45 protein-coding genes, 2 tRNA genes, 1 other RNA gene and 1 pseudogene (2 of these 49 cut by a window edge) are annotated in these 57,671 nt (G+C 70.0%); 24 read left to right on the forward strand and 25 right to left on the reverse strand.

Annotation, left to right across the window (positions count from 1 at the left end):
* The 3 genes from V5F53_RS11285 to V5F53_RS11295 form a co-directional block, all read left to right on the forward strand.
* A protein-coding gene (locus V5F53_RS11285; protein WP_393996548.1) for an ATP-dependent helicase crosses the window boundary here: on the forward strand, positions 1-2,286 show its 3' portion. 144 nt of this gene lie to the left of the window's left edge; the window shows 2,286 of its 2,430 coding nt (coding positions 145-2,430); the start codon falls outside the window, past its left edge; it ends in the stop codon at positions 2,284-2,286.
* 278 nt (positions 2,287-2,564) lie between these two features.
* Positions 2,565-3,818 (forward strand): GGDEF domain-containing protein, encoded by a 1,254-nt coding sequence (locus tag V5F53_RS11290; RefSeq protein WP_393996533.1) that lies wholly within the window; start codon positions 2,565-2,567, stop codon positions 3,816-3,818.
* Positions 3,819-3,910: 92 nt separating this feature from the next.
* The gene (locus V5F53_RS11295; RefSeq protein WP_393996534.1) at positions 3,911-4,810 is read left to right on the forward strand and encodes a 50S ribosomal protein L11 methyltransferase; all 900 of its coding nucleotides are present in this window, start codon (positions 3,911-3,913) and stop codon (positions 4,808-4,810) included.
* A 497-nt stretch (positions 4,811-5,307) separates the two neighbouring features.
* Here the strand turns inward: V5F53_RS11295 and V5F53_RS11300 are convergent, their stop codons facing one another.
* Both V5F53_RS11300 and V5F53_RS11305 read right to left on the reverse strand, forming a co-directional pair.
* Complete coding sequence (locus tag V5F53_RS11300; RefSeq protein ID WP_393996535.1) at positions 5,308-5,502, reverse strand: hypothetical protein; 195 nt, start codon at positions 5,500-5,502, stop codon at positions 5,308-5,310.
* Between the two features lie 333 nt (positions 5,503-5,835).
* A complete protein-coding gene (locus V5F53_RS11305) occupies positions 5,836-6,345 on the reverse strand; it encodes a thioesterase family protein (protein WP_393996536.1) in 510 nt (169 codons plus the stop codon).
* A 222-nt stretch (positions 6,346-6,567) separates the two neighbouring features.
* Here V5F53_RS11305 and V5F53_RS11310 point away from each other — a divergent pair, with 222 nt between their 5' ends.
* From V5F53_RS11310 to V5F53_RS11320, 3 genes are all read left to right on the forward strand, one after another.
* Positions 6,568-7,980, forward strand: a complete 1,413-nt coding sequence (locus tag V5F53_RS11310; protein ID WP_393996537.1) for an FAD-binding oxidoreductase — start codon at positions 6,568-6,570, stop codon at positions 7,978-7,980.
* Positions 7,981-8,170: 190 nt separating this feature from the next.
* Positions 8,171-12,061, forward strand: a complete 3,891-nt coding sequence (locus V5F53_RS11315; protein ID WP_393996538.1) for an AsmA family protein — start codon at positions 8,171-8,173, stop codon at positions 12,059-12,061.
* A gap of 165 nt (positions 12,062-12,226) precedes the next feature.
* Positions 12,227-13,330 (forward strand): transposase, encoded by a 1,104-nt coding sequence (locus tag V5F53_RS11320; protein WP_509212268.1) that lies wholly within the window; start codon positions 12,227-12,229, stop codon positions 13,328-13,330.
* A gap of 404 nt (positions 13,331-13,734) precedes the next feature.
* Here V5F53_RS11320 and V5F53_RS11325 read toward each other — a convergent pair whose 3' ends face one another.
* From V5F53_RS11325 to V5F53_RS11350, 6 genes are all read right to left on the reverse strand, one after another.
* Entirely contained in the window at positions 13,735-14,250 is a 516-nt protein-coding gene (locus tag V5F53_RS11325) for a dihydrofolate reductase (protein ID WP_393997686.1), read from the reverse strand.
* Entirely contained in the window at positions 14,247-15,515 is a 1,269-nt protein-coding gene (locus V5F53_RS11330) for a flavin monoamine oxidase family protein (RefSeq protein WP_393997685.1), read from the reverse strand. Before V5F53_RS11330 ends, V5F53_RS11325 begins: the two co-directional genes overlap by 4 nt.
* Positions 15,516-15,547: 32 nt before the next feature.
* Positions 15,548-16,141: an SspB family protein gene (locus tag V5F53_RS11335; RefSeq protein ID WP_393997684.1), complete on the reverse strand. Its 594-nt coding sequence runs from the start codon at positions 16,139-16,141 to the stop codon at positions 15,548-15,550.
* Positions 16,142-16,261: 120 nt separating this feature from the next.
* Positions 16,262-16,635: a transfer-messenger RNA gene (gene ssrA / locus V5F53_RS11340) on the reverse strand.
* Between the two features lie 50 nt (positions 16,636-16,685).
* Complete coding sequence (locus V5F53_RS11345) at positions 16,686-17,645, reverse strand: site-specific tyrosine recombinase XerD (RefSeq protein WP_393997683.1); 960 nt, start codon at positions 17,643-17,645, stop codon at positions 16,686-16,688.
* Positions 17,642-17,785 (reverse strand): hypothetical protein, encoded by a 144-nt coding sequence (locus V5F53_RS11350; RefSeq protein ID WP_393997682.1) that lies wholly within the window; start codon positions 17,783-17,785, stop codon positions 17,642-17,644. Before V5F53_RS11350 ends, V5F53_RS11345 begins: the two co-directional genes overlap by 4 nt.
* A 287-nt stretch (positions 17,786-18,072) precedes the next feature.
* Between V5F53_RS11350 and aroB the strand changes: the two genes are divergently transcribed.
* Positions 18,073-19,836 (forward strand): 3-dehydroquinate synthase, encoded by a 1,764-nt coding sequence (gene aroB / locus V5F53_RS11355; RefSeq protein ID WP_393997681.1) that lies wholly within the window; start codon positions 18,073-18,075, stop codon positions 19,834-19,836.
* Positions 19,837-19,846: 10 nt separating this feature from the next.
* Here aroB and V5F53_RS11360 read toward each other — a convergent pair whose 3' ends face one another.
* The 3 genes from V5F53_RS11360 to nth all read right to left on the reverse strand — a co-directional run bounded on the left by V5F53_RS11360 (position 19,847) and on the right by nth (position 22,315).
* Positions 19,847-20,749 carry an alpha/beta fold hydrolase gene (locus V5F53_RS11360; RefSeq protein WP_393997680.1) on the reverse strand — a complete coding sequence of 301 codons (903 nt, stop codon included), beginning with the start codon at positions 20,747-20,749 and terminating at the stop codon, positions 19,847-19,849.
* A gap of 13 nt (positions 20,750-20,762) precedes the next feature.
* Entirely contained in the window at positions 20,763-21,425 is a 663-nt protein-coding gene (locus V5F53_RS11365) for a DUF2087 domain-containing protein (protein WP_393997679.1), read from the reverse strand.
* 212 nt (positions 21,426-21,637) lie between these two features.
* Positions 21,638-22,315 (reverse strand): endonuclease III, encoded by a 678-nt coding sequence (nth, locus tag V5F53_RS11370; RefSeq protein ID WP_393997694.1) that lies wholly within the window; start codon positions 22,313-22,315, stop codon positions 21,638-21,640.
* Positions 22,316-22,757: 442 nt separating this feature from the next.
* Here nth and V5F53_RS11375 point away from each other — a divergent pair, with 442 nt between their 5' ends.
* A complete protein-coding gene (locus tag V5F53_RS11375) occupies positions 22,758-23,330 on the forward strand; it encodes a DUF2244 domain-containing protein (RefSeq protein ID WP_393997678.1) in 573 nt (190 codons plus the stop codon).
* A gap of 691 nt (positions 23,331-24,021) precedes the next feature.
* Here the strand turns inward: V5F53_RS11375 and V5F53_RS11380 are convergent.
* The gene (locus V5F53_RS11380; protein WP_393997677.1) at positions 24,022-24,285 is read right to left on the reverse strand and encodes an ArsR/SmtB family transcription factor; all 264 of its coding nucleotides are present in this window, start codon (positions 24,283-24,285) and stop codon (positions 24,022-24,024) included.
* A 135-nt stretch (positions 24,286-24,420) separates the two neighbouring features.
* Here V5F53_RS11380 and V5F53_RS11385 point away from each other — a divergent pair, with 135 nt between their 5' ends.
* The 4 genes from V5F53_RS11385 to V5F53_RS11400 all read left to right on the forward strand — a co-directional run bounded on the left by V5F53_RS11385 (position 24,421) and on the right by V5F53_RS11400 (position 29,204).
* Positions 24,421-24,624, forward strand: a complete 204-nt coding sequence (locus V5F53_RS11385; protein ID WP_393997676.1) for a YgaP family membrane protein — start codon at positions 24,421-24,423, stop codon at positions 24,622-24,624.
* A 105-nt stretch (positions 24,625-24,729) separates the two neighbouring features.
* A complete protein-coding gene (locus V5F53_RS11390; RefSeq protein ID WP_393997675.1) occupies positions 24,730-25,767 on the forward strand; it encodes an efflux RND transporter periplasmic adaptor subunit in 1,038 nt (345 codons plus the stop codon).
* Entirely contained in the window at positions 25,764-29,018 is a 3,255-nt protein-coding gene (locus V5F53_RS11395; RefSeq protein WP_393997674.1) for an efflux RND transporter permease subunit, read from the forward strand. Before V5F53_RS11390 ends, V5F53_RS11395 begins: the two co-directional genes overlap by 4 nt.
* A gap of 110 nt (positions 29,019-29,128) precedes the next feature.
* A tRNA-Ala gene (locus V5F53_RS11400) sits at positions 29,129-29,204 on the forward strand.
* Between the two features lie 411 nt (positions 29,205-29,615).
* Here V5F53_RS11400 and V5F53_RS11405 read toward each other — a convergent pair.
* Together V5F53_RS11405 and V5F53_RS11410 are read right to left on the reverse strand one after the other, a co-directional pair.
* Complete coding sequence (locus tag V5F53_RS11405) at positions 29,616-30,377, reverse strand: sulfotransferase family protein (RefSeq protein ID WP_393997673.1); 762 nt, start codon at positions 30,375-30,377, stop codon at positions 29,616-29,618.
* Between the two features lie 305 nt (positions 30,378-30,682).
* Positions 30,683-31,642 (reverse strand): LysR family transcriptional regulator, encoded by a 960-nt coding sequence (locus tag V5F53_RS11410; protein WP_393997672.1) that lies wholly within the window; start codon positions 31,640-31,642, stop codon positions 30,683-30,685.
* 110 nt (positions 31,643-31,752) lie between these two features.
* On the opposite strand from V5F53_RS11410, the gene V5F53_RS11415 reads away from it, so the two are divergent.
* The 5 genes from V5F53_RS11415 (at position 31,753) to mmsB (ending at position 36,214) form a co-directional block, all read left to right on the forward strand.
* Positions 31,753-33,249: a CoA-acylating methylmalonate-semialdehyde dehydrogenase gene (locus V5F53_RS11415; protein WP_393997671.1), complete on the forward strand. Its 1,497-nt coding sequence runs from the start codon at positions 31,753-31,755 to the stop codon at positions 33,247-33,249.
* Positions 33,250-33,330: 81 nt separating this feature from the next.
* On the forward strand, positions 33,331-33,558 hold the full coding sequence (locus V5F53_RS11420) for a FitA-like ribbon-helix-helix domain-containing protein (protein WP_393997670.1): 228 nt from the start codon (positions 33,331-33,333) through the stop codon (positions 33,556-33,558).
* Positions 33,555-33,983, forward strand: a complete 429-nt coding sequence (locus V5F53_RS11425; RefSeq protein WP_393997669.1) for a type II toxin-antitoxin system VapC family toxin — start codon at positions 33,555-33,557, stop codon at positions 33,981-33,983. Before V5F53_RS11420 ends, V5F53_RS11425 begins: the two co-directional genes overlap by 4 nt.
* Before the next feature lies 1 nt (position 33,984).
* Positions 33,985-35,127 carry an isobutyryl-CoA dehydrogenase gene (locus V5F53_RS11430; RefSeq protein WP_393997668.1) on the forward strand — a complete coding sequence of 381 codons (1,143 nt, stop codon included), beginning with the start codon at positions 33,985-33,987 and terminating at the stop codon, positions 35,125-35,127.
* A 190-nt stretch (positions 35,128-35,317) separates the two neighbouring features.
* Positions 35,318-36,214 (forward strand): 3-hydroxyisobutyrate dehydrogenase, encoded by an 897-nt coding sequence (gene mmsB, locus V5F53_RS11435; protein ID WP_393997667.1) that lies wholly within the window; start codon positions 35,318-35,320, stop codon positions 36,212-36,214.
* A gap of 71 nt (positions 36,215-36,285) precedes the next feature.
* Here the strand turns inward: mmsB and V5F53_RS11440 are convergent, their stop codons facing one another.
* The 7 genes from V5F53_RS11440 to V5F53_RS11470 form a co-directional block, all read right to left on the reverse strand.
* Positions 36,286-36,498: a hypothetical protein gene (locus V5F53_RS11440; protein ID WP_393997666.1), complete on the reverse strand. Its 213-nt coding sequence runs from the start codon at positions 36,496-36,498 to the stop codon at positions 36,286-36,288.
* A 423-nt stretch (positions 36,499-36,921) separates the two neighbouring features.
* Positions 36,922-37,365 carry a DUF805 domain-containing protein gene (locus V5F53_RS11445; RefSeq protein ID WP_393997665.1) on the reverse strand — a complete coding sequence of 148 codons (444 nt, stop codon included), beginning with the start codon at positions 37,363-37,365 and terminating at the stop codon, positions 36,922-36,924.
* A 143-nt stretch (positions 37,366-37,508) separates the two neighbouring features.
* The gene (locus tag V5F53_RS11450; RefSeq protein WP_393997664.1) at positions 37,509-38,114 is read right to left on the reverse strand and encodes a hypothetical protein; all 606 of its coding nucleotides are present in this window, start codon (positions 38,112-38,114) and stop codon (positions 37,509-37,511) included.
* Positions 38,115-38,349: 235 nt separating this feature from the next.
* Positions 38,350-38,426 (reverse strand) — tRNA-Met (locus tag V5F53_RS11455).
* Between the two features lie 360 nt (positions 38,427-38,786).
* A complete protein-coding gene (locus V5F53_RS11460) occupies positions 38,787-39,434 on the reverse strand; it encodes a class I SAM-dependent methyltransferase (protein ID WP_393997663.1) in 648 nt (215 codons plus the stop codon).
* 126 nt (positions 39,435-39,560) lie between these two features.
* Complete coding sequence (mnmA, locus tag V5F53_RS11465) at positions 39,561-40,733, reverse strand: tRNA 2-thiouridine(34) synthase MnmA (protein ID WP_393997662.1); 1,173 nt, start codon at positions 40,731-40,733, stop codon at positions 39,561-39,563.
* 305 nt (positions 40,734-41,038) lie between these two features.
* Positions 41,039-43,843 carry a [protein-PII] uridylyltransferase gene (locus tag V5F53_RS11470; RefSeq protein ID WP_393997661.1) on the reverse strand — a complete coding sequence of 935 codons (2,805 nt, stop codon included), beginning with the start codon at positions 43,841-43,843 and terminating at the stop codon, positions 41,039-41,041.
* Positions 43,844-44,214: 371 nt separating this feature from the next.
* Between V5F53_RS11470 and V5F53_RS11475 the strand changes: the two are divergent.
* From V5F53_RS11475 to V5F53_RS11490, 4 genes and pseudogenes are all read left to right on the forward strand, one after another.
* Positions 44,215-44,578, forward strand: a pseudogene (locus V5F53_RS11475) (hypothetical protein); the annotation flags it as partial.
* A 213-nt stretch (positions 44,579-44,791) separates the two neighbouring features.
* On the forward strand, positions 44,792-47,155 hold the full coding sequence (locus V5F53_RS11480; RefSeq protein ID WP_393997660.1) for a transglycosylase domain-containing protein: 2,364 nt from the start codon (positions 44,792-44,794) through the stop codon (positions 47,153-47,155).
* A 494-nt stretch (positions 47,156-47,649) separates the two neighbouring features.
* Positions 47,650-47,955, forward strand: coding sequence for a 50S ribosomal protein L28 (rpmB, locus tag V5F53_RS11485; RefSeq protein ID WP_393997659.1), 306 nt, complete (start codon positions 47,650-47,652; stop codon positions 47,953-47,955).
* A gap of 62 nt (positions 47,956-48,017) precedes the next feature.
* Positions 48,018-48,551, forward strand: coding sequence for a queuosine precursor transporter (locus V5F53_RS11490; protein ID WP_393997658.1), 534 nt, complete (start codon positions 48,018-48,020; stop codon positions 48,549-48,551).
* A 40-nt stretch (positions 48,552-48,591) separates the two neighbouring features.
* Here V5F53_RS11490 and V5F53_RS11495 read toward each other — a convergent pair whose 3' ends face one another.
* Positions 48,592-49,353, reverse strand: a complete 762-nt coding sequence (locus V5F53_RS11495) for an alpha/beta hydrolase (RefSeq protein ID WP_393997657.1) — start codon at positions 49,351-49,353, stop codon at positions 48,592-48,594.
* 20 nt (positions 49,354-49,373) lie between these two features.
* Complete coding sequence (dapE, locus tag V5F53_RS11500; RefSeq protein WP_393997656.1) at positions 49,374-50,558, reverse strand: succinyl-diaminopimelate desuccinylase; 1,185 nt, start codon at positions 50,556-50,558, stop codon at positions 49,374-49,376.
* Between the two features lie 190 nt (positions 50,559-50,748).
* Between dapE and V5F53_RS11505 the strand changes: the two genes are divergently transcribed.
* The 3 genes from V5F53_RS11505 to V5F53_RS11515 all read left to right on the forward strand — a co-directional run bounded on the left by V5F53_RS11505 (position 50,749) and on the right by V5F53_RS11515 (position 55,836).
* Entirely contained in the window at positions 50,749-53,331 is a 2,583-nt protein-coding gene (locus V5F53_RS11505) for a DUF3772 domain-containing protein (protein WP_393997655.1), read from the forward strand.
* Between the two features lie 194 nt (positions 53,332-53,525).
* Complete coding sequence (locus tag V5F53_RS11510) at positions 53,526-54,092, forward strand: CAP domain-containing protein (protein WP_393997654.1); 567 nt, start codon at positions 53,526-53,528, stop codon at positions 54,090-54,092.
* Positions 54,093-54,237: 145 nt separating this feature from the next.
* The gene (locus tag V5F53_RS11515; RefSeq protein ID WP_393997653.1) at positions 54,238-55,836 is read left to right on the forward strand and encodes an AMP-binding protein; all 1,599 of its coding nucleotides are present in this window, start codon (positions 54,238-54,240) and stop codon (positions 55,834-55,836) included.
* Positions 55,837-55,981: 145 nt separating this feature from the next.
* Here V5F53_RS11515 and V5F53_RS11520 read toward each other — a convergent pair whose 3' ends face one another.
* Both V5F53_RS11520 and V5F53_RS11525 read right to left on the reverse strand, forming a co-directional pair.
* A complete protein-coding gene (locus V5F53_RS11520; protein ID WP_393997652.1) occupies positions 55,982-56,746 on the reverse strand; it encodes an HpcH/HpaI aldolase family protein in 765 nt (254 codons plus the stop codon).
* A gap of 11 nt (positions 56,747-56,757) precedes the next feature.
* Positions 56,758-57,671: the end of a diguanylate cyclase gene (locus V5F53_RS11525; RefSeq protein ID WP_393997651.1), read on the reverse strand. The gene runs 1,681 nt beyond the window's last position; 914 of the gene's 2,595 nt are visible here — the last part of the coding sequence; the start codon falls outside the window, past its right edge; it ends in the stop codon at positions 56,758-56,760.

The raw sequence follows: 57,671 nt of genomic DNA on the forward strand, positions 1-57,671 counted from the left end.
CGGGCGGCGGTGGAAACCCTCGACGGGCCGCTGCTGGTGCTGGCCGGCGCCGGCACCGGCAAGACCCGCGTGCTCACCACCCGCATCGCCCACATCCTGGCCACCGGCCGCGCCTATCCCTCCCAGATCCTGGCCGTCACCTTCACCAACAAGGCCGCGCGGGAGATGAAGGAGCGCATCCACGCCATGGTCGGCGACCAGGTGGAGGGCATGCCCTGGCTCGGCACCTTCCATGCCATCGGCGTGCGCGTGCTGCGCCGGCACCACGAGCTGGTCGGCCTGAAGAGCGGCTTCACCATTCTCGACACCGACGACCAGATCCGCCTGCTCAAGCAGCTCATCGCCGCCGAGAACATCGACGAGAAGCGCTGGCCGGCGCGGCTTCTGGCCAACACCATCGACGGCTGGAAGAACCGGGGGCTCGGCCCGAAGGACGTGCCCGCCGGCGAAGGCGCGGTGTTCGCCAATGGGCGCGGCGGCGCGCTTTATGCCGCCTACCAGGCGCGGCTGAAGGCGCTCAACGCCGTGGATTTCGGCGACCTGCTGCTGGAAGGCATCCGTCTGTTCCGCGAAAATCCCGACGTGCTTGCCGAATACCATCACAAGTTCAAGTATCTGCTGGTGGATGAATACCAGGATACGAACGTCGCCCAATACCTGTGGCTGCGTCTCCTGGCGCAGGGCTCTCGCAACGTGTGCTGCGTGGGCGACGATGACCAGTCCATCTATGGCTGGCGCGGCGCCGAGGTGGACAACATCCTGCGCTTCGAGAGCGACTTTCCCGGCGCCACGGTGATCCGGCTGGAGCGCAACTACCGCTCCACCGGCCACATCCTGGCCAGCGCCTCCCACCTCATCGCCCACAACGAGGGCCGGCTCGGCAAGACCCTGTTCTCGGAAGGCGAGGAAGGCGAGCCGGTGACGGTGACCGGCGCCTGGGACAGCGGCGAGGAAGCCCGCGCCATCGGCGACGAGATCGAGGCATTGCAACGCGCCGGCCATGCGCTGTCGCAGGTGGCGATCCTGGTGCGCGCCTCGTTCCAGATGCGCGAGTTCGAGGAGCGCTTCGTCACCCTCGGCCTGCCCTATCGCGTCATCGGCGGCCCACGCTTCTACGAGCGGGCGGAAATCCGCGACGCTTTGGCCTATCTGCGCTGTGTGAACTCCAGCGCCGACGACCTGGCGTTCGAGCGCATCGTCAACGTGCCCAAGCGCGGCGTCGGCGACGCCACCGTCAAGCAGATCCACGACGTCGCCCGTTCGGCCGGCGTGCCGCTCCAGGACGCGGTGCGCCTGCTGGTGGAAAGCCAGGAGCTGAAGCCCAAGGTGCGCGGCGCGCTGCGCGGGCTGATGGACGCCTTCGACCGCTGGCGGGCGCAGGCGCGCACCCTTCCCCACACCGAGCTGGCCGAGATCGTGCTCGACGACAGCGGCTATACCGACATGTGGCAGAAGGACCGCTCGGCGGACGCCGCCGGCCGGCTGGAGAACCTGAAGGAGCTGGTGCGCTCCATGGAGCCGTTCGAGAACCTCCAGGGCTTCCTTGAGCACATCTCCCTGGTGATGGACGCCGCCGACAACGGCGCCGGCGAGGATGCGGTTCAGATCATGACCCTGCATTCGGCCAAGGGGCTGGAGTTCGACACCGTGTTCCTGCCCGGCTGGGAGGAAGGCCTGTTTCCCCACCAGCGGGCGCTGGACGAGCAGGGCAAGGCCGGCCTGGAGGAGGAACGGCGCCTCGCTTATGTGGGCATCACCCGCGCCCGCGCCTCGGCCCGCATCTATTTCGCCTCCAACCGGCGCATCCACGGATTGTGGAGTTCCACCCTGCCCAGCCGCTTCCTGGATGAGCTGCCCGACGCCCATGTGCGGGTGGAGGAAAGCCGGGGCGGCGCCGGCTGGGGCGGCTCCAGCTATGGCGGCTCCAGTTCCAGCTACGGGGCCAGCCGGTTCGACGCCGGTGCGTTCAGCGGCTCGTCCTATGCCACCCCCGGCTGGCAGCGGGCGCAGGCCCAGCGCGGCGACGGCTTCAAGGAGGCAGGCGCCCGCTACACCCCAGGCGGGCGCGGCACGGCAGGCCCCTCCCACGCCGGCCCGCGCGTGATCGAGGGCACCCTGGTGGCGTCGTCCACCGCTTCGTCATCGGCCTTCAGCCGCGGCGAGCGGGTGTTCCATGTCAAGTTCGGCTATGGGGATGTCGTGGGCATCGACGGCAACAAGCTCACCGTCCAGTTCGACAAGGCGGGCGAGAAACGGGTACTGGAAAGCTTCGTGGAAAAAGTCTGATGCCCATGCGGCGCCGGCCGAACCCCCTTGCCTGCCGGCGGCGGAATCCTCCCTCGCGCGTGCTCGGAGCGGATGCATGAGCGGCGGGCGCTGACGCAGCGTTAACCAGCGGCGCGTCCGCGCTGCACAGCCTGTCCGCGACGTGTCATGATGCCCCGGCGCTGATCGTGCGTGCCGTCCCGTTCCGCACGGCGCGGCCGGCCCTCGGCGCGAAGCCTTTTCCTCTCGGCGCGCGGCAACGCCACCGGGCTGTACGATGTTGATGTTGCCCACGACCCATGGCCCTGTTCACCATCATCCTGCTGCTCATCGCCCTCGTGCTCTATTTCGGGGCGATGCTGGCGCTGTTCCGCCTGCGCGGCACGCTGGGCATCGGCACTTTTTTCTGCGCCCTCGGCAGCCTCCATTTCATGGAGACGTACCTGGCGGCCTCCTTCTACCTGAGCCTGCCCTTCGGCGTGTCGCTGTCGCCCGGCTCGGTGGTCATGTTCTCCGGCAAGCTGGCGCTGCTGCTGCTGGTCTACATCCGCGAGGACGCCGAGGTGGCGCGCCAGCCCATCTACGGCCTGCTGCTGGGCAATGCCATCCTCATCGCCCTGGTCTCCATCCTGCGCCTGGAACTGGCGGACGGACGGCCGCAGGCAGCCGGCGACCTGTCGTTCATGGACCAGATCGGCGGCCTCATGCTGTGGGGGACGCTGCTGCTGTTCGTGGATTCCATCGCCATGATCCTGCTGTACGAGCGGATCTCGCGTCCGCTCCGGCGCTGGCCCGTGCTGGCCATCTGGCTCACCCTGGCATTGGTGCTCACATTCGACCAGGCGGGCTTTTTCGCGGTCCTGCACCTGAGCCTTGGGGTGCCGTGGTCGGCCGGACTCGGCGGTTGGATCGGCAAGCTGGCGGCGGCGGCGCTGTACGCCCCCCTGCTCGCCTCCTACCTCAGGCGCTTCGAGCCCCTTGCCAGCACCACGCCACGCCGGCTCGCCGACGTGTTCGGCGCCCTCACCTACCGCCAGCGCTACGAGGAGCTGACCCGCACCGCCCGCCGCGACCCGCTCACCCAGGTGCTGCATCGCGGCCAGTTCGAGCCCCTGGGCCGCGACCTGCTGGCGGTCTCGCAGACCTCCAGCCGGCCAGTGAGCCTGCTGCTGATCGACATCGACAATTTCAAGGACGTGAACGACCATTTCGGCCATCCGGTGGGCGACGTGGTGCTGCGGCGGGTGGCGGATGCCATGGGCGAGGCGCTGCGGCAGTCGGATTACGTGGTGCGCTACGGCGGCGACGAATTCGCCGCCTTCGCCCCCGGGGTGGATCACTCCGGCGCTCTGGACCTCGCCGCCCTGCTGCGGGCGCGGGTGGCCGCCGTGGTCCTGCCGGGCGGCGTGCCGCCGCTCACCCTGTCCATCGGTGTCGCCACCGCGCCCCAGGACGCCCAGGCCTTGACGGACCTGCTTGGGGTGGCCGACAAGCGCCTTTATGCGGCCAAGGCCGGCGGACGCAATACGTCCATCGGCGCCATCGAGGCCTGAGCCGCCCCTGTTCGCCGCTTTGCTTGGCCACCCCCTGGCCGCTCCCTCCCGGCCGTTTCCGCGGCCGTCCCAGAAGCCGGAACCCGCGCCCGATGCTCGAAGGTCTTCCCCCCAACGACGCCACCCATGTGATGCGCGTCTGCGCCCCGCGCCAGCCGGCGCAGCGCATCGCCGATCTCATTTCCGAGACCTTCGACCCCACCGACGTGGCGGTGGCGAATTTCGAGCGGACCGAGAACGACTGGGTGGTGGAAGTATTCGCCGGCGAGGCCTTCGATCCCGAACGGCTGCGTGAGCTGGTGGAGATCGCCGCCGGCCCCGAGCTGGCGGCCGGTGTCACCTTCTCCGCGGTGGAGGAGAAAGACTGGGTGGCGGCGAGCCTGGAAGGGCTCGCGCCCGTCAGGGTCGGTCCCTTCATGGTGCATGGCGCCCACGACCGCGACCGCCTGTCGGCCAATGTCATCGGCATCGAGATCGAGGCGGCGCTGGCGTTCGGCACCGGCCACCACGGCACCACCCAGGGGTGCCTGGCCGCCCTCGCCGACGGGGCCCGGCGCGGCCGGCCACGGCGGGTGCTGGATGTGGGCACCGGCACCGGCGTGCTGGCCATCGCCGCCGCGCGGCGCTTCCACACCGAGGTGGTCGCCAGCGACATCGACATCGTGGCGGTCAGGACCGCCCGCGCCAATGCCCGCGCCAACAAGGCCGGCGCCGGCATCACGCTGCTGCACGCGGCCGGCGCCGACGCCCGCAACCTCACCGCCGGCGGCCCCTATGACCTGATCCTGGCGAACATCCTGCTGCCGCCGCTGAAGCGCATGTCGCGCTCGCTGCGCGCCCTAATGGCGCCGGGGGGCAGGATCGTGCTGTCGGGCCTGCTGGTGTCGCAGGTGCCGGCTGCCCTGGCCGCGTACCGCAATCACGGGCTGCGGCTGGTCTCGCGCCGCCATATCGAAGGCTGGGCCACGCTGGTGCTTGCCGCCGACCGCTGAGCCGCGGGCGCATCACGGAACAGATCGCGCGGGCGGCGCTGGCCCTGCAGGGACCCTCACCGCCCCCTCTTGCCGGACGGGGGTGCGAGAGGCGCCCTGCGCACATTCCTGGGGGTGCACGCCTTGGGCGATGCGCGCGCGGTGGCGCCGCACGATGGTTGGGACGACATCTGGGAGGCCCGGGGAGGCGTCCCGCTCACCCCCGCGGGCGGGCGCGCCTCCCCGATCCCAAAGGCAGGCCCCGCGCCGGCGAGAGCTTCTCTCCGCCCGGGATCTGCATTGGTGGCACGACGGGGGAGCCGGCCGATGACGCCGCAGATACGCGCATCGCTCCAGTCCCGGCGTCACGCCTCTTTGCCGCGCGGCTTCCCCCACCGCGTGCAAATTCCCCATCCGGAGCGAGCGCCGTCCGCCAGCGCGTCCGGCGATCCCTCCACACCTCGACATCACCGCGCAATCCGTGCGCGAGGCGGCATCGCCGCCGGGTCGGGAGCGTCCTAGAAGCTGTCGCGGCGATGCTCCACATGGTGCGCGAGATAGCGCGCCACCTCGCGCTCGGCCTGCTCCGCGCGGGCGGCGATGAGCGCATCAAACAGGCGCCCAAGGAAGCCCCGCTCCGGCTTTGCGGCGGCGGCAGCGCCCGCGGCAGGCGGAAGAGCAAACGACTTCGCGGGATAGGTCACGGCACTCATGGAGGCCTCCTGTTCCGGGTCATCCGGGCCCTGTGGCCCTCGATGCCATGCAGCCTATGCTGCATCGCACCACGCCGAGAACAGATAGGTCAGCATACCTGACCTGCATTGCACGCAACAAACGCAGCACCATTCCGGCCCGCTCCTTGCAGGCTTGGTACGGTCTTGATTTTCCAAGATATGCGCGCGACCGCCGAAAAATCAGGCAGCGACGCGGCTGGAGATACTGACCCGAAACGCGCCTGTCAACACGACGCCCCACGCCACATGGATGCCGCCCTGGAACACCCGCGCGCAGCGCGCGGGGCAAAGGCCGAAGCCGCCGGCGCGAGGTCAGCAGCGCGCCGACATGCACACCCGCCGGCCCAGGCCCTCGGGCGGCGGCAGCGCGGCATGGGTGGCCCGCATCAGGGCGATGCGCTCCAACACCTCGTCTGGAAAAGCCGTGACGTGGCGGGTCTTCAGGTTCACATGCAATGCCATCTGCTCGCAGGTGGCGGAAATCCAGCCCTCCGCCGCGTGGTGCAGGGCCTGGTAGAGATGAATGCGCTTCTCGTCATAATCGAGAAGGCGCAAGGTGACGCGCACCGGGCTTTCGGGTGTGATCTCGCGAAGATAACGGACATGTGCCTCCGCCGTGAAGAAGGAAGAAGCCCGCTCGCGCGCATATTGAGGGCCGAGCCCGAGAAGAGTCAGCGCCTCCTCCACCGCATGGTCGAAGATCAGATTGTAATAAGCCATCTTCAGATGACCATTATAATCCATCCATGCCCGGTCCAACTTCACGGAGGAAGCGACGAACGGGGCGAAGAATACGGGCTCGAAATCGATCCGATCCAGCATGGCAGTCGCTCCCTGTCTTGGAGGTTGCTTTATGGATGGTCACTGTGCCGTGAGATGAGGCAATCGTCACCCCGGAATTCGAGCAAAATCTGGCGGCCAGACCGAATCGGAAATATCACTGTCAAACTGAAACCTGCACCAGGCGGCCATCACCTACCGCCTCCGCCGGGACCCGCTCATTCCGCGCGCCGGAGCGTCGCCGTCAAAGTTAAGGAAAAGTAAATGCATCCCGCAGCCGCGAACTCCCGGGCCTCCCATCACGACCGTGTCGCCACCGCCACAGCGGAACTGAAATCAATACTCGATCACAAGGTCGTGACAAATGCCACCGTCCGCGCGCAGCACGCCAATGTGACCACCTACCTGCCCAACGAGCCGGCAGATGTGGTGGTGTTCGCCGCCTGCACGGAAGATGTGCAGGCGGCGGTCCGAATCTGCGCGACCCACGGCGTTCCTGTCATTCCCTGGGGCGCCGGCACTTCGCTCGAGGGGCAGGTGAACGCTCCGGCCGGCGGCGTGTGCATCGACCTCTCGCACATGAGCCGCATCCTCGCCGTCAACGCCGCCGATCTCGACTGCGTGATCGAGCCCGGCGTCACCCGCAAGCGGCTGAACGAGGAGCTGCGCGACCAGGGCCTCTTCTTCCCCATCGACCCCGGCGCCGACGCCTCCCTGGGCGGCATGGCCTCCACCCGCGCCTCGGGCACCAACGCCGTGCGCTACGGCACCATGAAGGACAATGTGCTGTCGCTGAAGGTGGTCACCGCAGACGGCAGCCTCATCACCACCGCCACCCGGGCCCGCAAGTCCGCCGCCGGCTATGATCTCACCCGCCTGTTCGTCGGCGCCGAGGGCACGCTCGGCATCATCACCGAGATCACCCTGAGGCTGTACGGCATTCCCGAGGCGATCTCCTCCGCCGTCTGCCCGTTCCCGTCCATCGCCGCGGCGTGCGACACCGTCATCGCCACCATCCAGAGCGGCATCCCGGTGGCGCGCATCGAGCTGCTCGACGAGGTCCAGGTCAAAGCCTGCAATGCCTATGCAAAGCTCGGCCTGGCGGAAACCCCCACCCTGTTCCTGGAATTTCACGGCAGCGAAGCGGGGGTGCACGAGCAGGCCGAGCGCTTCGGCGCCATCGCCGCGGACTTCGGCGGCGGCCCGTCGGTGTTCTCCACCCGGCCCGAGGAGCGCTCGCGGCTGTGGCAGGCCCGGCACGATGCCTATTGGGCGGCGCTGCTGCTGCGCCCCGGCGCCAAGGCGGTGGCCACCGACGTGTGCGTGCCCATCTCCCGCCTCGCCGACTGCGTGGAGGAGACCAAGGCCGACATCGACCGCCTGGGCCTCATCGCCCCCATCGTCGGCCATGTGGGCGACGGCAATTTCCACACCGTGCTCATGGTGGACATGGACGACCCGCGGGACCTGGCCAAGGCCAAGGACTTCATGGCCCGCCTGGTGGACCGCGCCCTGGCCATGGGCGGCACCTCCACCGGTGAGCACGGCATCGGCCAGGGCAAGATGAAATACATGGCCGCCGAGCATGGCGACGGCGCCCTGGAGGCGATGCGCGCCATCAAGCGCGCCCTGGACCCGCAGAACATCATGAATCCCGGCAAGATCGTCGCCGTCTGAACACACACCGCCGCCAACACGCGCGCCGGGCGTCGGGCATGCGATAAAGGCGGGACAGGGCGCTTTCGCGCTGCAACACTGACGCGAAAGCGCGCCACACTGGAACCGGGCGGATGGCGCGGCTCGCCGCGGCCGCGCGATCCGGGCGCAACATCCAAGCGGCCCGCTGCCGGCCATCGGGGAGACAGGCGTGCAAGGGATCCTCATCAGCCTCGCCACCGCGCTCACGCTCGCCATCCTGGGCGCCTTCGCGGCGCCCCTGGTGGTGGACTGGAACGCCTGGCGCGGCACGTTCGAGCGCGAGATCGGCCGCACCCTGGGCGTGCCGGTGGTCATTCGCGGCGACATCGCGGCCGAGCTGCTGCCCGCCCCCCGCCTGACCCTGAAGGACGTGACACTGGGCGACGTGGTGTCCACCGGCGGCACGGTGCGCCAGTTCCAGGCCGAGCTGTCCCTGGGCGCCCTGATGCGCGGCGAGGTGGAGGCCACCGGCGTGTCGCTGCTGCGGCCGCATCTGCGCATCGTCATCGACAGCAACGGCCGCCTCGCTTTGCCCACCGGCGCCGGGCGCGCCGCCGACATCGGCATCGCCCGCCTGGAGGTGCGCGACGGCGCCCTCGACCTGCTCGATCGCGCCTCCGACCAGACCTTCGCCCTCAGCGACCTCGACCTGCGCGGCGAGGCCCGCTCCCTCTCCGGCCCGTTCAAGCTCGACGGCGAGGTGGAGGCAGCCGGCGCCCGCTTCGGCCTGCGCGCCACCCTGGGCAAGCTCGACGCCGCCGGCGCCGGGAAGCTGCGGCTGACCCTGGACGGGCGCAACCGGCCCTATGCCGTCGATCTCGAAGGCACTTTCTCCACCCTCGATGCCACGCCCGGCTTCGACGGCCGCGCCAGCCTGGCCCGCAAGGGCGCGGCCGGGCTCGACTCCTGGCAGCTCTCCGGCCACCTGAAGGCCTCCCCGGCGCAGGTGCTGGCCGACAATCTGGAGCTCGCCCTCGGCGGCGCGGCGACCCCGGCCCAGCTCGCCGGCGCCGCGCGGCTCACCCTCGGGCGCGCCATCGGCCTCGACGTGGTGCTGAACGCCCGCAGCCTCGACCTCGACGCCCTCGGCGCCGGCGGCGAGGCCACCGCCGGCGCCAGCCCCGCCATCCGCCCGGCGGAGGCCATCGGACGCGGCCTGTGGATGCTGGCCGACCTGCCCACGCCCGACATCGCCTCCCGCATCGGCGTCTCCGCCGAACAGCTGGTGCTGGGCGGCACCGTGGTGCGCGACGTGCGGCTGGACATCACCGGAGCCCGCGCCGGCTGGCGCGTCGATTTGGCCGAGGCGCAGCTGCCCGGAAAGGCGGCGCTGAAAGCCTCCGGCGCCCCCGACGCCGGCGGGTTCTCCGGCGCCCTCGCCTTTACCGCCGAGGACCCGGCCGCCTTCCTGCGCTGGGCGGCCCCGGACGCCGCCCGCGATGTCGCCGCGGCCATTGGCGCGCCGGCCCGCATCACCACCCGGCTCAAGCTGTCCCCCGGCCGCATCGGACTCGACGGGCTCGACGCGAGCTTCGGCCCGAGCCGGCTGACCGGCACTCTCGCCGCCGCCTTCCCCACCGGTGGCGCTCCGAAGCTCGACCTGAAGCTGACCCTCGACGGCTTCGCCCTCGACCCCATCGTGGCCGGCCTGCAGCGGGCGGCCGCCGCGGTCGGCGGTGGGGCCGACGCCAGCGCGGTGCTGGACGGGCAGAACCTCACCATCGCCGGCCAGCCGCTCGGCCGCCTCGCCTTCGATGCCGCCGCCACCGGCGGCAACTGGCGGGTGAAGCGGCTGATGATGGACGACCTCGGCGGCATCCACCTGGAGGGCGCCGGCTGGATGGAGAATTTCTCCACCACCCCGCGCGGCGAATTCAACCTGTCCCTGAGCGGCGCGAAGGCGGACGGCCTGGTGCCGGTGGCCCGGCTGGTGGCCGGCCCGGAAACCGCCGACGTCCTGGCCCGCCTGGCCCCGGTGGCGGCGCCGGTGAAGCTCTCCACCGCGGTGACATGGAACGAGGCCGGCGGCCGGGGCATCACCAGCGCCGGCAGCCTCGGCCAGATGTCAGGGCAGGTGTCCTTCACCCGCAGCGCCGCTGGCGTGCCGCTTGCGGTGGCGCTCACCGCCGAGGCGGCCGATGCCGCGCCGGTGCTGGGGGCGCTCGGTCTCACCGGCCTCAATCCGCGTCTCGGCGCGGCGCGCGGCGAATTCACCCTCTCGCCCCTCACCCCGGGCGAAGGCCAGGTGCGCGTCAAGCTCGCCACCGCCGGCCTCACCCTGGCCGGCGAAGGTCCGGCGCGCCTCGTCAATGGCGCCATCGAGCCCCAGCTCGCCGTGCGGGCGGACGGCGCCGACCTTGGCCGCCTGCTGCCCCAGGTGGCGGCCGCCGCCGACAACGCCCCCGTACCCGCCGCCCTTGCCTTCGGCCTCACCCGCACCGCCGGCCTCTGGCAGATGGCGAACATCGAGGGCTCCGTGGGCGGCGCGCCCGTCACCGGCACCCTCGGCCTGGAACCGGGGACGGTGCCGCGCCTGAGCGGCCGGCTCGCCTTCGACACCCTGTCGGTTCCCGCCATCGTCGGGCTGCTCGGGGCCCGCGCCCCCGGGGCGGAAGCCACGCCGGCCACGCCATGGAGCGGAGCGCGGCTGCAGCCCGGCCCGGTCAATGGCGTCGCCCTGGGCGTGGACCTGGTGGCGAGCCGGCTTGCGCTGATCGGCCCCTATGTCCTGTCGGGCGCGCGGCTGCGCCTCGCCAGCGACGGCATCGACCTCGACCTGCGCGACATCACCGGCGGCTTCGGCGGCGGACGGGTGAGCGCCGCCCTGCAGGTGCGCAACCGCGCCGAGGGCGTGGAGGCGGACGGGCGCCTGCTGCTCGACAAGGTGGACATCCCGCCCCTCGCCATGGCCGGGGGGGCCCGCACCCCGCCCGCCGGGCGCGTCAGCCTCGCGCTCGATCTCGGCGGCATCGGCCGCACACCGCTGCAACTGGTGCAGAGCCTGTCCGGCCAGGGCACCCTCGCGGTGCAGGCTCTCAAGGTAAGCGGCGCCGACCCCACCGCGCTCGACGCGGTGCTGGCGGAAACCGCCAGCCTTCCGGCACCGCCCGACGAGCGCCGCACCGCCCTGCTGTTCGACCGGGCGCTGCTGCGCGGCCCGCTGGTGGTGCCCGCGGCGGATTCCACCCTGGCCGTCGTCAATGGCGTGGTGCGCCTGTCCCCAGCCCGCACCAGCGTCGGCGACACCCGTCTGTCGGTTTCCGGCAGCCTCGATCTGGCACGGCTGCTCATGGAAGCCGCCATCGACTACGAGGGCCCGGCGCAATCGGGCGTCAGCCCCACCGGAACCCTGGCGTGGCGCGGCACGGTGAGCGCGCCTGATCGGCGCGTGAGCGCCAGTGGCCTCACCGGCGTCATCGCCATGCGCGCCATCGAGCGCGAAACCCGTCGCCTGGAAGAGCAACGCGGAGCGACACCCGCCGCGCCGTCCGCCGCCTCTGCCTCTGCCCCTGCCCCTGCCGCGAGCACGCCGGCCCCCGCGCGCGCCGCGCCCGGGGTTCCGCAAGACCCCGCGGCAACGGCGCCGCGCCCGGTGGCGCCGGCCGCCCCCCGGCCATCCGCGCGGGCTTCCGACACCATCGAGCGACATGACCTGGCGGCGCCCGCGCCCTCACCCTTCGGCACCGCCACCGGCACTCCGGCCGCCGGCGCCGGAACCGGCGTCACGGCGCCAGCCGCCACCCCGCCCGTGCCCGCCCCGCCCGAGGCACCGGTCCCCGTCCGCGAGGCGCCGACGCCGACCGCGACCGCCGCGCCGCCCCCCCCTCCGGCAGCACAGCCACCGCGTCCATCGACGGTTCGCCCGCCGCTGCCGCAGGCGGTGCCGATGCCGGCACCGGCCGCTCCCCAAGCGCAGGCCCGACCACAGGAGGCTCCGCCGCGCCCCGGCCCGCGGCCGGCCGTGCCCGTCGTGCGCCCGCCGCTGCCTCTGGAGCCGACCCTTCCGCCCACGCGAGGCTTCGGCGACCTGCCGCGCCCGCCCGGCCTTGTCGGCGAATGACGCATCGGCCCGTCAGCCCGCGCGCTCCGCCGCTCTCGCCCGAAAAGCTGTTCCGGAAATGGCGGGCCGCCCGACCTCCACAGGCCCAGGCGGCCCCCCTGTCTGTTGGATCTGTGAGAGAGTGATGGAGCGGAAAGGAGCCCGCCCCCCGAGGGGGTGCAGCTCGTGCGGGAGCAAGGGTCCCTTCCGTTGCCGCTGAACCCTGAACAGTTGCTTGGGACGACCGATCCCGCACGACATAGGCCGGAGCCATCACCACGCCACAGCCCGTCGTCGGCTGCGATCTGTCGCGCCGTCCGCGACCTCTGCGCCCTGCCGTCCGGCCAGACGCGAAGGCTCCCCAATACGTCCGATGCCATCGCCGCCTGGGCCGTCGCGATCGAGGCGGATGCCCTCGTCGTGCTCGAAGCCACCAGCGGCTGCGACGGTGAGCTCATCGCCGCCCTCGCCGAGCGCGGCCAGCCCTTCTGCCGCGTCAATCCCCGCCAGGCCCGCGAGTTCGCCCGGGCCACCGGCGTCCTCGCCAAGACCGACCGGCTCGATGCCCGCGCGCTCGCCCAGATGGGCCGCACCCTCAGCCTGCCGGTCACCGTCCCCGTCAGCGCCGCCCGCGTCCAGCTCTCCGACTTCCTGCGCCGCCGCAGGCCATGGGTCGAGATGCGAAAAGCCGAAAAGCTGCGCGGCCACAGCGCCGGCCAGGACGAGATCGCCGCGCAGATCGCCGCCATGATCGAGCTGCTGAGCGGGCAGATCCTCGCCATCGACCGGCGCATCGCCGGCCTGATCGCCGCCGATCACACCCTCTCGACCCAGGCCCGCCTGCTGGCGGCGGTGCCGGGCATCGGGCCCACCGTCCTGGCCACCCTGCTCGGCGAACGTCCGGAACTGGGAACCCTCCGCCGACGCCGCCGCATCGCCTCCCTGGCCGGCCTTGCGCCCCACGCCCGGGAAAGCGGCATATGGCGAGGGGCTCGGCACATCTGCGGCGGACGCCGCAAGGTTCGTGAAGCTCTCTACATCGCCGCCCTCTCCGCCTCCCGGCGCGTGCCCGCCCTCACCGCCATGCGCGACCGCATGCGCCTCAAGGGCAAGGCACCAAAGACCATCCTCATCGCCGTCGCGCGCCAGCTCCTCGTCATCATCAACGCCATGATCCGGAAAACTCAGCCCTTCGCGATCCCTCGAACAACACAGGTGCCCCCGGCGGGCCTCCGCATCCGCCTCCCCGGCGACCGAGGGGGCCTTTCGCACGCCCCCATCGCGGCATAAGCCCGCCGTTCTCCCGCGGGCCTGCCCGCCGCGCGCGACCGACCGCCACCGGAACGGCACCTCGACCTGCACGGGCTGTGTGGCCCGGATGCGGCGGCGCGGCCGAACACCAACTGAGCCGCGCCGCGGCTCGCCCGCACCGGCACCGGGAGCCGAAGCAGGGACGACCAAAAAGCGGGGCGGCGCAGAAGGAATGCGAACGGCCAGGCATGAGGGAGCGCATCGCGCGGGCGCACGTGATGGAGCGGCATCGCCACCAGGCCCGACCGAAGGGACCGGACAGGATCTCCCGTGCACGCCGCAGTCCGCCGGCGCACGGCTGCGGCGCCCGCACCGGTCAGGCCAGCCCCGTCGACCGCCCATGCAGGCAGCCGCGCGCCGTCTCGCCCCGTCGACGTGGCCGGTCAGGCCCGTTCCAGCGTCACATAGGTGAAGGGCGCATCGTCCTTCGGGCCCTGGAGCGGGCCTTCACGATCCCGCTCCCGCCATTGCGCGCGGTCGAAGGGGGGGAAGGAGACATCGCCATCGGGGCGCAGCGCCACCTCGGTCAGGTGCAGCAGGCGCGCCAAGGGCAGCGTGTCGGCAAACACCCGCCGGCCGCCGATCACCATGGCCTCGTCCGCGCCGAGGCCCCGCGCGGCGGCGGCAGCGGCGGCGCAGGCCGCAGCGAGATCCGGAACCTTGATGACACCCTCGGGCACGGTGAAGGCGGGATCGGCGCTCAGCACCACGGAGACCCGCCCCGGCAGCGGCTTGCCGATGGACTCGAAGGTGCGACGGCCCATGATCAGCGGCTTGCCCCAGGTCAGCGCCCGGAAGCGCTTCAGGTCCGACGACAGATGCCACGGCAAGGCGCCGTCGCGGCCGATCACCCCGTTTTCGGCCACCGCCACGATCAGGGAGAGAGGAATCCCGCTCATGCCGGCAGGCGGCCAAGCCGCGCCAGCGCCGCGTCGGCGGCAGCAATGCCCGACAGATGGGCGCCGTGGGCCGTGGAGAAAGCCGGGCCGCCCAACGCCTCGCCGGCGAAGAAAATGCGGTCGTCCAAACCCGCCGCGAGCGACTGCCGCAACCCGGCGGCCCCCGGCAGGGCGCAGGAATAGCCCCCGCCGATGAACGGCTGGGCCGCCCAGCGCGTGACACGCGCCCGCCGCACGTGACGCTTCAGTCCGGAATCGAAAGCCTTCTCCAGAGCCGTGGCGGCGAAATCCACCATCGCGCCCTCACCCGCCCGCACCAGCGCGCCCGCGTCCGGCCCGGCGATGTGCACCACCGCCGCCGAGGCGCCCCCCGGATTGAGCAGGGCCGAGATGGCAAGGCCCTCGCCCCGGCGTTCATCGAACGCGTCGAGGCCCGTGCGCGGCGCCACGCCGAACACATCCCGATCAAACAGCAGCGCTACCTTCTCCGCCACGCCCAGCGGCAGGGCCGCGAATGCCTCGCCCAGCTCGGGCGGCAACGCCGGGGTGAAGGCGAGCCGCTCCTGGGCCACCACCGCCGTGGAGACGGCGACGATAGCCACCCGGCAGCTCAGCGTTCCGCGCGCCGTTTCCAGCGCGATGCGGGCGCCGGCATGGTCGACGCGGGTGACGGGACAGTCGAGGGTCACCGGCACATCGCGCCCGTGCGCCAGGATGAGCGCGCCGTATCCGTCCAGCACCGGCCAGTTGTCGTCGGTGTCGTGATAAAGGCTGTAGTCGAGGGTGGATATGCGCTCCGGCGGCGCCGCGGACATCAGGCTGAGCCAATGGCGTGCCAGCGGCTCCCAGCGGCCGAGATCGGGCAGGACCTCGCTGGCGGCCACGTCGCGGCCGGCGCGGCCGGCGGCCTGAACGGCGGCGAACGCCGCCTCCACCGCCGCCTCGGCTCCGGCCACCTCGTCCGGCGCGGCAAAGCGCGTCCCCACATGCAGCAGCCGTCCGCCGCGATGGCCGCCGCTGTCGTCAAACGCGAAGCCGAGCCGCCGCGCGATGGGAACGAAGGGATTGGCCCGCGCGTCGTGCAGCCAGTGGCAGCCCAGATCGAACGGCACACCCAGGGTTTCGGTGTCGGTCGCCGCCCGGCCGCCGGGGGCGGCGGCGGCTTCCAGGACACGAAAATCAATCCCCGCTCCGGCCAGCCGCGCACCAGCGGCGAGGCCGGCGGCACCGGCGCCGATGACGGCCACGTCGGTCTGCGAAGTCACCGGGAACGTCCTTCGATCAGACGGGGAATGGATTATTTCTTGTTGCGGAACACGTCAAGCTGAACGACCTGGGCGCCGCTGACCGGCCGCTCGGCCGCCTCGTCATCCACCGACTCCGGGCCCGGCGTGGCGCTGGCCACGGCCGGCTCCGACGCAGCGCCGCGCGCCGGCTGCTTCAGCGTCGCCGGCGCGATGGCCGGCTTCACGCTGGCGGGGCGCGGCTGGGCCTCGCCCAGGGCCTCCCCGTCCGTCTCGCTCTCACCCTCAGGGGCGGCGAGTTCGAACTGAAGGCCGAACTTCACCGACGGATCGAAGAAGCCCTTCAGGGCCGAGAACGGAATCAGCAGCTTCTCCGGAATGCCGCCGAACGACAGCCCCACCTCGAACGAGGCATCCGTCACCGTCAGATCCCAGAACTGATGCTGGAGAACGATGGTCATCTCCTCCGGATACTTCTCGCGCATGCGCTGAGACAGCCTCACGCCCGGAGCCCGGGTGTCGAAGGAGATATAGAAATGGTGTTCGCCCGGCAGGCCGTCCTTGGCCACGTCCAGCAGCACACGCCGCACGACGGAGCGCAGAGCCTCCTGAGCAAGGAGATCGTAGCGGATGTGATCGACCGACATGAGCCCGCTTGCGCCTTGTTTCCCAGCCGGACCCAACCTCCCGCCGCCGCCCGAAGGCGCCGCGTCTCGTGCGGGATGCGGTGGCATGACCTTCCCGCCGATCCGGCTGCGCCGGAGGGAAGTGGAGGCTTCTGTTGCCAGGTGCCTCCGAACCCCGCCTATCCAGTGCTACCCGGTAGGACTTTAATTTGGTCTTTCAAACCGCTCACGCGGCCTGAGCAACCGTAGCATAGTTGTCATTCGCAACTATAAGTTTAGCCCGATAACGGTGGTACAATGCCGAGCGAAAGAAAGCCCTTTACACCCTCGTCGATCCTATTTCGCCCCCGCCGAAACCCGCCCGCCGGGCCCGTGGCACCGGAAGAACGGGTTCTGGTGGAGGCGCCGGGTACCGCCCCCGGGTCCGAATGGCTTATTCCGACATCCATTTATCGCCATAGCCGACTTGCGCCGGCACCGCGAATATAGGCGCCCCGCCGCGCCCTGGAAAGAGGCCCTGCGGACAAAGTGGCTGCCACCCACCCCTTAAATGCCGCGAAACCGCTCAGCCACCGCCCTCGGACAAGGGATGAAGATCCCGCACCATGCCCTTCAGGCGCTCGTCCAGCACATGGGTGTAGATCTGCGTGGTGGAGACGTCGGCATGGCCGAGCAGGGTCTGGACCACCCGCAGGTCGGCGCCATGGGCCAGGAGGTGGCTGGCGAAGGCGTGGCGCAGCACATGCGGCGACAGCTTGGCCGGATCGAGCCCGGCGGCGAGCGCCAGGTCCTTCAGGTCGCGCGCCGCCTGCTGCCGCGTCACATAGCCACTCTCGCCCGACGAGGCGAACAGCCAGCGCGACGCCTCCAGCCCCGCCGCCTTGCGGGCATCGAGCCAGGCCGCCATGGCCGCCTTGGCCGGGACGGACAGCGGCACCAGCCGTTCCTTGCGGCCCTTGCCCGTCACCATGATGGCATCGGCGCGGGCCCGGGCGGCCGCGGCGGGCAGGCTCACCAGCTCCGACACGCGCAGGCCGCTGGCATAGAGCAGCTCGACGATGCACACCACGCGCCGGCGCCTCAGGGCCTCCGCCCGCGCCGCCCGCCCGTCCTCGCCCTCGGCCGGCGGGGCATCGGCGCGGGCGTGGGCGGTCTCGATCAGCCGCGTCACCTCCGCCACCGTCAGCACCTTCGGCAGCGGCCGGCCGCGCTTGGGCCCCTCCAGCACCGCCGCCGGATCGTCGCCGCGGTGCCCTTCGGCGAACAGGAAGCGGAAGAACTGGCGCAGCGCCGACAGTCGCCGCGCGATGGTGGTGCCCTTGAAGCCGCGCTTGTCGAGGTCGGCGAGATAGGCGCGGATGGCGTCGGTAGTGGCGTCCGCCAGGGCCGGCGCGTCCCCCTGGCCGGCCAGGAAGGCGGCGAAGTCGTCCATGTCGCGGCGATAGGCGTCCAGGGTGTGGCGGCTGGCGCCGCGCTCCACCGCCTGCATGTCCAGGAACAGGGCGAGCGGCCCGGAGGCGCTCATTTGCCGATCCGGTCGGGCGGCACCGTGAAGGTGATCTCGCGCGGCTTCGGCTCCACCATGTTGGCGAGCGCCCACAGGCCGGCATAGCCGAGCCCCACCAGAATGCCGAGCACCACGATCAGACGGATGAGAGTGGGCACCGCCGACGTCCCCTGCACCGACCGAATCGCCGCGCTCCGGTCTTCCGGCCAGAGGTGCCACGCGCGTTCGCCGTGTTCAACCGCATTGCCGGTCCCCTCCGCCAATGCTAGAGCGCGATGATGTCGGGTGGAAAGAACTGAATTCCACAGCTGCAACGGCCTTGCGCGCGCGTTCAACGCATGCGCGCGCCGGAGCCTCAAGGGACGTTCGGGTGCAGACGCAAAAAACCGTGCCGCAAGAGATCGCGCCGCAGCAGATCGCGCGGCCAGCAGAGGACACCCGGACCATGACCACGGGGCGCTCGCCCGGCCCGCTTCCCACCGAAGACCTGCTGGCGCGGCTCGGCGCCCGCGCCGTGGTCCTGGTGGGCATGCCGGGAGCCGGCAAGTCGTCGGTGGGGCGGCGCCTCGCCAAGCGGCTGGCCCTGCCGTTCGTCGATGCCGACGAGGAAATCGAGCGCGCTGCCTGCATGAGCATTCCGGAAATCTTCGCCCGCCGCGGCGAGGCCGAATTCCGCGAGGGCGAGAAGCGGGTGGTGGCGCGCCTGCTGCAATCGGGGCCCATGGTGCTCGCCACCGGCGGCGGCGCCTTCATGAGCGCCGAGACCCGGGCCGCGGTGGCGGCGCACGGCGTCTCGGTGTGGCTGCGGGCCGACCTTCACACCCTGCTGCGACGGGTGAAGAAGCGCAACGACCGCCCGCTGCTGGCCCAGGGCGACCCCGCCGCCAAGCTCGCCGCGCTGCTGCGCCAGCGCGGCCCCACCTACAGCCTGGCCGACGTGGTGGTGGACTCCCGCGACGTGGCGCATGACGTGGTGGTGGACGAAGTGGTGGCGGAGCTGACCCGCCACCTGACCGCTCCGGATCGATTGGCCGCTCCAGACCGAGGACACAGCCCCATGCCCGTTTCGACCGCCCCGGCTCCCCTGCCCCCCGGCGCCGGCGCCCAGCGCAGCGCCGTGCGGGTGGACCTGGCCGGACGGCCCTATGACATCCTCATCGGCCCCGGCCTGCTGGCCGAGACCGGCACCCATATCACCGCCCTGCGCAAGGGCGCGCGGGTGGCCATCGTCACCGACCGCAACGTGGCGGCGGCCGGCCACCTCGCCACCGTCGAGGCGGCCCTCGGCGCAGCCGGCATCGTTCACACCGCCATCGTCGTGGAGCCGGGCGAGAAGTCCAAGAGCTGGGCCGGGCTGCAACAGGTGGTGGAAGGCCTGATCGCCGCCCGCATCGAGCGGCGCGACCTGGTGCTGGCGCTCGGCGGCGGCGTGGTGGGCGACCTTGCCGGCTTCTCCGCCTCGGTGCTGCGGCGCGGGGTGGACGTGGTGCAGGCCCCCACCACTTTGCTCAGCCAGGTGGATTCCTCGGTGGGCGGCAAGACCGGCATCAATTCGCCCCAAGGCAAGAACCTGGTCGGCACCTTCCACCAGCCGGTTCTGGTGCTCGCCGACACCGCCGCCCTCGACACCCTGCCCGTGCGCGAGGTGCGCGCCGGCTATGCGGAGGTGGTGAAATACGGGCTGCTTGGCGATCGCGCCCTGTTCGAGTGGCTGGAGAAGGACCATGCCGGCGTCATCGGCGGCGGACCGGCGCGCATAGAGGCGGTGGCGGCGAGCTGCCTTGCCAAGGCCGCCGTGGTCGCCCGCGATGAAAAGGAGACCGGCGACCGGGCGCTGCTCAACCTCGGCCACACCTTCGGCCATGCGCTGGAGGCCGGAGCCGGCTTCAGCGACCGGCTGCTGCACGGCGAGGGCGTGGCCATCGGCATGGCGCTGGCCTTCGCCTTCTCGGCCCGGCTTGGCCTGTGCCCTGGCCAGGACGTGACGCGGGTGACGCGCCACCTTGAGGCCGCCGGCCTGCCCACCCGCATCGCCGACGTGCCCGGCGCGCTGCCGGACACCGACGGGCTGATGGCCTTGATCGCCCAGGACAAGAAGGTCAGCCGCGGCGCCCTCACCTTCATCCTTGTGCGCGGCATCGGCGAGGCGTTCGTGGCGAAGGACGTGGCCGCCGATGAGGTGCGCGCGTTCCTGGCCGAGGCGCGCTGACGGCCGGCGTTCAGCCGTCCGCCCCCGGCAGCCGGGCCAGCGCCGCGCGCACCCGGGACAGATGAGTGAACAGCGCCATGTGGGTGCCCCCCTCCAGCGCCAGCACCCGCGCGTGGGGCATCGCCCGCGCCAGGCCCGCCGCGTGGGCGAAGGGCACGACGCCATCGACCGTGCCGTGGATGGCCAGCACCGGCGCCGCCCCGCCGTCGCAGCGGAGCGGCAGTCGGGCCAGATGAGCCACATCGTTGAGCGTGCCGGGCAGGCGCGCCGGCATCCGCGTGAAGCTGCTGAGCAGCAAGGCGGCGAACAGCGGGCCCGCCTGTGGATCGGCCAGCAACCGTGATCGCTGGCCGGGATCGGGGATGAAGGCGCGGGACGGCAGTTGCGGCCACTGCCGCATCGCCCAGGCGGGAACCCGCCCGATGCCCGGCAGTCCCGCAAGCCGACTCAGGCTCTCGAAGCGCGCGCGCTGCGCCGGAGTGGTCTCCAGCCGGCCGGTGCAGGCGCTGACCAGCACCAGCCCCCGGCACCGGCGCGGATACTGGCGGGCGAACGCCAGAGCCGAGGGTCCGCCGCCGGAGAACGCCGCCACATGGGCCGCATCGAGGCCGAGCGCGTCCAGCAGGCCGGCATAGGCGCGCGCCTGGTCATCGGCGGCACGGCCGGTCTCCAGCGGCGTGCCCGGATAGCCCGGCCGGGCGATGGCGATGAGGGTTCGCCCCTCGGGCCGCGCCCACAGCGCGCGGGCCAGGAGCCACGACTGGTCGAGCCCGCCCATCACCCCATGCAGCGCCAGCAGCGGCGGCCCGGCCCCCTCGATGACGCAGGCCAGCGGCCCGCACGAGGTGGCGATGGTCCGCGGCGCCGGAATCGACGCCAGCAGCGCTTCCGCCGCCCGCATCACTGGCGGCATGGCCGCTCTCCTCTCAAGATGTGGCGGGGCCCGCGCCCGGGGCGGCGCCGACCGTCGCCGAAGGCCCGGGCATCGCGCGCCGCGCCCGCCCGGTCAAGGGGACGGGAGCCGGCTGGCGCCGCGGCGCCTTCACCCGGCGAATGAGCGCGAGCGCCTCCGCCGGGGGCGCCTGCTCGACCCGGCGGTAGGCGCGCCCATCGGCGGTGCGCCACATCAGCCCCTCGTCCACCAGGGCGCGCCGCAACAATGCGTGATCGGCGAACAGGTGGCGCGCGTTCAATCGCGCGTTCACCTCGCGCTCGCCAAAGGTCTCGCCGGCGGGCACCGTGGACCACAGCGCCCACAGGCACAGCTTGCGCCAGCTCGCCTTGCCCGGCCAGCGGCTGAGCCGGCCCTCGGCATCGAACAGCCGCGCCACCCGCTCCACCCGCCGTTCGTCCACCGGCTCGGGCGCGACGGGCGCCGGACCCGGCCGCGGAGGGACGGCCGGATCGGCGCGGCCGCCCTGCGCCTCGGCCCGAAAGTGCTGGAAATTGCGGTGGCCGCCGGCACGCGCCAGCATGTTGAGCAGTTCGAGATGGCTCGGCAGATGATCGCAGGCGGCGAGCTGGCCGCGCAGGGCGCGGGCGAGCGCCGAAATATCAGGGGCCGCGAAGGCAAAAGGCGGTCTGGACATGGCTTATCCTCGACGATGCGCCGATCCGGGAGGGGATGTCGAGGGTCACCGGCTTGCGACTCGGCACGGGATAAGGTGTCGATGCGGAACGAACGGCAGGTTTAGCTCCCCTTCCGGGGCGGTGACGCCTGGGTGAACTGCGGACCCGGCGCCCCTTTAGCGCAACCGCGCGCCAACCTCAAGCCGCCCCGGGCGCGGCGGCGGAACGCTCCTCAGAACTGCTTGTCCGGCCAGCGGCACAGGTCGGCGATCAGGCAGCGCCCGCATTCGGGGGCGCGGGCCTTGCAGATGTAGCGGCCGTGCAGGATCAGCCAATGGTGGGCGTGCAGCTTGAAGCGATCGGGAATGCGCGCCTCCAGCGCCTCCTCCACCGCCAGCGGGGTGGCGCCCGGCGCCAGCCCGGTGCGGTTGGCGATGCGGAACAGATGCGTGTCGACAGCGATGGTGGGCACGCCGAAGGCGATGTTCAGCACCACGTTGGCGGTCTTGCGGCCCACCCCCGGCAACGCCTCCAGCGCCTCCCGGTCCGGCGGGACCACGCCGTGGTGGCGCTCCACCAGCAGGCGGGACAGCTCCACCACGTTCTTCGCCTTGGTCTTGTAGAGGCCGAGGGTGCGGATGAAATGCGCCACCTTCTCCTCGCCCAGCGCCACCATGGCGGCGGGGGTGGAGGCGGCGGCGAACAGGCCCTTGGTGGCCTTGTTCACCCCAAGGTCGGTGGCCTGGGCGGAAAGCACCACCGCCACCAGCAGGGTATAGGGGTCCGTATGGTCCAATTCACCCTGCGGCTCGGGCTCGCGTGCCTCGAAGCGGGTGAAGGCCTCCACGATCTCCTGTTCGCTCCAGGCGGCCAGGGTCCGACCCTGGGCGGCGGCGGCGGCGTTGGCCACCGCCTTGCTGCGACGGAGCGGCGGAGCGGGGGCGGCGGGAACCGCAACCCCGGCCCCCTTGGAGCCCCCCTTGGAGCCCCCCTTGGAGCCCCCCTTGACCGGCGGCAGTGGGACGCTCTTGGCCTTGGTGGCGGTCGAAGCCTTGGCAGGACTCTCGGCCTTGGCAGCGCTCTTGGCCTTGGCAGCGGTCTTGGCCTTGGCAGCGCTCTCGGCCTTGGCAGCGCTCTTGGCCGTGACTGCGCTCTTGGCACCTCCCGCCGGCGTGCGGGGGCGCGGCGGCGAAATGAGGTCCGCGAGAGGGTCGATGGCCTCCGGATCAAAGACTTCCGAATCGCGGGCCCCGCCATCGCGAAGCTCGACATCTCGGCGCTGCGGAGCGGCGGCGCGGGGCCGGCGCGGGACTTGCGGTTTTCGCGGCATTTTTCCCCTATACTGCCCCTTCATGAGCAACGCCACCGCGCCCGACCCCGCAGGGGACGCCCGGGGCAACCCGGATTGCCTGGACGACCCGCTCGTCTACGCGGTGACGCTCGCGCCCCATCGCTCACTGTCCGCCCGGGGGTTCCGCTGGACCATGGGTGCCATGGCGTTGGCGTGCCTCGGGAGCGGCGCCACGTTCCTGGCCGTGGGGGCATGGCCGGTGTTCGGCTTCTTCGGGCTGGACCTGCTGCTGCTGTATCTGGCCTTCCGCGCCAGCTACCGTTCGGCGCGCGCCCGCGAGCACATCCGCGTGACGACGACCCTGATCGAGGTGCGGCACACGCCCGCCCGCGGCCCCACCCGAACCGAACGCCTCAACCCCTTCTGGACCCGCCTGCTTCGCCGCGACGACGAAGATTTCGGCACCCAGGAAATCGCCCTGGTGAGCGGCCCCCGGCGGGTATCCGTGGGCGCCTTTCTGGGGCCGGAGGAGAAAGGCCGGCTGGCGGAGGAACTGGGGACGGCGATCGAAACGGCAAGAAGAGGAGACCATATTGCTAAACATAGCAAAAATAATGACGAACATTATTTGTAGAAACTATTTTCTACTTTTTATAAAATTTGGAAAGAAGCAAAACATTGAAGAATTTAGAAATTTTAGGACATACATACATAATATAAATTATTCCTCCGATTTGGATGACGGAAAAATCAGAGGCAACCCAATGGAAGTGATAATATTTATCATACAATAAAATTCTATTCATGAAATGCTATTTGAATTCAGGTCTAGCCATATTCCATATATAAAAATTACATCAGATGAGTTATCAGACCCCATCACAGCTAAGTATAAAGACAAAAACTATACGCATATATTTTGCACATACGCACTCAGACGGCCAACGGACTTATACCCAATCGATAGACGTATTGCTGAATTTGGAGATCACTTTATTATAATCAGTCCCATAGATTTCATCGAAATACTTCATGCAAAACTGAATGAAAAATCAATGCTACACGCTTTCATGCCCGTGAAATATTTTCAAGAGTCGAAGCTAAGCGGCCGCATCAACGAATTCATGAAAAGTGACGCCTATGAATGGCAAAGTGAATTCAGGTTTGCAATTCGCTCTCCCGCCCGTGGCCCCCTTACGTTAACGCTTGGCGATCTGTCGCACATCACATCGCCGGTATTGCCAATACGTTCTTTGCAAGACCTCGACTTCAACGCGAAGGAGGCCACCCAACAGGGCTTCATCTGGGCACCGTAGGCGGCCCCCTCAACACCCCTCCCCCACCTTCCCGCAGAAGGCGTCGTGCAGCGCCTCCACCACCTGGATCACCTCGGGACGGGCGATGCGGTAGAACACGCTGGTACCCTCTCGGCGGGCGGAGACGAGACCGTCCGCCCGCAGCCGCATGAGCTGCTGCGACATCGGCACCTGGTCGATGCCCAGTTCCTCGCGCAGCTGCGCCACGGACTTTTCTTCCGCCCCCAACGCGCACAGGACCAGCAGGCGCTGGGGATGCGACAACGACCGCATGAGCTCCGCCGCCCGTTCCGAAGCCGGGATCATATCTGATACATTCATCATCTTGAATTTATAAGTTTTGAATGTTACCTGCAACCGAAGGGTGGCGGCCCGGTGTCCCGGCCGCCGGCAATCGGGAGAAGAATAATGTCGGTTGATCGCGCCGTCATGATGTTTGCCGGGTTCATGGTTCTTTTGTCTCTGACGCTCGGGGTCCTCCTGGCCCCCTATTGGCTCTGGCTCACCGCCTTCGTGGGCGTGAACGTGATGCAGGCCTCCGTGACCGGCTTCTGCCCCGCCGCCACGCTCTTCAAGAAGCTCGGCCTCAAGGCCGGCTGCGCCTTCTCCTGAGCACGGGGCGGCGCCGGCCGCCCGGAATGGAACCAAATGTCCCCAGATCCTGTCCGCGTCCCGCGGGGCGCGCCTGCCCCTGCGCGTCACCGCGCGCCCCTGCTCATGCTGGTGTTCGCCGCTGCGCTCGCCGCGCCGTGCGGCCCGGCGCGGGCCGAAACCGCGCCCCCCGCGCCACCGGTCGCCGCCGTGCCGGTGGAGAAAACGCCCTTCCCCGTCCGCCGCCAGGACATTGCGGAGATGAAGGGCGTGTTCGGCGAGGTGGAGAGCCGCACCGTGGTGCCGGCCCGCGCCCGCATCGGCGGCACCGTGCGGGAGGTGACGATTTCCGAGGGCAGCGAGGTCCGCAAGGGCGACGAGATCGCGCTGGTGGTGGACGACAAGCTCGCCCTCACCCTCAACGCCGCCGATGCCCGGATCAAGGAGCTGGGCTCGCAGCTCGAAAACGCCCGCACCGAGCTCGACCGCGCCCAGCAGCTGCTGGCCCGGGGGGTCGCCAGCCAGAGCCGGGTCGACACCGCCAGGACCCAGTTCGAGGTCGCCACCAACCAGCTGGCGGCGGGTGAAGCCGACCGCGCCGTGGTGGTGCAGCGCGCCCGGGAAGGCGCGGTGCTGGCCCCCGCCGATGGACGGGTGCTCACCGTGCCGGTCACGCCCGGCTCGGTGGTGCTGGCGGGCGACGAGATCGCCCGCATCGCCTCCGGCCCCTATTACCTGCGCCTGTCCCTGCCGGAGCGCCACGCCGCCGACATCCGCGAGGGCGGCACGGTGCGCATCGGCGCGCGCGGCCTGTCGCCGCGCACCGCCGCCGCCGGCGCCGACACGCGCCAGGGCCGCATCGTGAAGGTCTATCCCGAGATCACCGCCGGCCGGGTGGTGGCCGACGTGGAGGTGGCCGGGCTCGGCGATTATTTCGTCAACGAGCGCACCCTGGTCTGGATCGAGATCGGCCGCCGCGCGGTGCTGGCGGTGCCGCCCGAGGCGGTCGCGACCCGCCACGGCGTGGACTATGTGCGCCTTGCCACCCCACGCGGGCCGCTGGAGGTGGCGGTGGTGCTGGGCGAGCGCTTCACGGACGGGAACCGGCCGCGGGTGGAAATCCTCACCGGCCTGGCCGAAGGCGACACGGTGGTGCTGCCATGACCGACGCCCCCCGCCCCCAGGGCCAGCCCGGGCCAGTGCGGCTCGGCATCGCCGGCACCCTCACCCGCCTGTTCATCACCTCCCCGCTCACGCCACTGCTGCTGCTGGCGGCCATCGCCCTCGGCCTCATCGCCCTTCTCACCCTGCCGCGCGAGGAAGAGCCGCAGATCTCCGTACCCATGGTGGATATCCACGTCACCGCCAACGGGCTCAAGGCCGACGACGCGGTGAAGCTGGTCACCGAGCCGCTGGAGATCATCGTCAAGGCTATCGACGGGGTCGAGCACACCTATTCCACCACCACCGACGACGGCGCCCTGGTCACCGCCCGGTTCAAGGTGGGCACCCCGCCCGATGCGGCTATCCTGCGGGTGCACGAGAAGATCCGCGCCAATCTCGACCGCCTGCCGACCGGCATTCCCGAGCCGCGCATCGTCGGCCGCTCCATCGACGACGTGGCCATCCTGGTGGTCACCCTCTCGCCCACGCCCGACGCCGCCCCGCGCTGGGACGCCAACGGCCTGACCCGGATCGCCCGCGAGCTCCAGGCGGAGATCGCCAAGCTGCCGGATATCGGCCTCACCGCCATCGTCGGCGCGCAGCCAGAGGAGATCCGCGTCGCCCCGGACCCGGAGCGGCTGTCGCTCCACGGCATCACCCTCGCCCAGCTCGCCGCCCGGATCGAGGGCGCCAACCGGGCCTTCCAGGCCGGCCTGGTGCGCGAGGACGGTCAGCAGCGCGCCCTGGTGGCCGGCCAGACCCTGCAGACCCCGGCCGAGATCGGCGCCCTGGTGCTCACCGCCCGCGACGGCCGTCCGGTCTATGTGCGCGACGTGGCCGAGGTGGCGCTCGCCACCGAGCCGGCGGAAAGCCGCGTCGCCGATGCCCGCCGCGCCGCCGACGGAACCCTGTCGCGGGTGCCGGCGGTGTCCTTGTCCATCGCCAAGCGGCCGGGAACCAATGCCACGCAGATCGCCCGCGCGGTGCAGGACCGGCTCGCCGCCGTGAGCGGGCGGATGGTCCCCGCCGGCGTGGAAATGACCGTCACCCGCAACTACGGCGAGAGCGCCGACGAGAAGGCCAACGAGCTGCTGGCCCACCTGGGCCTCGCCACCGTGGCCATCGTGCTGCTGGTGGGGGTCGCCATCGGCTGGCGCGAGGCGCTGGTGGTGATGGTGGTGATCCCCGCCACCATCCTGCTCACCCTCTTCGCCTCCCGGCTCATGGGCTACACGCTGAACCGGGTAAGCCTGTTCGCGCTCATCTTCTCCATCGGCATCCTGGTGGACGACGCCATCGTCGTCATCGAGAACATCGCCCGCCACTGGGCCATGAAGGACGGCCGGCGCAGGGACGACGCTGCCGTCGAGGCGGTGGCGGAGGTGGGCAATCCCACCATCGTGGCGACCCTGACCGTGGTTGCAGCGCTGCTGCCCATGCTGTTCGTGTCGGGCATGATGGGCCCCTACATGAGCCCCATTCCCGCCAACGCCTCGGCCGCCATGGTGTTCTCCTTCTTCGTGGCGGTGGTGCTGACGCCGTGGCTGATGCTGAAGGCGGCCAGCTCCCGGGCCGCGGTGGCCCACGCCCATGAGGCGGCCGGCGGCGGACGGCTTGGCGCGCTTTATGTCCGGGTCGCCGAACCCCTGCTGCGCACCCGGGCGCGGGCCTGGACCTTCCTCCTCGCCGTGGGCGCGGTGACGCTGGCGTCACTCTCCGCCTTCTCCACCGGGCATGTCACGGTGAAGCTGCTGCCGTTCGACAACAAGACCGAGCTGAACGTGGTGCTGGACCTGCCGCAGGGCGCCGCGGTGGAGGACACCCACCGCACGCTCCAGCAGATGGTGGAGGCGCTGGCCCCGATACCGGAGGTGGTGGCGGTCCAGACCTATGCCGGCGCGGCCTCGCCGTTCAATTTCAACGGCCTGGTGCGACATTACGACCTGCGCACCGCGCCACGCCAGGGCGACATCCAGGTGACGCTGAGCCCCAAGGGCGAGCGTCGGCGCACCAGCCACGCCATCGCCCTGGAGCTGCGCGAGCGGCTCCGGGCCGTGCCGCTGCCCGCCGGCAGCGCGCTCAAGGTGGTGGAGCCGCCGCCCGGCCCGCCGGTGCTCGCCACCCTGCTGGCGGAAATCTACGGCCCGGACCCGGACACCCGCCGCGCGGTCGCCACCAAGGTGCGCGCGGCGTTCGAGAGCGTGCCCTTCATCGTCGATGTGGACGACAGCTTCGGCACCCGGGCCGAACGGGTGCGCCTCGCCATCGACCAGGAAAACCTCGAATTCTACCAGGTGGAACAGGCCGACGTTTACGATGCCATCCGCGCGCTTCATGGCGGCATCCAGGTGGGTTATTCCCACCGCGGCGCCGGCCGGCCGCCCATCCCCATCCGCCTCGCCCTTCCGAAGGCGGACAACCAGGTGAACGCGCGCACCCTGGCCACCCCGGTGCCGGCCAACGCCGTGCCCGGCGGGCGCGGCGTGCTGGAACTGGGCGACGTGGTGCGCGTGACCCGCGAGCCCGCCTCCTACCCCGTCTTCCGCCACAACGGCCGCGCTGCCGAAATGGTGACGGCGGACCTCGCCGGCGCCCATGAGGCGCCCGTCTACGGCATGATCGCGGTGAACGCGGCGCTCGACGCCATGGACTGGGGCGACCTGCCGAAGCCGGTGATCGCCCTTCACGGGCAGCCGGATGACGAAAGCCGGCCGACGCTGCTGTGGGACGGCGAATGGGAAGTCACCTGGGTCACCTTCCGCGACATGGGGGCGGCGTTCGGCGTGGCGCTGCTGGGCATCTACATCCTGGTGGTGGCGCAGTTCGGCTCCTTCAAGCTGCCCCTGGTGATCCTGACGCCGGTTCCGCTCACCCTCATCGGCATCGTGTTCGGCCACTGGCTGTTCGGCGCGCCGTTCTCGGCACCGTCCATGATCGGCTTCATCGCCCTCGCCGGCGTCATCGTCCGCAACTCGATCCTGCTGGTCGACTTCATCCGCCATGCACGCACTCCCGGCCGGCCGCTGAAGGCGGTCTTGCTGGAGGCCGGCGCCGTGCGCTTCAAACCGATCCTGCTGACGGCGCTGGCGGCGATGATCGGCGCGGCGGTGATCCTGACCGACCCCATCTTCCAGGGGCTGGCGATCTCGCTGTTCTTCGGGCTGGCATCGTCCACGGCGCTAACCGTGCTGGTGATCCCCGCCCTCTATGTGGCCCTGCGCGGCGATGCGCAGGCGGCGACGGAGGGGTGATGCCGCGGGCTGTGGACAAGCAGACGCGCTGTCCACAGGGGACCTGAAAATCCCCCCGGTGCGCTTGACACCGAGGGGAGCCGCCGCGTAAATGCAGCCTCCCAAGCGACGGGGCCGTAGCTCAGATGGGAGAGCGCTGCAATCGCACTGCAGAGGTCAGGGGTTCGATTCCCCTCGGCTCCACCAGCATTCCAGAAAAATCCGAAGATTGGTGTTCAAGCTCGTTTCCGGCCGAAATGGCAGCGAGGAAGAAGCACGCTTGCCGGCGTCTGCGTGTCTTTGCAGCGGGAATGGATCGCGGCACGGTGGCATTGAGCGCCCCCTGCGCCGGCGCGCTCTGGACAGCCGGCGAGAAGCAACTCTCATCGCTCATGAATGGCGGCGGTGAATCGGAATTCCACCGCCCCGTGCCCCCCACGGCAGCGGTGAGGGCGCGGCGGCCGCGACACCTCGCTCCAGCGCAAGGCGCCACCGCGACGCCGGGCGGCGCTCGATCGAGCCGGGCCAAGACCTCGGGCCCAAGGGCCTAAGGCGACGGCGCCCCATGCACCGTCAGGCGACGGCTGCGGGCGCGGCTTGCCAGCCGAGAATGCGCACCTACAGCGACCAGTCCAGCGGGCGGCCGACCAGGCCGTCCACGCGCGCCGTCAGGTCACCGAAGTGCGCCTCCATCAGGGCCTCGCACGCCGGATCAAACCCGGGATAGGCGGGCGCGAAGTTCGACGTCGGCATCCTGGGGCCGAATCCGGCCGGATCGACGCCGAGGAACTCTCCGATGGAGCCCATGATGCGATCTGGATGCTGCTGAATTTCCGCGAGGCTCATCACCAGGAAACGATCTCGGGGAAACAAGCTGAAATAGCGCTCCATCTGCACATCATAGACAGAGGAGCGCATATACATGAAATTCCAGAAATATTGCCGGCATTGCGACAAGAACTCCGGGGACTGGAACCGCTCCGCCTCCAGCTGCAGGCAGCGATGAAAGCTCTCGACCAGTTCCAGCGGACGTCCGTCCTCGTGAAGGACGCGCCTCATGTGCTGGAAAAGGGAGTGGGCCCGCGCCTTGGGCTGCCGCAGGCAGATGAGGAACTTCGCGTCAGGGAACAGGTCCCGCAGCAGGGGCGGCGTCTCGGGATTTGAAAGATAGGCGTGGGAGGCATCCACCCGGTACCGCTTGCTTCCATCGAACAAGTTGAAATACCCGACAGGGTCCCGCACCACCTGGAAGTAGCTGCAAAAGAAAGTCGGCTCCTTTGGGGTGCATGCCATGATATCCGGGTGCCGCTTCAGCAGACGATAAAGAGACGTAGTGCCGCACTTTCCCGCGCCGAGCACAAACAAATTAGGTGTCGCCATGCAAAACCCCGACAGTACAACCATGCTGCGAGGAGCGCAGATCATCCCGCACCCAGACCTACGCAGTCAATTCCAGAATCAAAACCTATGACGGGCCACCATAGTGCGAGCCGTATCTCTGGAGAAGACGTAGGCCCCCGCGCGGGGGCAAACCGCGCGGGAGCAACCCGGACGGGCCGCCATGGCGCCCAAGGAGCAGGTGTCGAACCGCGGGCCGGGGCCGCCCTCACGGCGGCGTCACGGCGGCGTCCTTGGCCGGCCGGTTTTCGCGGCGTGCTTCCGGCGCCTGGACATCGCGGGGCGCTTCATCCCGGCAGGAATGCGCCGCGCGCCTTGTGCACCTCGCCGGCAATGAAATCCGCCGCCACCCGGATGCGGGCGAGATCGCGCATGTCGGTATGGCTGATGAGCCAGAAGGTGCGGGTGATGCTGACCTCGTCCGCCAGCACCTGCACCAGGTCGTCGTCGCCGGCGCCGGCGAACAGTTCGCCCAGGAAGCAGGGCAGAACGCACACCCCGGCCCCGCCGCGGGTGGCGGTGAGCTGGGCCACAAGGCTGGAACTCTTCACCTGCACCCGCAGGTCCTTGGCCACCAGGGGCGCGTAGTCGAGCTCGGGCGTGTAGATGAGATCGTCCACATAGCCCACCACCGCGTGGCGGGAAAGCGCGGCGCGGCTCTCGATGGGCCCGCGCCGGGCGAGATAGCCGCGCGCGGCATAGAGCCGGAGACGGTAGTCCGTGAGCTTGCGGGCATAGAGCCGGCCCTCCTTCGGGCGGCTGAGCGAGACGGCGAGATCGGCCTCGCGCTTCGACAGCGAGAACAGCCGCGGCATGGCCAGCAGCTGGATGTCGAGGTCCGGGTGCATCTGCGCCAGCGCCGCGATGCGCGGGGCGAGGAAGAAGGTGCCGAACCCGTCCGGCGCGCCGATGCGCACCGTGCCCGCCACCCCAAGGTCCGCCCCGGCGATGCTGCCCTGGGCGGCCAGCGCCAGGCTCTCCATGCCCTCCGCCGCCGCCAGCAGCCGCTCGCCGGCAGCGGTGAGGCCATAGCCGTGGGGCCGCCGGTCGAACAGCTTGGCGCCCAGCGTGGCTTCCAGCGCACCGATGCGGCGGCTCACGGTGGAATGCTCCACCCCCAGCCGCGCCGCCGCCGCCGTGAGCCGGCCGGCCCGCGCCACGGCCAGGAAGAAGCGCAGGTCCGACCAGTCGAAATCCGCCGTGCCCACCACCGCCCCCTTGTCGATCCACGCACATGGTACGTGCAAGGATTGCCCTTTATGTGCACAAAAGGATAGGGCATTGTGCCGGCCAACAAAGGTCGCCGGCGGCGGCCACAACAGCGTTGCAAACGCATCGACCCGGGAAGGACACGCTTATGCGCGACATCGGCCATTTCATCGGCGGCAAGCATGTGCCGGGCGCCTCCGGGCGCAAGGCGGACGTGTTCCAGCCCATGACCGGCGAGGTCATCGCCTCCGTCGCCCTGGCCACCAAGGGCGAGCTGCGCGCCGCCGTGGAGAATGCCAAGGCGGCCCAGCCGGCCTGGGCCGCCACCAATCCCCAGCGCCGCGCCCGCGTGCTGATGAAGTTCCTGGAACTGGTGCAGCGCGACTATGACGCCCTGGCCGAGCTGCTCGCCCGCGAGCACGGCAAGACCATCCCCGACGCCCGCGGCGACATCCAGCGCGGCCTGGAGGTGATCGAGTTCGCCTGCGGCATCCCGCACCTGTTGAAGGGCGAGTTCTCCGACGGCGCCGGCCCCGGCATCGACCTTTACTCCATGCGCCAGCCGCTGGGCGTGGTGGCGGGCATCACGCCCTTCAACTTCCCCGCCATGATTCCCATGTGGAAGTTCGGCCCCGCCATCGCCTGCGGCAACGCCTTCATCCTCAAGCCGTCGGAGCGTGATCCCGGGGTGCCCATGCACCTCGCCGAGCTGATGCTGGAAGCCGGCCTGCCGGCCGGCATCCTCAACGTGGTGAACGGCGACAAGGAGGTAGTGGACGCCATTCTGGACGACCCCGACATCCAGGCCATCGGCTTCGTGGGATCGTCCTCCATCGCCCAGTACATCTATGCGCGCGGCGCGGCGAACGGCAAGCGCGTGCAGGGCTTCGGCGGCGCCAAGAACCATATGATCATCATGCCCGACGCCGACCTCGACCAGGCGGCGGACGCGCTCATCGGCGCCGGCTACGGCTCGGCCGGCGAGCGCTGCATGGCCATCTCGGTGGCGGTGCCGGTGGGCGAGGCCACCGCCGACCGGCTCATCGAAAAGCTGGTGCCGCGGGTGGAAAGCCTCAAGATCGGCCCCTCCACCGACACCTCCGCCGACTTCGGCCCGCTCGTCACCCGCGAGGCGGTGGAACGGGTGAAGGGCTATGTGAACATCGGCGTCGAGGAAGGCGCCAAGCTTTTGGTAGACGGCCGCGACTTCAAGCTGCAGGGCTATGAGAACGGCTTCTACATGGGCGGCTGCCTGTTCGACCATGTGACCCCGGACATGCGCATCTACAAGGAGGAGATCTTCGGGCCGGTCCTCACCGTGGTGCGCGCCCCGGACTACAAGGAAGCCCTGCGCCTGCCCACCGAGCACGAATATGGCAACGGCGTCGCCATCTACACCCGCGACGGCGACGCGGCGCGCGACTTCGCCTCCAAGGTGAACGTGGGCATGGTGGGCATCAACGTGCCGATCCCGGTGCCGCTCGCCTACCACACCTTCGGCGGCTGGAAGCGCTCCGGCTTCGGCGACCTCAACCAGCACGGGCCGGACGGCGTGCGCTTCTACACCAAGACCAAGACCGTCACCGCCCGCTGGCCCTCCGGCATCAAGGACGGCGCCGACTTCGTCATCCCGACCATGGGCTGAGGCCGATTGCGGCTCTCCTTCTTGCACAACCCTGACCGTGCTATCATTTTTGATAGCACGGTCAGGGGCGAGGAGGAGAGCATGGCTCAGGTGCTGATCCGCAACGTTCCCGAGGAGACCCTCAACGTCTACCGGGAGCGGGCGAAGCGGAACGGGATCTCCCTGGAGCAGGAGATCCGGAACCTCTTGGAGAAGAACCGGCCTTTTACGCCAGAGGAACGGGTGGCGGTCTCACGTTACCTGCGGTCCAAGACCCTCAAGGTGTCCCCCCCTCTGACCCTCGACGAAATCCACGAAGGCCTTGAATGAGCGATGTGCTCATCGTCGATGCCAGCGTCGCGGTGAAATGGTGCGTCGAGGAAGAAGAGGCGGATATTGCAGAAATCGTCTTGCGGAGCGCAAAAGAAATAAGAGCGCCCCGTCTCCTTTTCGGGGAGGTGGCAAATGCCATTTGGAAGAAGGTGTGGCGGGGCGATCTCCTGCCAAGAACCGGAATGGAAGCTATTTCCCTGCTACCCGGCTGCATTCATACTGTTGTCGATAAGGATGAGCTTCTCTTCACGGCGCTTGAGATCGCAGTCACCTATAATCACCCGGTCTATGACTGCGTCTACATCGCCTGCGCGCGGGAGTTCGACCTCCCCCTGGTGACGGCCGATGCCCGGCTCCTCCGCAAGTTCCGCTCGTCGCCCTACGGCCCTTCCATCCTCCTCCTTTCCGACTGGCGTGCCTGACATGTTCACCCTTTCCGACGACCAGATCGCCATCCGCGACATGGCCCGCGACTTCGCCGCGACCGAAATCGCCCCCCATGCGGTGGCATGGGACGAGGCCAAGCATTTCCCCATCGAGACCCTGCGCGCGGCGGCGGCGCTCGGCATGGGCGGCATCTATGTGCGTGAAGACGTGGGCGGCTCCGGCCTCAGCCGGCTCGATGCGGCCCTCATTTTCGAGCAGCTCGCCACCGGCTGCCCCGGCACCTCGGCCTATCTGTCCATCCACAACATGGCGACCTGGATGATCGACCGCTTCGGCAGCGACGACCAGCGCCGGCAGTGGGTGCCGCAGCTCGCCTCCATGGCGCATTTCGCCTCCTACTGCCTCACCGAGCCGGGCGCCGGCTCCGACGCCGCGGCGCTGAAGACGCGCGCGGTGCGCGATGGCGACCATTATGTGGTGGACGGGCAGAAGCAGTTCATTTCCGGCGCCGGCGCCGCCGACATCTATGTGGTGATGGTGCGCACCGGCAGCGACGGACCGAAGGGCGTCTCCACCCTGGTCATCCCCGCCGACACGCCGGGCCTGTCCTTCGGCGCCAACGAGAAGAAGATGGGCTGGAACGTGCAGCCCACCCGCGCCGTCATCCTGGAAGGCGCCCGGGTGCCGGTGGCCAACCGGCTCGGCGCCGAGGGCGAGGGCTTCAAGATCGCCATGGCCGGGCTCGACGGCGGGCGGCTGAACATCGGGGCCTGCTCGCTCGGCGGCGCCCAGGCAGCGCTCGACAAGGCGCTGGCCTACATGCGCGAGCGCCGCGCCTTCGGCAAGCGGCTGGACGAGTTCCAGGCCCTGCAGTTCCGCCTTGCCGACATGGCCATCGAGCTGGAGGCGGCGCGCACCTTCCTGTGGCGCGCGGCAGCCGCGCTCGACGCCAAGACCGCCGACGCCACCAAGCTGTGCGCCATGGCCAAGCGCTTCGCCACCGATGCCGGCTTCGACGTCGCCAATGCGGCGCTTCAGCTCCACGGCGGCTATGGCTACCTTGCCGACTACGGCATCGAGAAGATCGTGCGCGACCTGCGGGTTCACCAGATCCTGGAAGGCACCAACGAGATCATGCGCCTCATCGTGTCGCGCGCGCTGATCGCCGAAGCGCAGTGAGGCGCGCCGCCCGCTGGCGGGGGTGGCGGCCCGAGGGGCCGGGCCTGCGCCGCGCGTGAACCGCCCGGCTTCGCCGAGCAGGCCGCCGACAGAACGACGCGCACCGCACCCGCGCCGGCCGGAACCGCCGGCAGCCAGGCAAACCGGCCCGCCCCGGCGGCCGAAAACAACCCAAAGGGGAGGACAAACCATGGCCACCATCGCATTCATCGGCCTCGGCAACATGGGGGGCCCCATGGCCGGCAACCTCGTGAAGGCGGGGCACACGGTCACCGGCTTCGACCTGGTGCCGGCCGCCATCGCTGCCGCGCAGGCGCGCGGCGTCGCCGTTGGGCCGAACGCCCAGGCCGCCGTGGCCAGCGCCGACGTGGTGGTGACCATGCTGCCCTCGGGCAAGCACGTGGTGGGCGCCACCACCGGCGCGGAGGGCCTGTTCGCGGCCGCGCGCCCCGGCACCCTGTTCATCGATTCGTCCACCATCGACGTGGAGTCCGCCCGCGCCTTCCACGCGGCGGCGCAGGCCGCCGGCCATACCAGCGTCGATGCCCCGGTGTCCGGTGGCGTGGGCGGGGCGGAAGCCGCCACCCTCACCTTCATGGTCGGCGGCACCGATGGCGCCTTCGCCGCAGCACGGGCCTACCTGGAGGCCATGGGCAAGAAGATCGTCCATTGCGGCGGCGCCGGCGCCGGGCAGGCGGCGAAGATCTGCAACAACATGATCCTCGGCATCTCCATGATCGCCGTGTCGGAAGCGTTCGTGCTGGGCGAGAAGCTCGGTCTCTCCCATCAAGCGCTGTATGAGGTGGCCTCCACTTCCTCAGGCCAGTGCTGGTCGCTCACCACCTATTGCCCGGTGCCCGGCCCGGTGCCCACCAGCCCCGCCAATCGCGGCTACCAGCCCGGCTTCGCCGCCGCGCTGATGCTGAAGGACCTGCGCCTGTCCCAGGAGGCCGCCGACAGCGCCGGCGCGGCCACCGCCCTCGGCGCCGCCGCCACCGCCCTCTACACCGCCTTCGCGGACGCCGGGAACGAGGGCAAGGACTTCTCCGGCATCGTGGAGTGGCTGCGCACCCGCGACGAGACCTGAGGGACCTGATCGAGACGGCTTGCAAACGCGAGCGAGGGGCGGATGATGGCGCATCATCCGCCCCTCGGCGTTCACGCCCCTGCGGGCAGCGGCGGGTCGGGCGCCGGGCTGTGGGCGTTGTCCCCCGGCCGGAAGGGCTGAACCCACCAGAACAGCAGCGTCAGGCCACCGCCCAGCAACACCAGAACCGCCGACAAGAACGCCATGAGCTGCATGGTGTCTGGAACAACAGGTCGCAGGGCGTCCAGCGCGGCCAGGACAAGCATCGGGGCGCTGGCAAGCATCCGCCATCAGCCGCTGCGGCCCACATCACGCACCCGCCGCACGGCTGCGGCCGGAGCCGGCAGAAGCAACGAGGTCAATGAGACAGGTGGCCCGTGTCGTACTTATACCACAAAATCTGGACCCTCCGGTTGAGCTGACTGGAGTTCAACCCCCTGGTCCTGATCGCCTGCTCCCCGGTCAAGATCAGTAAGGTGATCCAGAACGCCCATACAAATAGAGAAACCCCCCAGAACTCGTGGCGCGTGGCGCGACCTCGGAAGGCTGACTATTTCACCAGGCTGGCCTTGTCGCCGTTTGAAACCCATCCCTCCGGCCGCGATATTACGACCGGAGGCTGATGAAACGATTTTCTGGCATGCATCGACAGACTTCTTCGCTGGCGACATCGAGCCGCATCCGCTGGATGACGGAGGTCCCACGCCTCAGGCGGCGGGCAGCAGGGGATAGGGCGCCGGCCCATAGGCATTGTCGCGCGGCTCGGAGGGCTGCACCCACCAGAACAGCAGCAGCAGGAACCCGATCGCCGGCAGCATCATGATCAGCACCCACCAGCCGCTGCGGCCGACATCATGCAGCCGCCGCACGGTCACCGCGAGCGCGGGCAGGAACAGCAGCAGGTTGACGAGGTGGGGCAGGATGCCCGGGCCGCCGGAGGCCCACATCATGCCCCAGCCGTGGCCCATCGGCCCATCCATGGTCACACGCTCGCTCACCACCGGCCCCATGAGCAGCACCACGGCAAGCGGCACCGTCAGCGCCACCAGCACCAGGAACAGTTCAAACCACCAGAACTCGCTGCGCGTGGCACGACCCTGGAATACCGCGTATTTCGCAAAGCAGGTCTTGATTGCGGTGATGAAGTCCATTGGCCGGTCTCCCATTCCCACGGCAACCTGAAGCGTGCCGAGGCCCCGCACATAGATCGATTCGCCATCACCGCGGAAACACACATGCGAATTGCGCCGGCAACCGGCCCGTGGGCGGATAAAAGCGTGCCGTGGGAATCGGCTCAGTTGCCAGAATCGCTCGCTGCGCCACCCGATTTATAGTCGATATTTGAGAAGTATTTTTGACTATAAAAAATGCGACACCCTGGAATAGCATCACACATTGGCGTTACAAGCATAAACGTCCCAATTCCGTGCAGAACTGAAACGGATATTATCAAAAAAGTTGCACACCTGGACACAAACACGGACCTATTGCAGGCGTCACGCCTCAATAAGACAGTCGCCTCCAAACCCACATCAACTCTTGATTTTGCAAAATATAATTCTGACACTTTTAATATCATATACGACGAAATGAGATACATTATAAATATAATATCCAACAACATATGCATTATGTTGAATGGTATATACTCAAGCCATATACCAATCACGGCAAGCATGATTCCATTAAATGTAAGAACAACGCCCGCCTTGCCGTCTATTATATCAAGATATGAATAATATTTATCTATTTCCCCATCGATGTTTGGAAGGAGAGATTTACTTTCAACGGCTTTTTTCCGGAAGCCTGCCGTCTTCCGTCGATACGGGATGCCGAGGGAGATGGAGGAGAGGGACGCATGCCGCCTCGATCCTCGGCCCCGTCCCGCCAGCCTTGCCATGTCTGCGGCCTCATCTGCGGCCTCCGCCAGCCCTCAAGCATCCATGGATTGCTCTGCCAATCAAGTGAAACTTAATCGAGCAAACCGGACAGGCTGATGTCAAAGCCAAGCGGCGCGCCGCCGCTCCCCCGCCCGTTCCGACGCGATCCCCAGACAGCGAAGCCCACGCTGGGCGCAGGTGCACCGCCAGCGTCAATTTTTAACCACGGAAAAGAGACGAGGCGCATCACGCTTTTGGTAGCAGCGGGCGGACTTGAACCGCCGACCTCCGGGTTATGAATCCGGCGCTCTCACCAACTGAGCTACGCTGCCACACCGCGCCGACGCAGCGCATCGGCTAGAGGCCGGCTTATAGGGGGGCCGGCGCCCTGCTGTCAAGAAAACGGCGCCAAATCCAGAGCGTCATCCCAAGGAAGCCGGTGGACGGTGATCCGCCGCCCCCCCCCCCCGGCCAAGCGGATATACGCCCCGGCACAGAAGACCCTGCCACCGGCCGCCCGCAAAAGCCGCGCCCCCAGGCACCTTGGACGAGGCGCCCGGCTCCAGGGAGCAGACGTCAAGAGGCTCGCGTCATGCGCACCTTGCCAAGACCGCCCGCCCGCGGCGCCGCTGCCGGTGGCTGCCCGGACTCAAGGGGGCAGGCTGCGCACGACGCGACAGCCGGTCGGAGGCTCAGGCGTGCGGACGCTTGCGGATGCGCACCAGCTTGAAGAAGCCCACCGGAAACACCGGCGAAATCTCCACCACGTCCATGTCGGGATAGCGGGCCGCCCAGTTCTTGAGGCGGCTGGCCTTGAAGGCGATGCTCCAGCCCACTTTCTTCACCAGCGGAGCGAGCGCCTGCTCGATATGCATCACCGGCCCCTCGTCGGCGCCGAGCTTGGAGGCCACCACGATCTCGCCACCGGGCTTCAGCACCCGGTACATCTCGTCCAACGCCCCTTCCGGGTCCGGCACCAGGGTGATGACGAACGGTACCGTGACCGCGTCGAAGGTCTCGTCAGCAAAACCGAGGTTGCAGGCATCCATGGCGGCGAGCAGGCCCACCTGCTTCAACCCGCGCCCCACCTTCTTTTCCACCGCCTTGCCCAGCATGTCGAACGACAGGTCGATGCCGGTCACCTGGACCGACCGGGGGTAGTAGGGAAGCACCAGCCCGGTGCCCACGCCCACCTCCAGGATGCGCGGCCCGCAGGCGGCGGCGGTGGTGGCCGCCTTGCGCTGCGCATCCGCCAGCAGCTTCACATAGACCTTGTCATAGATGGGTGCCCATTTGGCATAGGCGCGCTTCTGACCCTCGAGATCGTATTGAACCGCCATCCTCGCCGTCTCCCAGCCTCGTCCCTTCCGTGACACCGAACCGCTCGCCCGGGCCGCCCCATCCCCTTGGCCACGCCGTCGCGATGCGCGGGCGGCCCCTTCATTGTCCGGCCGGGCCGGAACGCGTCAGGCCACCGCGGCCATCCGCCCCGCCGCGCGCTCGGCCTTGACGATGGTGCCACCGCCCAGCAGGCGCGCGCCGACGCCGGCGCTATCGTAGAGCACGCAAGCCTGCCCGGGTGCAACGCCTTCCTCGCCGAGAACGAGATGCACCACGGGCGCGTCGTCCCCGTCCCGGCCCAGATAGCCCGGCGCCGGCGCGCGCGTGGAGCGGACCTTCACCTGAACCTCGTCGCCCCGCGCGCAGGCCTCCTCGAAGCTGCCGTCGCCCAGCCAGTTCACATCGGCCATGACGATGGCGCGCACCTGCAAGGCCTCGCGCGGCCCCACCTTCACCTCGCCGCGCGCGGCGTCGATTCCCACCACGTAGAGCGGCTCGGCGCTGGCGATGCCGAGGCCCTTGCGCTGGCCGATGGTGTAATGCATCACCCCCCGGTGCCGGCCCAGAACGCGGCCGTCGAGATGGACGATGTCGCCCGGCTCCGCGGCTTCCGGCCGCAGCCGCGCCACCACCTCCGCATAATTGCCGCCGGGGACGAAGCAGATGTCCTGGCTGTCGGGCTTGTCGGCCACCGGCAGGCCGAACGTCGCGGCCAGCGCCCGCACGTCGCCCTTGCGCATGTCGCCCAGCGGGAAACGCAGGCGCGACAGCTGGGCGGCGGTGGTGGCGTAAAGAAAATAGCTCTGGTCGCGCGCCTCTTCCGCCGCGCGGTAGAGGGCACGGCGCCCGTCGGGGAGGCCCCGGCTCGAAACATAATGGCCGGTGGCCAGCACCTGCGCGCCCAGTTCCTCGGCGGTGGCGAGCAGGTCCCGGAACTTGACGGTGCGGTTGCAGTCCACGCACGGAATGGGAGTGACGCCGGAGGCATAGCTTGCCGCGAACCGGTCGATCACCTCTTCCTGGAAGCGGCTTTCATAATCGAGCACGTAATGGGGAATGCCCAGGGTGCGCGCCACCTCGCTGGCGTCGTAGATGTCCTGCCCGGCGCAGCAGGCGCCGCGGCGGTGGGCCGCCTCGCCATGATCGTAGAGCTGCAGGGTGACACCCACCACGTCATATCCGGCGCGTGCCAGCAGCGCCGCCACCACCGACGAATCGACCCCCCCCGACATGGCCACCACCACGCGGATGGAGGCGGGGTCACCGGGGATATCGAGCAGCGAGGCGTCAGGGCTCATGGTCGGTCTTGGGTCGCGCAGGATGGCGAGGATCGGGGCGCGAGGGACCGCGGGAGACGGACTCCGGCGCACGGCCTCGGGCAAAGCTGCAACTTGCTCGCACCTTTCAGGCCATCGGAGCAAGACGAAAAATGGGCCGGCGCGCGCCACGGCAGCCCGCAGGCGGCTGCCGTGCCCCTGCCCGCGCCCAAAAAACGCTCTGTCATCAAGGCCCTAAAGGCTACCGCCAGGGATCCCGGGCGGCCGGAAATCGTGATCGCATGCCGCACGCCGTCACGCTTCGTGATCGCCGCCGGCGGCCCGCATCAGGCCCGCGCCACCCGGCGCGGGGCCTCCTCGTCGTCGACGCTGCCTTCGAATACCGCCATCAGGGCCCGGCGAATGGCGGACTGGCGGGCCGCGCCGGTGATCTTCGCCCCCATCAGGTCGGTCACATAGAACACGTCCACCGCCCGCTCGCCGAACGTCGCCACGTGCGCCGAGGCGATGTTGAGGTTGAGCCGCGACAGGGTGTTGGTGAGGGCGAACAGCAGGCCGGGCCGATCGAGCCCGGAGACCTCGACCACCGTATGGCGATTCGACCACGCATTGTTCACCGTCACCTCCGGCTCCACCGAGAAGGTGCGGCGGCCCTTCGGCAGCTTGCGGGCCATCACCTCGGGCAGGCGCACCTCGCCGGTCAGCGCCTGCTCCACCTGCTCGCGGATGCGGGTGGCCCGGCGTTCCTCGTCGTCGTCGCGCTCGAACGCGCGGCGGATGGCGATGGTGTCGAGCGCCAGCCCGTCGGTGGTGGTGGAGATGTGGGCGTCCATGATGTTGGCGCCTGCCGCCGCGCAGGCGCCGGCGATGATGGAAAGGAGTTTGGGATGGTCCGGGGCCAGCACCGTCAGCGTGGTCACCCCCCGGCCCGGCTCCATGGTGATCTGGGTGGCGATGCTCTGCCCCGCCGCCTCGGTGGCGTCGATGAAACGGGCGTGGCGCAGCTTGGCGTCGAGGTCCATGCGCAGCCAATAGGAGGGATAATGGCGGGCGAGATAGGCCTCGACCTTCTCCTGCGGCCAGTCGGCGAGGGCATGGCGCAGCTGGCTCTGGGCGGCGATGACGCGCTTGCCGCGATCCACTTCCGAGAAGCCGCCGGTGAGCACCGGCTCGGTTTCATAATAGAGCGTGCGCAGCAATTGCGCCTTCCAGCCGTTCCAGGTGCCCGGCCCCACCGCACGGATGTCGGCGGTGGTGATGATGGTGAGCAGCTTCATCCGCTCCAGGCTCTGCACCACGGCGGCGAAGTTCTCGATGGTCTTGCGATCGGAGAGGTCGCGCGACTGGGCGACCGTGGACATGACCAGGTGCTGCTCCACCAGCCAGGCGACGGTCTCGGTCTCCACCGGCGTCATGCCCAGGCGCGGGCACAGGCGCCGGGCGATACGGGCGCCGGCGGTGGAATGATCCTCCGGCCGGCCCTTGGCGATGTCGTGCAGCAGCATCGCCACATAGAGCAGGGTGCGGTTCTTCACCGTGGCCATCAGCTCGTTGGCGAGGCCGTTCTCGGGATTGGTCCTGTGCTCGATCTCGGAAAGGATGCCGATGCAGCGCAGGAGATGCTCGTCCACCGTGTAGTGGTGGTACATATTGAACTGCATCATGGCCACGACCTTCCCGAATTCGGGAAGGAAGCGGCCGAGGACGCCGGCTTCGTTCATGCGCCGCAGCACGGTTTCCGGCGCGTTCCGGGAGGCCAGCACCTCAAGGAACAGGCGGTTGGCCTCCGGATTGTCCCGCAGCTTGGCGTCGATCAGCGCCAGCGAGCGCGCCGCCAGCCGCATGGCGTCGGGGTGCAATGCCAGGTTGCGCTTGTCGGCCACGTGGAAGATGCGGATGAGGTTGACCGGGTCGCGCTTGAAGGCGTCGGGGTCGGCCACGTTCAGCCGGTCATGGTCCAGGATGAAGTCGGGGGTTTCCTTCAGCGTCACCCGGCGCGAGCCGGCGCGGAAGCGCTCCACCATGCCGCGCAGGCCCGGCACCGGCTTGGCCTCGCGCTCCTCCAGGGCGGCGGAAAGGATGGCGGTCAGGTCGCCCACGTCCTTCGCCACCAGGAAATAGTGCTTCATGAAGCGTTCCACGTCGCGCTGGCCGGGGTGCTCGGTGTAGCCCAGGCGCTGCGCCATCTCGCGCTGCACATCGAACGACAGGCGGTCCTCGGCCCGACCGGTGAGGAAGTGCAGGTGGCAGCGCACCGACCACAGGAAGTCCTCGCAGCGGGTGAACAGGCGCGCTTCCTCGCGGGTGAACACCTCCTTGGCCACCAGCTGGCTGGTGGTCTGCACCCGGTAGACGTACTTGGCGATCCAGAACAGGGTGTGCAGGTCCCTGAGGCCGCCCTTGCTGTCCTTGACGTTGGGCTCCACCAGATAGCGCGACTGGCCGGCGCGGCGCAGGCGCTCCTCGCGCTCGGCCATCTTGGCGGCCACGAACTCGGCGGCGGTGCCCTCCACCACCTCCTTGTCGAAGCGCTCCTCCAGGTCGTGGAACAGGGCCGCGTCGCCGGCCAGGTACCGCGCCTCCAGAATGGAGGTGCGGATGGTGAAATCCGCGCGCGCCTGGCGCAGGCACTCGTCCACCGAGCGGGTGGCGTGGCCCACCTTCAGCCCGAGATCCCACAGGATATAGAGAATGGCCTCGGCCACGCTCTCGCCCCAGGCGGTCTGCTTGTAGGGCAGCACGAACAGGATGTCCGTGTCGGAGCCCGGCGCCAGCATGCCACGCCCGTAGCCGCCCACCGCGGCAATGGCCATGCGCTCGGAGCGGGAGGGGTTGTCAGCCGGGTAGAGGACGGTGGTGGCGACCTCGTAGGCGCTGGCGATCATGGCATCCTGGAACGCCGACAGGCGCATGGCGCAGCAGCGCCCGCAGCCGTCCTCGATGAGCAGGCGCTCGGCCTCGTCCCGCGCCTCCTGCATGGCCTTCTTCAGGTAGGCGACAACGGCGTTGCGCAACTCCAGACTCTTGCCCTGATGCGCCTTGGCGATCTCTCGAACCTCGGCCTTGAGCTTCTGCCCCTCGAACGGTTCGCCGATGACGCGATGGGCTTTCGGAGTGCGGATGACGGGCATGTAGTCGATCTGAATCTGGCGTGCGGGATCGCAGTTTTCATGAATAGCGCAATCGGCGCCCGCGAGCGAGGGGGCGACATGACGACACATGCGATTCCCGCGCGCCGAGCCTGCGCCGCCTGTCCGCCCGCGCCGCCCCGGGATTCACCAAGCGGCAAGGCAATGGGGTGCACAACGCTTGTCCTCGAACCGGCCCCGTTCACCTGACGGCAAGGAACCATCGTGAGATTCTTCATCAAGACCAAGGCGCTGGGCCTGCTGGCGGCGTTCGTGATCGGCCTTGCGGCGCCGGTGGCGATGCCCGACCCGGCGGCCGCGCAGCGCCCCCCCCAGGGGCAGGGCAGCGGCCGCCCGCCCGCCGCGCACCGGCCACCGTCCGCGCACCGCCCCCCGCCCCCGTCCGCGCATCGGCCTCCGGCGCATCGCCCGCCGAGCCACCGTCCGCCGGCGCATCGCCCGCCGAGCCACCGTCCGCCGGCGCATCGCCCGCCCCCGCACCGGCCGCCGCCGGTCCATCGTCCGCCGGGCTGGCGGCCGCCGCCGCCGCATGTGGTGGTGATCCAGCCGCGCCGCACCTGGACGCCGGGCAGCGCCATCGCCGCCGGCGCCGCCATCGGCTTCATCGCCGGCGCGGCCGCGGTCAGCCTGGCCGGCACGCCGCCCCAGCCGGGCATGTGCTGGTTCTACACCTCGCCGGCGCGCACCTCCGGCTTCTGGGACATCTGCCCGTTCTGAGTCGCCGCGCGGCCGGCGTCGGGCCACCTGCGCCCCGGGCCGGCCGCGCCCGCCCTTAACCCGCCCTTCACGGCCGACCCGCCAGGATCGGCCGGACCGCGGGACGGAAAGACGGGGGAGAGCCTCCGTCGCCGCCGTTTTCGCCCCAATTGAGTGGTGGAAGGGACAGCGAAGCGCACGAAAGTGCTCAGCGGCGGAGCGACAGGACAGCCGATGGCGACGCGAGGTTACGGTGAGGAAACGCGACGCGATCCGTCCATGGAGCGCCCGGACACCGGGCTCGACATCCGTCTCTCCCCCGAAGACCGGTCCGTCGGCGCGCCCACCGCGCGCGGCAAGCCCCGCCCCGTCCGCAAGGAGCCGGTAGGCGACCGCTTCGACCGCATCCCCCCGCTGAACCGGCCGCGCCCCGGCCACGACGCCGATTCGCCGGCGCCGGCCCGGGGCCGCGCGCCTGAAATCCTGGCGCCCGAGCTTTCGGCGCGGGACGGCAGAGGAGAGCCGGAGCTGGCCACGCGCGACCACAGCCGCGGCGCACCGAAGCCGCGCAAGCCGGCCCCCGAGGGCGGGCGGCCCGGCCGCCGGCGCCGCTCGCTGGTCTGGATGCTCTTCAAGTGGAGCCTGATCCTCGCCGTCTGGGGCGTGATCGCGATCATCGGCGTCATCGCCTACGAGGCGTCCAAGCTGCCGCCCATGCAGACGCTGATGATTCCCAAGCGTCCGCCCACCGTCACCATCCAGGGGGCCGACGGCAAGACGCTGGCGGTACGCGGCGACATGGGCGGGGTGGCGGTGCCCATCCGCGAGCTGCCGCCCTACCTGCCCAAGGCGTTCGTGGCCATCGAGGACCAGCGCTTCTTCAGCCATTTCGGCCTGGACCCGGAGGGTCTTGCCCGCGCGCTCGTCACCAATCTCACCTCGCGCCGGCTGCGCCAGGGCGGCTCCACCCTCACCCAGCAGCTGGCCAAGAACCTGTTCCTCACCCAGGAGCGCACCGCCTCCCGCAAGGTCCAGGAACTGGTGCTGGCGCTGTGGCTGGAGACCAAGTTCAGCAAGGACGAGATCCTCGACCTCTATCTCAACCGGGTCTATTTCGGCGCCGGCGCCTATGGCGTGGAAGCCGCCGCCCAGCGCTATTTCGGCAAGTCGGCCCGCCAGGTGACGCTGGCCGAGGCCGCCATGCTGGCCGGCCTCGTGAACTCGCCCTCGCGCCTTGCGCCCACCCGCAACCTGAAGGGCGCCCAGGCGCGCGCCGCCCTGGTGCTGGCCGCCATGCGCCAGCAAGGCATGATCACCCCGGAGATGGCCCAGGCGGCATTGGCCAAGCCGGCCCAGCTCGCCCGCGCCAAGACCCCCGATTCCATGGGCTACGTGGCCGACTGGGTGATGGAGCAGCTCGATTCCTATGTCGGCCCGCTCTCCGGCGACGTGAACGTGCGCACCACCATCGTGCCGGACCTGCAGCAGGCCGCCGAAAAGGCGCTGGAAGAGACCCTGGCCAAGTCGGGCGGCAAGTTCGGCGTGAGCCAGGGGGCGGTGGTGTCGCTGGACACCGATGGCGCGGTGAAGGCCCTGGTGGGCGGACGCTCCTATCAGGAAAGCCAGTACAATCGCGCGGTCACCGCCCGCCGCCAGCCGGGCTCGGCCTTCAAGCCCTTCATCTATCTCACCGCGCTGGAAGCCGGCCTGACCCCCGACACCATCCGCGAGGACGGGCCGATCCAGCTGAAGGGCTGGAAACCGGAGAATTCCACCCACGACTATCGCGGCCCGGTGACGCTCACCACCGCGCTGGCGCTGTCGCTCAACACCGTGTCGGTGCGGCTCGCCCTGGAGGTGGGGCCGAAGGCGGTGGTGGCCACCGCCCGCCGGCTGGGCATCGCCTCGCCGCTCGACCCCAACCCCTCCATCGCGCTCGGCACATCGGAGGTGTCGGTGCTGGAACTGGCCGGCGCCTACGTGCCCTTCGCCAGCGGCGGCATCGGTGTCATCCCCTATGTCATCGACACGGTGAAGGAAGCCGACGGCCGGGTGCTCTACCAGCGCTCCGGCTCCGGTCCCGGGCGCGTCATGGACCCCGCCTATGCGGCCATGATGAACCACATGCTCACCGAGACCCTCATCACCGGAACCGCCCGCCGGGCCGACCTGCCGGGCTGGGAGGCCGCCGGCAAGACCGGCACCTCGCAGGATTATCGCGACGCCTGGTTCGTGGGCTACACCGCCCGCTTCGTCACCGCGGTGTGGCTCGGCAACGACGATTCCTCGCCGACCAAGAGAGCGTCCGGCGCCAACCTGCCGGTGGAAATCTGGAGCCGCTACATGAAGGTGGCGCACCAGGGCGTGCCCATGGCGGAGCTGCCCGGCGGGCCGCGCACCGCCGGCTTCGGCGGCTTCGGCTATGGCGCCCCCGGTGGCACCCTGGCGCCGCCGGAGACGGTGCCCGACGACCGGCCGCCGCCGGTGGTGGGGCAAGCCGGCCTGCCCCCCGCCAACGTGGGCGAGGCCCCGGCGGAGCCGCCCATGACCCTCGAGCGCTGGTTCGCCGAAACCTTCCTGGGCCAGGGCCGCCGCTGAACGGCCATCCCGGCCGCCCCCGGGTGCAGGAAACCCGTAGGGCGCCACGCCCGCCCGGCCGCCGCCGATCCCCGAACCCGGCCGCGCGCCTGTTCCGCCCGTGCGGACCGGCGATCGCCGGGCGTGCGCGCCGCCCCGGCACGGGCCCGCCACGGAGCGGATTCACCGGCGGAGGCCGACCATGCGCGGTGACGCGCGCGGCTGGCCTTTCGCGCCCACCCTCGGCGCGATTCCCTGATCCCGACGCGGCGTGTCCGGCGATTCCCCCGTCTCCCCCTCGAAACACCGGCGCGGATCTCGGACCCCGGAAAGCCCGGAAAAGCGGCGTCCCGACACCGTTTCCGGGCCCTGACCTTGACGGCGGGGCGGCTCCCCCTTATAGGAGCCGCTTCCCGATCCGGCGGGTAAGTGCCATCGGGGCGCGACTCCAGACAGGAGGCCTGCTGCCCACATGGCGTTGCCTGCGCCAAGAACGACGAAGAAGGACTTCTGCCATGTCCCGGCGGTGTGATCTGACCGGTAAGGCGGTGCTGACCGGCCACCTCGTGAGCCACTCGAACCGCAAGACCAAGCGCCGGTTCCTGCCGAACCTGTGCAACGTGACGCTTCAGAGCGAGAGCCTCAACCGCTCGATCCGCCTGCGCATCTCGGCCAACGCCCTCAAGAGCGTGGACCATCGCGGCGGCCTCGACGCCTTCCTGAAGAAGGCCCGCGACGAGGAGCTGTCGCCCCGCGCGCTGGAGCTCAAGCGCCTCATCGCCAAGGCGCAGGTCAGCGCGGAAGCGGCCCCCGCCGCCTGATGTCCCCGACCACGCGTCTGGTGGGTTCTGAACCGCGGGCGTTCGCGCTCGCGGTTTTTGCCATGTGCGCGGCCGTTCTGGCCGCCAACATCCTGGTGCAGATTCCGTTCGCCCCGTTCGGCCTTCAGGACTATCTCACCTACGGCGCCTTCACCTATCCCTTCACCTTCCTGGTGAACGACCTCACCAACCGCCGCCTCGGGCTGGTGCGCACCCGGCAGGTGATCTACGCCGGCTTCGCCCTGGCGCTGGCCCTTTCGGCGCTGCTGGCCACCCCGCGCATCGCGCTCGCCTCCGGCACCGCCTTCATCGTCGCCCAGCTGCTGGATGCGACCGTGTTCAACACCCTGCGCCAGCGCGCGTGGTGGCTGCCGCCGGCGGTTTCGGGCGGCCTGTCCTCGGCCATCGACACCGTCGTGTTCTTCAGCCTGGCGTTCTCGGGCACGGACCTGCCCTGGACCAATTGGGCGGTGGCGGACTATGCCGTGAAGCTCGCCATGGTCGCGGTGTTCCTGGCCCCCTATCGCTACCTCATCGCCCGCATGCCGGCGTGGTCGGCGGAACCGGCCGAGGCAGCGACGCCGGCTGAAGCCTGAGCAAACCGGCCAGCGCCCAACCCGGGCGCCGGCCGCGCCCTCACAGGAACTCGCACACCACCTGCGCCAGCCGCTCCAGATCCTCGGGCCGGGACAGGCGATGGTCGCCGTCCTTGACCAGGGAAAACACCACGTCGTCCTCGGAAAGGCAGGTCACCAGCCGCATGGCGTGCTCCCACGGCACCTCCTCATCCTGCGCCCCCTGCAGGATGCGCACCGGGCATCCCACCGCGAACGGCGCGCCCAGGATCTGGTGGCGCCGCCCGTCCTCGATCAGGCCGCGGGTGATGACATAGGGCTCCCCACCATATGGCGTGGGCTTCAGGAAACGGCCGGTGACGGTGATCTCGCTCTGCACCTCGGCGGGAAAGCGCGCCCACATGAGGGTCTCGGTGAAGTCCGCCGCCGGCGCCACCAGCACCAGCGCCTTGAGGCGCGTCTCGCCTTTCGCCGCCAGCGCCCGCGCCAGCAGCAGCGCCAGCCAGCCGCCCATGGACGAGCCCACCACCACCTGGTCGCCCTGGGTGCAGCGCTCGAACACCGCCACCGCCTCCTCCAGCCATTGGGAGATGGTGCCGTCCTCGAAGGCGCCTGCGGAGGCGCCGTGGCCGGAATAATCGAAGCGCACATAAGCCTGACCACGGGCGGCGGCGAGCTGGGCCAGACGCTCCGCCTTGGTGCCGGTCATGTCGGACTTGAAGCCGCCGAGCCACAGCACCCCCGGCGCGGAACCGGCCAGCGCGCGCACCGCGATGTCGCGGCCGTTCACATCAAGACGAAAGGCGGTTTCGGCAACACTCATTCTGGGTTTCTCCGGCGGGGTCAGGCGAACTGCGCGAAATAGCGCGTGATGATCTGGCTATAGATGGCGCGCAGGTCCTCGATGTCCTGCACCGGCGTGGCCTCGTCCACCTTGTGCATGGTCCGGCCCACCAGGCCGAATTCCACCACCGGGCACAGGTCCTTGATGAAGCGCGCATCCGATGTGCCGCCGGAGGTGGAGGGCTCCGGCCGCCGCCCGGTCACCGCCTCCACCGCGTCGGCGACGATGTCCACGAACGGACCCGGCGCGGTGATGAAGCTCTCGCTCGCGCCCGGCGGGAAGGTGATCCCATAGGGCTCTCCCGCGCCATCGAGCCGGCGCGCGATCTCCGCCTTGAGGCTGGCCAGGGAAAAATAGTCGTTGAAGCGCACATTGAAGCGCGCGGTGGCCTCGGCCGGAATCACATTGAAGGCGCCGGTGCCCGCCTCCAGCGCCACCACCTCCAGATTGGACGGCGGGAAGAAATCCGAGCCGGCGTCGAGCGGCGCCCCGGTCAGGGCCGCCACCAGACGCACCAGGCGTGGCACCGGATTGTCGGCGAGGTGGGGATAGGCCACATGCCCCTGGACGCCCGTCACGGTCACGATGCCGGACAGGCTGCCCCGGCGGCCGATCTTGAAGGCATCGCCGAGCGCCGCCGGATTGGTGGGCTCCCCGAGCACGCAATGGTCGATTTTCTCGCCCCGCGCCGCCAGCCACTCCACCACCTTCACCGTGCCGTCGAGGGCCGGCCCCTCCTCGTCGCCGGTGATGAGGAAGGAGAGCGAGCCATTCGCCGGCCGCCCGTGGCGCAAAGCGGCGGCGAGGAAGGCGGCCACCGCGCCCTTCATGTCCACCGCCCCCCGGCCGTACAGGTAGCCGTCCACGATCTCGCCGGAGAACGGGCCATGGGTCCAGCCCGCCGCGTCGCCCACCGGCACCACGTCCACATGGCCGGCGAAGCACAGGTTCGGCCCCTCGGTGCCGATGCGGGCATAGAGATTGACCACCGGCACCCCGTCGGAGGCGAAGTCGAGCCGCTCCACCCGATAGCCCGCCGCCTCCAGGTGCCGCGCCACGATCTCCAGGGCCGCCCGCGCGTCGGGCGTCACGGAGGGCGCGCGCACGAGCGCGGCGGCAAGTCCCACCGGGTCAGGCCCGGCGGGATCGGTCGGAGCGGGCTTGACGGGAACGGCCTGGGTCATCAAGGAGAACCTCACTGCACGCCGGGCATGGGGGCGGGTCCGGCACCTCCCGACTTAGCGGCAACCGCCGCGCCGACGCCAGAAATTTTGTCGCGCCGCCGATCCTCGCCGCATACGCGGCGTCAGGACGGTTTGCCGCCTTGAGTCTGCCGCGTTCCCGCGACAGGAACGCCGGCTCGGAGGTGAGGGAATGCGTTTGCCGAACTCGAAGGTGCTGATCGCCGCGCTGGTGCTGTGGGCCGCCGCGCTCGCGGCGGGCCCGCTCGCCGTCGCCCAACAGGCGCCCGCCGCCGACGCGCCCCATGCTGGCGCCGCCAAGGCCGGCGAGGCCAAGGGCATCGGCGAGGCCAAAGGAGCCGACGCGCCTCCGGCCACGCCCGGCGTGGAACCGCCGGCGCCGAAGCCGGCGGCCCTGCCGCCGGACCCGGTGGTGCTGGCCGCCCGCGACAAGATCGAGAGCCATCGCGCCGCCCTCGACGCCCTGGAAGCGGCGCTGTCGGTGGACGGGCTGCGCTCCGGCGATCTCGACGACCTGCGGGGCCGCCTCGACCCGGTCCGCCGCGACCTGCAGCAGCTCGCCGAGGAGATCGGCCCACGCCTCGCCGACGCGCGGGCGCGCCTGAAGTCCATTCCCGCCAAGCCCGGCGACGGCGCCCCGCCCGAGGACCCGGCGGTCACCGCCGACCGCGAGCGCCTGCAAAAGGTGGTCGCCGAGCTGGATGCGGTGCTGGTGCCGGTGCGGACCCTGGCGGATCGTGGCACCCAGGCCACCGACCGCATCAGCGCCCGGCGCCGGGCCATGTTCACCAGCCAGCTGTTCGAGCGTTCCGATTCCATCCTCGACCCCAGCCTGTGGACGGCGGCGGTCGCCGCCATTGGCGCCGAGGCCCACTCCACCCAGCTGCTGGTGAGCGACTGGAGCAGCTATGCCGCCCGGCAGCAGCAGCCGCTGGCGCTCACCGGCATCCTCGCCGGAACGTTCCTGGTGGTGACTCTGGTGGTGATCGGCGGCCGCTGGGTGCGGGCCCGCCTGCGCACCCCGCCGCCGCCGGACGGGACAACCTTCGGCCGCCTGCGCTCGGCGCGCGAGGCGCTGAAGGTGCTGCTGCTGGAGGCCACCGTCGCCCCGCTCGCCACCATTCTCGGCGTGGCGCTGATCGACACCTTCTCCCTGGTGCCGCCACGGGCGGAAGACCTGGTGCACGGCATCGCCCTCGCCGTCATCATCAAGGCCATCGGCACCGGCGCGGCGCGGGCCATGCTGGCGCCCGGAGAGCCCTGGCGGCGCATGCCGCCCATCTCCGACCGCGCCGCCATGATCACCTTCCGCTATTTCTCGTGGGCGGTGTGGACGCTGGCGATCGCCTCGGTGCTCAATGCCCTGCACCGGGTGCTGTTCGTGCCGCTGGGACTGACCGTGGTCACCAGCGCCGTCATGGCGCTGCTCATCGCCGTGTTCATCGCCCGCTTCCTGCTGCACCTCGCCAGCTCCGAGGAAGAGGACGAGAATGCGCCGCCGACGGAGGCCAAGGCCGGCCAGCCCCATCCCATCGAGGGGCGGCACTGGGTGCGGTTCCTGGTCTGGCTGGTGGTGGCGCTGCTGATCGGCGCCCTGGTGACCGGCTATGTGGGCTTCGCCGCCTTCGTCGCCGCCCGCGTGGTGGTGGCCAGCGCCATCCTCGGCATCCTCTATGTGCTCTACGGCCTCATCGACGCCTTCTTCGGCATTGGCCTGGCCGCCGACACGCCGCGCGCCCGGCACCTGTCCAAGACCCTGGGCCTCAAGCCCACCAACCTGGAGCTGATCGGCGTCATCATCGCCGCCCTGCTCAAGGTGCTGCTGTTCGTGGTGGCGGCCTTCCTCATCGTCGGCAGCTGGGGCGCCTCCTCCGCCGACGTGATGGACACGGTCGAGCGCGTCACCTTCGGGGTGCGCATCGGCTCCATCACCATCACCTTGTCGAGCGTGCTCTATGCGGTGATCTTCCTGCTGGTGGGCGTGGCCATCGCGCGCGGGCTGCAGCGCTGGATCGCCACCGCCCTGCTGCCGCGCACCGGGCTTGAGCCGTCGCTGCAATCCTCCATCTCCACCATCGTCGGCTATGTGGGCGTCATCATCGCCGTCGTGGCCTCGATGAGCGAGCTGGGGCTCAACCTGGAGAACCTGGCCCTGGTGGCCGGCGCCCTCTCGGTGGGTATCGGCTTCGGCCTCCAGGCGATCGTGTCCAACTTCGTCTCGGGCCTGATCCTGCTGGCGGAACGGCCGATCCGGGTGGGCGACACCATCAATGTGAAGGGCGAGGAAGGCTATGTGCGGCGGATCTCGGTGCGCTCCACCGAGATCGAGACCTTCGACCGCGCCTCGGTGATCGTGCCCAACACCGACCTCATCACCGGCATGGTGAAGAACTGGACCCACGCCAACACCACCGGCCGCGTCATCGTCTCCGTCAATGTCGCCTACGATGCCGATCCCGAGAAGGTGCGCGACATCCTGGTGGGCTGCGCCTGCATTCACCCGCAGGTGCTGCAATCGCCGCCGCCGCGGGTGTTCCTCACCAAGTTCGTCGAAGGCGGCATGGTGTTCGAGCTGCGCTGCGTGGTGGCGAACGTGGACTATTCGCTGACGGTGAAAAGCGACCTGCACTTCCAGTTGCTGGCGCGCTTCCGCGAGGCCGGCATCGGCATGGCGGTCCAGCCCTGGGCCGCCCTGACCCGCGCCCCCGCCGACCTGGTGCCGCCGCGCGCCGGGCCCCTGCCCGACGGCGCCTGACCCCGGCGGCGCGGCCGCTCTCCCAGGGGGATTAACGCCTCCTACACCGGGCCGGGCGCACAAGGAGACCAGCCGGCCTCAGCGCCCGCCCGGCGGGGCGCCGAGGCCGGCGCGTCCGTCCGCCGAACTCGGCCGTCGCGTTCGTCCGGGATGCTCCGCCGCCCGTTCGGCCGCCATTGTCAGCAGGAGCCGCCATGCGCGCCCCTTTCAGCGCTCTCCCGGGCGCCGTCTTTCCCCCCCGTTGGAGCTACCGCCGCGTGGGGTGCGGCCTCGCCCTGGCCCTGATGCTGGCGGGCTGTGGCACCACCGACACCAACCTGAACGATCAGCCCGCCTTCTACACCAACCTCGCCAAGACCGGGAAACCGGTGGACGCGGAGGCCGCCGCCTCCATGATCTCCGACTATCGCACCGCGCGCGGCCTCACTCCGGTGACCCTCGACCCGGTCCTGAGCCAGGTGGCGCAGGAGCAGGCCAACGCCATGGCGCGGGCCGACAACCTCTCCCACGAGGTGGGCGGGCGCACCTTCATCCAGCGCATGAAGGCGTCGGGCTATTCCGCCAAGCTGGCGGTCGAGAATGTGGGCGCCGGCTATCACACGCTCGCCGAGGCGTTTTCCGGCTGGCGCGATTCGCCCTCGCACAACAAGAACATGCTGGCCCCGGGCATGACCCGCATGGGGATCGCCAGCGCCAACGCGCCCAATTCCAAATACAAGGTCTACTGGGCCCTGGTGCTGGCCCAGCCCGACGAGCGCTGAGCCGGCACGACCGGGCCGGCGCCCCGGGGTGACGCGTGCGCCGCAACGGAACCCTTTGCGGCACCGCAAACCAATCATGGACCCGGGCCCGCCGACCCGCTAGCGTGCCCGCCCGTTTCGATGGGCGAGGCATGGACTGCGACGGATGCTGCCGGATATTCACGATTACGACGGGTTGAGCCGCGCCTTCCGCTGGGACCTGCCCGAAACCTACAACATGGCGGCCCACGCCTGTGACCACTGGGCCGCCGCCGAACCGCAGCGCCCCGCCCTCTACCTGCCCGCCGACGGCGGCTTCGCCCCCTTCTCCTATGGGGCGCTCGCCAGCCTCTCCAACCGCCTCGCCCATGGGCTGGCGGCGCAGGGTATCGGCGCCGGCGACCGGGTGGGCATCCTGCTGCCGCAGTCGGTGGAGGTGCTCGCCACCCATTTTGCAGTCTACAAGCTGGGTGCGGTGGCGGTGCCGCTGGCGGGCGCGTTCGGGGTGGAGGCCCTCGCCTACCGGCTGGAGGATTCCGGCGCGCGGGCGCTCGTCACCGACGATGCCGGCCTCGCCAAGGTCGCGGCCCGCTCTCCCTCGCTCACGCTCCTCGTCAATGTGGACGGCGCCCGCGACGACGCACTCGCCTTCGCCGACCTGGTGGCCAAGGGGGCCGACCGGCCGACCGGCGTCGTCACCGGCCCCGACACGCCGGCGCTGATGATCTATACCTCCGGCACCACCGGCCAGCCCAAGGGCGCCCTGCATGGCCATCGGGTGCTGCTGCCGCATGTGAGCGGGGTGCGCTTCACCCATGATTTCCTGCCCCATGCCGGCGACCGCATGTGGACCCCCTCCGACTGGGCGTGGGCCGGAGGCCTGCTGAACACGGTGCTCCCCGCCCTCGCCCTGGGGGTGCCGGTGGTGGTGCAGCCGCGCGGCAAGTTCGATCCGGAGGCGGCGTTCGCGCTGATGGCCGCGGCCGGCGTGCGCAACGCCTTCATTCCTCCCACCGCGCTCAAGATGATGCGCGCCGTGCCCACGCCCAAGGCCCGCTTCGGCTTCGATTTGCGCACGGTGGGCTCGGCGGGGGAGGCGCTCGGCGCCGAGACCTTCGACTGGAGCCGCGCCGCGCTCGGCCTCCAGGTGAACGAGTTCTACGGCCAGACCGAGTGCAACTACGTCATCGGCTCCAACGCGGCGCTGGGTGTCTCCCGCGCCGGCGCCACCGGCAAGGCGGTGCCGGGCCACGACGTGACAGTGCTGAACGCGGCGGGCGCGCCCGCCGCCATCGGCGAGATGGGACAGATCGCCGTGCGCGCCGGCGACCCGGTGATGTTCCTTTCCTATTGGAACCGGCCAGAGGCGACGGCGGAGAAGTTCAAGGCCGGATGGTTCCTCACCGGCGACCTGGCGCGGCGGGACGCGGACGGCTACTTCCACTTCCTCGGCCGTGACGACGACATCATCACCTCCGCCGGCTACCGCATCGGCCCGGCCGAGATCGAGGACGTGCTGTTGCGCCATCCGGCGGTGGCGCTGGCGGCGGCGGTGGGCAAGCCCGACCCGCTGCGCACCGAGATCGTCAAGGCGGTGCTGGTCCTGGCGCCGGGCTATGCGCCGTCGGAGGCGCTGGTGGCGGACATCCAGGCGTTCGTGCGCACCCGCCTCGCCGCCTATGAATATCCGCGCGAGATCAGCTTCGTGAGCGAGCTGCCGCTCACCACCACCGGCAAGGTGATCCGCCGCGCGCTGAAGGGCTGAGAGCAAAGGCCCGTGGGCGTGCCGTGGGCGTGCCTCATGGGCCTTTGGCCAAGCGCGCGCGGCGGTTGAGCGGACCCGCTTGGCACCGGTCGAAGACCGGGGCCGATGGTATGAGGCGCGCCGGCGGCGTCAGGCGCGGACAGTGTCAGGTGCTGAACTGGCGCGCCAGCTCGTCGGCGGCGCGCACCAGCAGCATGATGTCGATGCCCACCGCCGTGAATGCCGCCCCTGCCGCCATGTAGCGCCGCGCCAGCGCGGCATCGTTGGCGAGGATGCCCGGCCGGTTGCCGGCGGCGCGGATGCGGCGCAGGCCCGCCTCGACGGCCTCCACCACCTTGGGATGGCGGGTCTGGTTCAGCAGCCCCATGGAGGCGGACAGGTCGCCGGGCCCGATGAAGACGCCGTCCACGCCCTCCACGGCGGCGATCTCCTCCACCCGTTCCAGCGCTTCCACCGTCTCCACCTGCACCAGCACGCACATTTCCGCCTCGTGCCGGGTGAAATAGTCGGAGAAGCGGCCGAAGCCCGTGGCCCGCACGTTGCCGGCGAAGCCGCGCACGCCGTGGGGCGGATAGCGGGTGGCCGCCACCGCCGCCCGCGCCTCCTCGGCGCTCTGCACCATGGGCACCAGCACGCTCTGGGCGCCGAGGTCGAGCACCCGCTTCATCATCACCGCATCGTTCCACGGCACCCGCACCACCGGGTGCGCGCTGCCGGTGGCGGTGGCCTGCAGCAGGGCCAGGATGTCGGCCACGTCATTGGGCGCGTGCTCGGCATCGATCAGCAGCCAGTCGAAGCCCGAGGCGGCCACCGCCTCCACGGTGAGGGCGCTCGGAATGGAGCACCACAGGCCGAGCTGCTGACGCCCGGCGTGAAGCGCGTGCTTGAAGGTGTTGTCGGGACGGCGCATGGGTTTCTCCCTCACAGGCCGGCGGGCACATGCTCGTCCGGCATCGGGCGCCGAGCCATCTCCATGCGGTCGCGCCCGGCGCTCTTGGCGCGATAGAGCGCGGCGTCGGCGGCGGCAACCAGATCCTCGGTGCGCTCCACATGGGACGGGAACACGGCGACGCCGACGGATGCGGTGATGCCCTCCAGCACCCCGCCGGGCCACAGCACCTTCAGGCGGCGCACGGCGGTAAGCAGGTGGTTGGCCACGGCGATGGCGCCGTCGAGGCCGGTATCGGGCAGCAGCACCAAGAATTCCTCGCCGCCATAGCGGCCGACGATGTCGGTGACGCGGGTGCGCTCCTTCAGCACCTCGCCCATGGCGCGCAGCACCGCGTCGCCCGCCTCATGGCCGTGAGTGTCGTTGATGCGCTTGAAATGGTCGAGATCCAGCAGCGCCAGGGCCAGCGACCGGCCGGCGCGGGTGGCGGTGGCGCCCTCCAGCATCAAGGCGCCCTCCAGGTAGCGGCGGTTGCCGAGCCCGGTGAGCGGATCGCGCAGCGCCTGCCCGCGCAGCTGCTCCCGCAGCTCGATATTGGCGATGGCGAGGGAAACCTGCTCGGCCAGCATGGTGGCGAGCTGCGCCGCGCTGCCGCCGAGCGCCTGCGGCGTCTCGCGATAGAGCAGGCCCAGCAGCGTGTTCTGCGCGAACAGGGGCTGGCACACATAGGCCGGCACTTCTTCCATCCCGCCGGCGGCGGGAACCTCGGTCGCATGGCGCGCGCCGGCGGCGACATGGGTGCAGGTGAGCCCGCGCGCCGCGTCCGAGGACGGGAACACCCGCCCGCGCCGCAGCGCCCAGCATTCGTCGAGCGCGAAGGCGGCGACATCCATCACCGGCTGGCCCCAGCGGCTGCCGCGCACCACCTGGTCGCGCGCCGCGTTCA

It is taken from the genome of Xanthobacter cornucopiae (genome assembly GCF_043195065.2).
In the GTDB taxonomy this organism is placed as follows: Bacteria; Pseudomonadota; Alphaproteobacteria; order Rhizobiales; family Xanthobacteraceae; genus Xanthobacter.

Excerpts from the sequence above, each read along its gene's own strand:
- V5F53_RS11290 (WP_393996533.1), top strand. The coding sequence starts at position 2,565 with ATGGCCCTGTTCACCATCATCCTGCTGCTCATCGCCCTCGTGCTCTAT.
- V5F53_RS11295 (WP_393996534.1), top strand. The coding sequence starts at position 3,911 with ATGCTCGAAGGTCTTCCCCCCAACGACGCCACCCATGTGATGCGCGTC.
- V5F53_RS11300 (WP_393996535.1), bottom strand. The coding sequence starts at position 5,502 with ATGAGTGCCGTGACCTATCCCGCGAAGTCGTTTGCTCTTCCGCCTGCC.
- V5F53_RS11305 (WP_393996536.1), bottom strand. The coding sequence starts at position 6,345 with ATGCTGGATCGGATCGATTTCGAGCCCGTATTCTTCGCCCCGTTCGTC.
- V5F53_RS11310 (WP_393996537.1), top strand. The coding sequence starts at position 6,568 with ATGCATCCCGCAGCCGCGAACTCCCGGGCCTCCCATCACGACCGTGTC.
- V5F53_RS11325 (WP_393997686.1), bottom strand. The coding sequence starts at position 14,250 with ATGAGCGGGATTCCTCTCTCCCTGATCGTGGCGGTGGCCGAAAACGGG.
- V5F53_RS11335 (WP_393997684.1), bottom strand. The coding sequence starts at position 16,141 with ATGTCGGTCGATCACATCCGCTACGATCTCCTTGCTCAGGAGGCTCTG.
- V5F53_RS11345 (WP_393997683.1), bottom strand. The coding sequence starts at position 17,645 with ATGAGCGCCTCCGGGCCGCTCGCCCTGTTCCTGGACATGCAGGCGGTG.
- aroB (WP_393997681.1), top strand. The coding sequence starts at position 18,073 with ATGACCACGGGGCGCTCGCCCGGCCCGCTTCCCACCGAAGACCTGCTG.
- V5F53_RS11360 (WP_393997680.1), bottom strand. The coding sequence starts at position 20,749 with ATGCCGCCAGTGATGCGGGCGGCGGAAGCGCTGCTGGCGTCGATTCCG.
- V5F53_RS11365 (WP_393997679.1), bottom strand. The coding sequence starts at position 21,425 with ATGTCCAGACCGCCTTTTGCCTTCGCGGCCCCTGATATTTCGGCGCTC.
- V5F53_RS11375 (WP_393997678.1), top strand. The coding sequence starts at position 22,758 with ATGAGCAACGCCACCGCGCCCGACCCCGCAGGGGACGCCCGGGGCAAC.
- V5F53_RS11380 (WP_393997677.1), bottom strand. The coding sequence starts at position 24,285 with ATGCGGTCGTTGTCGCATCCCCAGCGCCTGCTGGTCCTGTGCGCGTTG.
- V5F53_RS11385 (WP_393997676.1), top strand. The coding sequence starts at position 24,421 with ATGTCGGTTGATCGCGCCGTCATGATGTTTGCCGGGTTCATGGTTCTT.
- V5F53_RS11390 (WP_393997675.1), top strand. The coding sequence starts at position 24,730 with ATGCTGGTGTTCGCCGCTGCGCTCGCCGCGCCGTGCGGCCCGGCGCGG.
- V5F53_RS11395 (WP_393997674.1), top strand. The coding sequence starts at position 25,764 with ATGACCGACGCCCCCCGCCCCCAGGGCCAGCCCGGGCCAGTGCGGCTC.
- V5F53_RS11405 (WP_393997673.1), bottom strand. The coding sequence starts at position 30,377 with ATGGCGACACCTAATTTGTTTGTGCTCGGCGCGGGAAAGTGCGGCACT.
- V5F53_RS11415 (WP_393997671.1), top strand. The coding sequence starts at position 31,753 with ATGCGCGACATCGGCCATTTCATCGGCGGCAAGCATGTGCCGGGCGCC.
- V5F53_RS11420 (WP_393997670.1), top strand. The coding sequence starts at position 33,331 with ATGGCTCAGGTGCTGATCCGCAACGTTCCCGAGGAGACCCTCAACGTC.
- V5F53_RS11425 (WP_393997669.1), top strand. The coding sequence starts at position 33,555 with ATGAGCGATGTGCTCATCGTCGATGCCAGCGTCGCGGTGAAATGGTGC.
- V5F53_RS11430 (WP_393997668.1), top strand. The coding sequence starts at position 33,985 with ATGTTCACCCTTTCCGACGACCAGATCGCCATCCGCGACATGGCCCGC.
- mmsB (WP_393997667.1), top strand. The coding sequence starts at position 35,318 with ATGGCCACCATCGCATTCATCGGCCTCGGCAACATGGGGGGCCCCATG.
- V5F53_RS11440 (WP_393997666.1), bottom strand. The coding sequence starts at position 36,498 with ATGCTTGCCAGCGCCCCGATGCTTGTCCTGGCCGCGCTGGACGCCCTG.
- V5F53_RS11445 (WP_393997665.1), bottom strand. The coding sequence starts at position 37,365 with ATGGACTTCATCACCGCAATCAAGACCTGCTTTGCGAAATACGCGGTA.
- V5F53_RS11450 (WP_393997664.1), bottom strand. The coding sequence starts at position 38,114 with ATGGCAAGGCTGGCGGGACGGGGCCGAGGATCGAGGCGGCATGCGTCC.
- V5F53_RS11460 (WP_393997663.1), bottom strand. The coding sequence starts at position 39,434 with ATGGCGGTTCAATACGATCTCGAGGGTCAGAAGCGCGCCTATGCCAAA.
- mnmA (WP_393997662.1), bottom strand. The coding sequence starts at position 40,733 with ATGAGCCCTGACGCCTCGCTGCTCGATATCCCCGGTGACCCCGCCTCC.
- V5F53_RS11470 (WP_393997661.1), bottom strand. The coding sequence starts at position 43,843 with ATGCCCGTCATCCGCACTCCGAAAGCCCATCGCGTCATCGGCGAACCG.
- V5F53_RS11480 (WP_393997660.1), top strand. The coding sequence starts at position 44,792 with ATGGCGACGCGAGGTTACGGTGAGGAAACGCGACGCGATCCGTCCATG.
- rpmB (WP_393997659.1), top strand. The coding sequence starts at position 47,650 with ATGTCCCGGCGGTGTGATCTGACCGGTAAGGCGGTGCTGACCGGCCAC.
- V5F53_RS11490 (WP_393997658.1), top strand. The coding sequence starts at position 48,018 with ATGTGCGCGGCCGTTCTGGCCGCCAACATCCTGGTGCAGATTCCGTTC.
- V5F53_RS11495 (WP_393997657.1), bottom strand. The coding sequence starts at position 49,353 with ATGAGTGTTGCCGAAACCGCCTTTCGTCTTGATGTGAACGGCCGCGAC.
- dapE (WP_393997656.1), bottom strand. The coding sequence starts at position 50,558 with ATGACCCAGGCCGTTCCCGTCAAGCCCGCTCCGACCGATCCCGCCGGG.
- V5F53_RS11505 (WP_393997655.1), top strand. The coding sequence starts at position 50,749 with ATGCGTTTGCCGAACTCGAAGGTGCTGATCGCCGCGCTGGTGCTGTGG.
- V5F53_RS11510 (WP_393997654.1), top strand. The coding sequence starts at position 53,526 with ATGCGCGCCCCTTTCAGCGCTCTCCCGGGCGCCGTCTTTCCCCCCCGT.
- V5F53_RS11515 (WP_393997653.1), top strand. The coding sequence starts at position 54,238 with ATGCTGCCGGATATTCACGATTACGACGGGTTGAGCCGCGCCTTCCGC.
- V5F53_RS11520 (WP_393997652.1), bottom strand. The coding sequence starts at position 56,746 with ATGCGCCGTCCCGACAACACCTTCAAGCACGCGCTTCACGCCGGGCGT.